This is a genomic window from Streptomyces sp. NPDC007971 (assembly GCF_042958635.1).
GTDB lineage: Bacteria > Actinomycetota > Actinomycetes > Streptomycetales > Streptomycetaceae > Streptomyces.
The window spans coordinates 478,438-534,432 of the sequence record NZ_JBIBJK010000001.1 but is presented as its reverse complement, the minus strand read 5'-3'; the positions used below and the strand labels follow the sequence as shown (position 1 = coordinate 534,432).

Annotated in this window: 53 protein-coding genes (2 of these 53 cut by a window edge); 19 read left to right on the top strand and 34 right to left on the bottom strand. The window is 71.3% G+C overall.

Annotated elements, in window-relative coordinates; genetic code table 11:
• Positions 1-1,495, bottom strand: partial view of a UvrD-helicase domain-containing protein gene (locus tag ACFZCP_RS02405; protein ID WP_391423313.1) — the 5' end (the start) only. The gene continues 2,228 nt to the left of window position 1, outside the view; only the first 1,495 of its 3,723 coding nucleotides appear in the window; it begins with the start codon at positions 1,493-1,495; its stop codon lies off the left edge, out of view.
• A gap of 266 nt (positions 1,496-1,761) precedes the next feature.
• Complete coding sequence (locus ACFZCP_RS02400; RefSeq protein WP_362701015.1) at positions 1,762-2,148, bottom strand: MGMT family protein; 387 nt, start codon at positions 2,146-2,148, stop codon at positions 1,762-1,764.
• A gap of 185 nt (positions 2,149-2,333) precedes the next feature.
• Here ACFZCP_RS02400 and ACFZCP_RS02395 point away from each other — a divergent pair, with 185 nt between their 5' ends.
• The 3 genes from ACFZCP_RS02395 (at position 2,334) to ACFZCP_RS02385 (ending at position 8,590) form a co-directional block, all read left to right on the top strand.
• Positions 2,334-5,264, top strand: coding sequence for a lysylphosphatidylglycerol synthase domain-containing protein (locus tag ACFZCP_RS02395; RefSeq protein ID WP_391423311.1), 2,931 nt, complete (start codon positions 2,334-2,336; stop codon positions 5,262-5,264).
• A gap of 85 nt (positions 5,265-5,349) precedes the next feature.
• Complete coding sequence (locus ACFZCP_RS02390) at positions 5,350-6,897, top strand: alpha/beta fold hydrolase (RefSeq protein ID WP_391423309.1); 1,548 nt, start codon at positions 5,350-5,352, stop codon at positions 6,895-6,897.
• Positions 6,898-7,030: 133 nt separating this feature from the next.
• Positions 7,031-8,590, top strand: a complete 1,560-nt coding sequence (locus ACFZCP_RS02385) for an alpha/beta fold hydrolase (RefSeq protein WP_391423307.1) — start codon at positions 7,031-7,033, stop codon at positions 8,588-8,590.
• Between the two features lie 133 nt (positions 8,591-8,723).
• Here ACFZCP_RS02385 and ACFZCP_RS02380 read toward each other — a convergent pair whose 3' ends face one another.
• Genes ACFZCP_RS02380 through ACFZCP_RS02370 form a run of 3 tightly spaced genes read right to left on the bottom strand, consistent with a single transcriptional unit; the run spans position 8,724 to position 10,749 of the window.
• On the bottom strand, positions 8,724-9,971 hold the full coding sequence (locus tag ACFZCP_RS02380; RefSeq protein ID WP_391423305.1) for a tyrosine-type recombinase/integrase: 1,248 nt from the start codon (positions 9,969-9,971) through the stop codon (positions 8,724-8,726).
• Positions 9,971-10,168 (bottom strand): helix-turn-helix domain-containing protein, encoded by a 198-nt coding sequence (locus tag ACFZCP_RS02375; protein ID WP_391423303.1) that lies wholly within the window; start codon positions 10,166-10,168, stop codon positions 9,971-9,973. The genes ACFZCP_RS02380 and ACFZCP_RS02375 overlap by 1 nt, the downstream gene beginning before the upstream one ends.
• Positions 10,169-10,170: 2 nt before the next feature.
• The gene (locus ACFZCP_RS02370) at positions 10,171-10,749 is read right to left on the bottom strand and encodes a replication initiator (protein ID WP_391423698.1); all 579 of its coding nucleotides are present in this window, start codon (positions 10,747-10,749) and stop codon (positions 10,171-10,173) included.
• On the opposite strand from ACFZCP_RS02370, the gene ACFZCP_RS02365 reads away from it, so the two are divergent.
• Positions 10,663-11,280: a UTRA domain-containing protein gene (locus ACFZCP_RS02365; RefSeq protein WP_391423696.1), complete on the top strand. Its 618-nt coding sequence runs from the start codon at positions 10,663-10,665 to the stop codon at positions 11,278-11,280. The genes ACFZCP_RS02370 and ACFZCP_RS02365 overlap by 87 nt on opposite strands.
• Complete coding sequence (locus ACFZCP_RS02360) at positions 11,277-11,960, top strand: ElyC/SanA/YdcF family protein (protein ID WP_391423301.1); 684 nt, start codon at positions 11,277-11,279, stop codon at positions 11,958-11,960. The genes ACFZCP_RS02365 and ACFZCP_RS02360 overlap by 4 nt, the downstream gene beginning before the upstream one ends.
• Here the strand turns inward: ACFZCP_RS02360 and ACFZCP_RS02355 are convergent.
• From ACFZCP_RS02355 to ACFZCP_RS02285, 15 genes are all read right to left on the bottom strand, one after another.
• Positions 11,933-12,847 carry an NERD domain-containing protein gene (locus tag ACFZCP_RS02355; protein WP_391423300.1) on the bottom strand — a complete coding sequence of 305 codons (915 nt, stop codon included), beginning with the start codon at positions 12,845-12,847 and terminating at the stop codon, positions 11,933-11,935. The genes ACFZCP_RS02360 and ACFZCP_RS02355 overlap by 28 nt on opposite strands.
• Positions 12,848-13,517: 670 nt before the next feature.
• Entirely contained in the window at positions 13,518-13,694 is a 177-nt protein-coding gene (locus ACFZCP_RS02350; RefSeq protein ID WP_168508452.1) for a hypothetical protein, read from the bottom strand.
• A gap of 211 nt (positions 13,695-13,905) precedes the next feature.
• Complete coding sequence (locus tag ACFZCP_RS02345; protein ID WP_391423297.1) at positions 13,906-14,148, bottom strand: hypothetical protein; 243 nt, start codon at positions 14,146-14,148, stop codon at positions 13,906-13,908.
• 388 nt (positions 14,149-14,536) lie between these two features.
• On the bottom strand, positions 14,537-15,715 hold the full coding sequence (gene moeZ, locus ACFZCP_RS02340; RefSeq protein ID WP_362701027.1) for an adenylyltransferase/sulfurtransferase MoeZ: 1,179 nt from the start codon (positions 15,713-15,715) through the stop codon (positions 14,537-14,539).
• A 63-nt stretch (positions 15,716-15,778) separates the two neighbouring features.
• Positions 15,779-16,528 (bottom strand): spherulation-specific family 4 protein, encoded by a 750-nt coding sequence (locus tag ACFZCP_RS02335; protein WP_391423296.1) that lies wholly within the window; start codon positions 16,526-16,528, stop codon positions 15,779-15,781.
• On the bottom strand, positions 16,516-17,475 hold the full coding sequence (locus ACFZCP_RS02330) for an NAD-dependent epimerase/dehydratase (RefSeq protein ID WP_362701031.1): 960 nt from the start codon (positions 17,473-17,475) through the stop codon (positions 16,516-16,518). Before ACFZCP_RS02330 ends, ACFZCP_RS02335 begins: the two co-directional genes overlap by 13 nt.
• 198 nt (positions 17,476-17,673) lie before the next feature.
• Positions 17,674-18,966, bottom strand: a complete 1,293-nt coding sequence (locus tag ACFZCP_RS02325; protein ID WP_391423294.1) for a hypothetical protein — start codon at positions 18,964-18,966, stop codon at positions 17,674-17,676.
• Positions 18,967-19,103: 137 nt separating this feature from the next.
• Positions 19,104-20,825: a DUF3492 domain-containing protein gene (locus ACFZCP_RS02320; protein ID WP_391423293.1), complete on the bottom strand. Its 1,722-nt coding sequence runs from the start codon at positions 20,823-20,825 to the stop codon at positions 19,104-19,106.
• 203 nt (positions 20,826-21,028) lie between these two features.
• Positions 21,029-22,795 (bottom strand): dipeptide ABC transporter ATP-binding protein, encoded by a 1,767-nt coding sequence (locus ACFZCP_RS02315; RefSeq protein WP_391423291.1) that lies wholly within the window; start codon positions 22,793-22,795, stop codon positions 21,029-21,031.
• A complete protein-coding gene (locus tag ACFZCP_RS02310; protein ID WP_391423289.1) occupies positions 22,792-23,790 on the bottom strand; it encodes an ABC transporter permease subunit in 999 nt (332 codons plus the stop codon). Before ACFZCP_RS02310 ends, ACFZCP_RS02315 begins: the two co-directional genes overlap by 4 nt.
• Complete coding sequence (locus ACFZCP_RS02305; protein WP_391423287.1) at positions 23,787-24,839, bottom strand: ABC transporter permease subunit; 1,053 nt, start codon at positions 24,837-24,839, stop codon at positions 23,787-23,789. Before ACFZCP_RS02305 ends, ACFZCP_RS02310 begins: the two co-directional genes overlap by 4 nt.
• Before the next feature lie 4 nt (positions 24,840-24,843).
• Positions 24,844-26,562: an ABC transporter substrate-binding protein gene (locus ACFZCP_RS02300; RefSeq protein WP_391423285.1), complete on the bottom strand. Its 1,719-nt coding sequence runs from the start codon at positions 26,560-26,562 to the stop codon at positions 24,844-24,846.
• A gap of 183 nt (positions 26,563-26,745) precedes the next feature.
• Positions 26,746-26,841 carry an Ms4533A family Cys-rich leader peptide gene (locus ACFZCP_RS02295; RefSeq protein ID WP_391423283.1) on the bottom strand — a complete coding sequence of 32 codons (96 nt, stop codon included), beginning with the start codon at positions 26,839-26,841 and terminating at the stop codon, positions 26,746-26,748.
• 56 nt (positions 26,842-26,897) lie between these two features.
• Positions 26,898-28,460 (bottom strand): DUF3152 domain-containing protein, encoded by a 1,563-nt coding sequence (locus ACFZCP_RS02290; RefSeq protein WP_391423282.1) that lies wholly within the window; start codon positions 28,458-28,460, stop codon positions 26,898-26,900.
• Positions 28,461-28,468: 8 nt separating this feature from the next.
• The gene (locus ACFZCP_RS02285) at positions 28,469-29,530 is read right to left on the bottom strand and encodes an alpha/beta fold hydrolase (RefSeq protein ID WP_391423281.1); all 1,062 of its coding nucleotides are present in this window, start codon (positions 29,528-29,530) and stop codon (positions 28,469-28,471) included.
• A 359-nt stretch (positions 29,531-29,889) separates the two neighbouring features.
• On the opposite strand from ACFZCP_RS02285, the gene ACFZCP_RS02280 reads away from it, so the two are divergent.
• From ACFZCP_RS02280 to ACFZCP_RS02265, 4 genes are all read left to right on the top strand, one after another.
• Complete coding sequence (locus ACFZCP_RS02280) at positions 29,890-30,114, top strand: hypothetical protein (protein ID WP_391423280.1); 225 nt, start codon at positions 29,890-29,892, stop codon at positions 30,112-30,114.
• Positions 30,115-30,303: 189 nt separating this feature from the next.
• Entirely contained in the window at positions 30,304-30,945 is a 642-nt protein-coding gene (locus ACFZCP_RS02275) for a TetR/AcrR family transcriptional regulator (protein ID WP_362701057.1), read from the top strand.
• A gap of 134 nt (positions 30,946-31,079) precedes the next feature.
• Positions 31,080-31,307 (top strand): DUF3107 domain-containing protein, encoded by a 228-nt coding sequence (locus ACFZCP_RS02270; protein ID WP_362701060.1) that lies wholly within the window; start codon positions 31,080-31,082, stop codon positions 31,305-31,307.
• Between the two features lie 171 nt (positions 31,308-31,478).
• A complete protein-coding gene (locus ACFZCP_RS02265) occupies positions 31,479-31,748 on the top strand; it encodes a hypothetical protein (protein ID WP_391423277.1) in 270 nt (89 codons plus the stop codon).
• A 171-nt stretch (positions 31,749-31,919) separates the two neighbouring features.
• Here the strand turns inward: ACFZCP_RS02265 and ACFZCP_RS02260 are convergent, their stop codons facing one another.
• On the bottom strand, positions 31,920-32,666 hold the full coding sequence (locus ACFZCP_RS02260; RefSeq protein ID WP_391423275.1) for a ferritin-like fold-containing protein: 747 nt from the start codon (positions 32,664-32,666) through the stop codon (positions 31,920-31,922).
• Positions 32,667-33,168: 502 nt separating this feature from the next.
• Here ACFZCP_RS02260 and ACFZCP_RS02255 point away from each other — a divergent pair.
• Positions 33,169-35,826: a DEAD/DEAH box helicase gene (locus tag ACFZCP_RS02255; RefSeq protein WP_391423695.1), complete on the top strand. Its 2,658-nt coding sequence runs from the start codon at positions 33,169-33,171 to the stop codon at positions 35,824-35,826.
• A 137-nt stretch (positions 35,827-35,963) separates the two neighbouring features.
• Positions 35,964-36,875 carry an alpha/beta fold hydrolase gene (locus ACFZCP_RS02250; protein WP_391423273.1) on the top strand — a complete coding sequence of 304 codons (912 nt, stop codon included), beginning with the start codon at positions 35,964-35,966 and terminating at the stop codon, positions 36,873-36,875.
• Here ACFZCP_RS02250 and ACFZCP_RS02245 read toward each other — a convergent pair.
• Positions 36,872-37,768, bottom strand: a complete 897-nt coding sequence (locus ACFZCP_RS02245; protein WP_391423271.1) for an NYN domain-containing protein — start codon at positions 37,766-37,768, stop codon at positions 36,872-36,874. The genes ACFZCP_RS02250 and ACFZCP_RS02245 overlap by 4 nt on opposite strands.
• A gap of 204 nt (positions 37,769-37,972) precedes the next feature.
• Here ACFZCP_RS02245 and ACFZCP_RS02240 point away from each other — a divergent pair, with 204 nt between their 5' ends.
• Positions 37,973-38,128, top strand: coding sequence for a hypothetical protein (locus tag ACFZCP_RS02240; RefSeq protein ID WP_362687852.1), 156 nt, complete (start codon positions 37,973-37,975; stop codon positions 38,126-38,128).
• 44 nt (positions 38,129-38,172) lie between these two features.
• Here the strand turns inward: ACFZCP_RS02240 and ACFZCP_RS02235 are convergent, their stop codons facing one another.
• From ACFZCP_RS02235 to ACFZCP_RS02220, 4 genes are all read right to left on the bottom strand, one after another.
• Positions 38,173-38,778, bottom strand: coding sequence for a MarC family protein (locus ACFZCP_RS02235; protein ID WP_362687855.1), 606 nt, complete (start codon positions 38,776-38,778; stop codon positions 38,173-38,175).
• A gap of 72 nt (positions 38,779-38,850) precedes the next feature.
• Positions 38,851-39,708: a PHP domain-containing protein gene (locus ACFZCP_RS02230; RefSeq protein ID WP_391423269.1), complete on the bottom strand. Its 858-nt coding sequence runs from the start codon at positions 39,706-39,708 to the stop codon at positions 38,851-38,853.
• 232 nt (positions 39,709-39,940) lie between these two features.
• Positions 39,941-40,582, bottom strand: a complete 642-nt coding sequence (locus ACFZCP_RS02225) for a DUF6758 family protein (RefSeq protein ID WP_362687861.1) — start codon at positions 40,580-40,582, stop codon at positions 39,941-39,943.
• Positions 40,583-41,050: 468 nt separating this feature from the next.
• Positions 41,051-41,635, bottom strand: a complete 585-nt coding sequence (locus tag ACFZCP_RS02220; protein WP_391423267.1) for a suppressor of fused domain protein — start codon at positions 41,633-41,635, stop codon at positions 41,051-41,053.
• A 460-nt stretch (positions 41,636-42,095) separates the two neighbouring features.
• On the opposite strand from ACFZCP_RS02220, the gene ACFZCP_RS02215 reads away from it, so the two are divergent.
• Together ACFZCP_RS02215 and ACFZCP_RS02210 are read left to right on the top strand one after the other, a co-directional pair.
• On the top strand, positions 42,096-43,220 hold the full coding sequence (locus ACFZCP_RS02215; protein WP_362687867.1) for a magnesium and cobalt transport protein CorA: 1,125 nt from the start codon (positions 42,096-42,098) through the stop codon (positions 43,218-43,220).
• A 23-nt stretch (positions 43,221-43,243) separates the two neighbouring features.
• Entirely contained in the window at positions 43,244-43,771 is a 528-nt protein-coding gene (locus ACFZCP_RS02210; protein WP_391423265.1) for a hypothetical protein, read from the top strand.
• A 324-nt stretch (positions 43,772-44,095) separates the two neighbouring features.
• Here the strand turns inward: ACFZCP_RS02210 and ACFZCP_RS02205 are convergent, their stop codons facing one another.
• The gene (locus ACFZCP_RS02205) at positions 44,096-44,836 is read right to left on the bottom strand and encodes a hypothetical protein (protein WP_391423263.1); all 741 of its coding nucleotides are present in this window, start codon (positions 44,834-44,836) and stop codon (positions 44,096-44,098) included.
• A gap of 211 nt (positions 44,837-45,047) precedes the next feature.
• On the opposite strand from ACFZCP_RS02205, the gene ACFZCP_RS02200 reads away from it, so the two are divergent.
• The 3 genes from ACFZCP_RS02200 to ACFZCP_RS02190 are packed head-to-tail and all read left to right on the top strand — an operon-like array spanning position 45,048 to position 48,121.
• The gene (locus ACFZCP_RS02200) at positions 45,048-46,352 is read left to right on the top strand and encodes a magnesium transporter MgtE N-terminal domain-containing protein (protein WP_391423261.1); all 1,305 of its coding nucleotides are present in this window, start codon (positions 45,048-45,050) and stop codon (positions 46,350-46,352) included.
• Positions 46,342-46,944: a DUF1003 domain-containing protein gene (locus ACFZCP_RS02195; protein ID WP_391423260.1), complete on the top strand. Its 603-nt coding sequence runs from the start codon at positions 46,342-46,344 to the stop codon at positions 46,942-46,944. The genes ACFZCP_RS02200 and ACFZCP_RS02195 overlap by 11 nt, the downstream gene beginning before the upstream one ends.
• Before the next feature lie 43 nt (positions 46,945-46,987).
• Positions 46,988-48,121 carry a P-loop NTPase gene (locus ACFZCP_RS02190; RefSeq protein WP_391423258.1) on the top strand — a complete coding sequence of 378 codons (1,134 nt, stop codon included), beginning with the start codon at positions 46,988-46,990 and terminating at the stop codon, positions 48,119-48,121.
• 219 nt (positions 48,122-48,340) lie between these two features.
• On the opposite strand, the gene ACFZCP_RS02185 is transcribed toward ACFZCP_RS02190, so the two are convergent.
• From ACFZCP_RS02185 to sigE, 6 genes are all read right to left on the bottom strand, one after another.
• A complete protein-coding gene (locus ACFZCP_RS02185) occupies positions 48,341-48,625 on the bottom strand; it encodes a hypothetical protein (protein ID WP_391423256.1) in 285 nt (94 codons plus the stop codon).
• A 216-nt stretch (positions 48,626-48,841) separates the two neighbouring features.
• Complete coding sequence (locus tag ACFZCP_RS02180) at positions 48,842-49,513, bottom strand: hypothetical protein (protein ID WP_391423254.1); 672 nt, start codon at positions 49,511-49,513, stop codon at positions 48,842-48,844.
• Between the two features lie 224 nt (positions 49,514-49,737).
• A complete protein-coding gene (locus tag ACFZCP_RS02175; protein ID WP_362687898.1) occupies positions 49,738-50,190 on the bottom strand; it encodes a sec-independent translocase in 453 nt (150 codons plus the stop codon).
• Between the two features lie 86 nt (positions 50,191-50,276).
• Entirely contained in the window at positions 50,277-52,331 is a 2,055-nt protein-coding gene (locus ACFZCP_RS02170; RefSeq protein ID WP_391423252.1) for a trypsin-like peptidase domain-containing protein, read from the bottom strand.
• Positions 52,332-52,465: 134 nt separating this feature from the next.
• Positions 52,466-53,479 carry a zf-HC2 domain-containing protein gene (locus ACFZCP_RS02165; RefSeq protein WP_391423250.1) on the bottom strand — a complete coding sequence of 338 codons (1,014 nt, stop codon included), beginning with the start codon at positions 53,477-53,479 and terminating at the stop codon, positions 52,466-52,468.
• The gene (gene sigE / locus ACFZCP_RS02160; protein ID WP_391423694.1) at positions 53,476-54,186 is read right to left on the bottom strand and encodes an RNA polymerase sigma factor SigE; all 711 of its coding nucleotides are present in this window, start codon (positions 54,184-54,186) and stop codon (positions 53,476-53,478) included. Before sigE ends, ACFZCP_RS02165 begins: the two co-directional genes overlap by 4 nt.
• A gap of 236 nt (positions 54,187-54,422) precedes the next feature.
• Here sigE and ACFZCP_RS02155 point away from each other — a divergent pair, with 236 nt between their 5' ends.
• Positions 54,423-55,121: a class I SAM-dependent methyltransferase gene (locus ACFZCP_RS02155; RefSeq protein WP_391423692.1), complete on the top strand. Its 699-nt coding sequence runs from the start codon at positions 54,423-54,425 to the stop codon at positions 55,119-55,121.
• Between the two features lie 156 nt (positions 55,122-55,277).
• Here the strand turns inward: ACFZCP_RS02155 and ACFZCP_RS02150 are convergent, their stop codons facing one another.
• On the bottom strand, positions 55,278-55,445 hold the full coding sequence (locus ACFZCP_RS02150; protein WP_003985072.1) for a DUF3117 domain-containing protein: 168 nt from the start codon (positions 55,443-55,445) through the stop codon (positions 55,278-55,280).
• 381 nt (positions 55,446-55,826) lie between these two features.
• Here ACFZCP_RS02150 and ACFZCP_RS02145 point away from each other — a divergent pair, with 381 nt between their 5' ends.
• Positions 55,827-55,995, top strand: the start of a protein-coding gene (locus ACFZCP_RS02145) for an enoyl-CoA hydratase-related protein (RefSeq protein WP_391423249.1). 635 nt of this gene lie beyond the right edge of the window; only the first 169 of its 804 coding nucleotides appear in the window; the start codon lies at positions 55,827-55,829; the stop codon falls past the right edge of the window.

The following is a 55,995-nucleotide window of genomic DNA, read 5'->3' as shown; positions in this document are numbered from 1 at the left end:
GACCCTCCCCCTCGCCGGACGCCTCCGCGAGGGGACGCCGGGTGGTGGCCTCCGCCGTGGCCACGGCTTTGAGGGCTGTCAGCAGGGGCGCCACCGCAGGCTCGTGGCGCAGGGGCAGGTCGTCGCCGTCGATGTCCAGCGGGACACCGGCCGTGGTGAGGGCGCGGCGCAGCGTCGGAATGGTCCGGGAGCCGGCCCGCACCAGAACCGCCATGTCGTTCCAGGGGACGCCGTCCTCCAGGTGCGCGCGGCGCAGGATGTCGGCGATGTTGTCCACTTCCGTGCCGGGCGTGGGGTACGTGTAGACCTCGACGCGGCCGCCGTCACGCACGGCGGCCGGTTCACGGTGGGCGCGGACTTTCTCGGCGGGCAGCCGGGGCAGCGGCATGCGCTGGGTGATCAGGCGGGTGGCGGCCAGCAGGGCGGAGCCGGAGCGTCGGGAGGTGCGCAGCACCTCGACCGGGGCCGGGCGGCCGTCCGGGCGCGGGAAGGCCGCGGGAAAATCCAGGATGCCGTTCACGTCGGCGCCGCGGAAGGTGTAGATCGACTGGTCGGGATCGCCGAAGGCGACCAGGGTGCGGCCTGTCCCTCGCCCGGACCCACCCTTGTGCACAGACCCTGCGGGCTGCACCCCTCGGTTGCCGGCCAGGGCGTCCAGGAGCCGTACCTGGGCGGGGTCGGTGTCCTGGTACTCGTCAACGTACACGGCGTCGTACCGGGCGGCGAGGCGGGCGGCGGTCTCGGGGCGGCGGGCGAGCAGCACCGCGCGGTGGACCAGTTCCGCGTAGTCGAGGACGCCCTGCAGGTCGAGCACGTCGAGGTACTCGGCGAGGAAGGCGGCCGCGGCCCGCCAGTCGGGGCGGCCGATGCGACGGGCGAAGGCGTCCAGAGCACCCGGTGACAGGCCCAGCTCGCGGCTGCGGGCGAGGACGGCACGCACCTCGTCGGCGAAGCCGCGCGTGGTCAGGCAGGCGCGCAGCTCGTCGGGCCAGCGCACGTGGCCGAGGCCGAGCCGCTCCAGCTCGGGCTGCCCGGCGAGCAGCTCGCGGACGGCGACGTCCTGCTCGGGTCCGGACAGCAGGCGCAGCGGTTCGGCGAACGGGCCGCTGTCCTGGTGGGCCCGGACCAGCGCGTAGCAGTACGAGTGGAAGGTGGTGGCCCGGGGGGCGCGGGCCGCGCCGATGCGCAGGGCCATCCGGTCGCGCAGGTCGACGGCGGCCTTGCGGCTGAAGGTCAGCACCAGGATGCGTCCGGGGTCGGTGCCGCGCGCGATGCGTGCCGCCACCGACTCCACCAGCGTGGTGGTCTTGCCGGTGCCGGGACCCGCGAGGACGAGCAGCGGTCCGGTCCGGTGATCAACCACGGCGCGCTGCGTGGCGTCAAGACGAGGGGGATCAACGTCGGCCGGCGGGGTACGGACCAGTCGGTAAGCGCCACCGTTCCCCTGCCGCACCGGGGGGTGCGGCAGGCGCCTGATGGAGGAAGAGGAGCTCACGTGGTTCGCCGGTCCTGGTGGTCGTGCTGATGGGCAGGCGGTCACGCGTGCGAGGCGGTGGCCGCGGGGTGAGGGGGACACGTGCAGCCGACGCTACGCCGCCGCACCGGGCGGAAGCAGGGCTTCCGATTCTTCCCTCACGGCTCTCGCGGCCCTCGCGCCACGCGCGTCCCTCACCTCACGAACGTACGTCATGCCACGGACGTCCCCGGTGTCCCTCGTACGGGCCACAGGTTCACCTCGGGGGCATCCGATGGCGGAAGCTGTCAGGTGTGACCCTCCGCGCCCGCTCCGCCGTCCCAGCGAGCCCGCCGCATGTCGAGTCGCGGCAGATGGCCCTCGGTGCTTCTGCCCGCCTCCTTCAGCGGTGTGCCCTCCGCGCGGTAGTGGCCGAGCGCGCGCAGTTCGTGGCCGGGCAGCAGCACTCCGTCGGAGCGCACCACGCGCCACCAGGGGACCGCGCCTCCGTAGAGAGACATCACCCGGCCGACCTGGCGCGGGCCTCCCTCCTCGAGCCACTCGGCGACATCGCCGTACGTCATGACCCGCCCGGGCGGAATCCGCTCGGCGACCTCCAGGACCCGCTCGGCGTATTCCGGCAACGCGTCCGGGTACCCCTCGCGGGTGTCCTCGGCAGGGCTCTGCTCGCTCATTCGCCCCATCCTGCCGCACCCCGCCGACAACGGGCACAGCCGTCACAAGGCGGGCCTCTCGCCCTCGGGAGGCACTTCGGGCAGACTGTCCGCCCGCGCATCCGCACCCTGATGGCCGCGTGTGGCGGCGGGGCATGCCACCATCGTGCGGGCGGTGACTGGTGATACGAGATCAAGAAGAGACCATGAAGGAGCAGGGCGTGCACCCCGAAGGCGCGGAGGGCACCCCTGGCGCGTCCTCGCGTCCCGGCACCGCTCGCACAGGCCGGAGCAGTACCGGTGCAGCGGGCAAGGACGACCGCGTGCAGCGGCCCTCCCCGCACGCGCGTGAGGACGAGGCCGGGCCGGTCGAGCCGCACGCGCGCGAGGACAAGGCCGAGGCAGTCGACCCGCACGCGCGCGAGGACAAGGCCGAGGCAGTCGAACGGCACGCGCGCGAGGACGAGGCCGAGCCGGCCGAGAAGGCGCACCTCCCCGAGAACGCATCTGCCGGCCCGGGGCCGGGCGCCGGCGACCACGGTCTGCGTCCCGACGAGGTCGAGGGCGACGAACCGCTGCTCCCCGCGCGCGTACACCGTCCCTCCGACCTCATGCGGCTTCTGGTGGGCGTGCTCGCCATCGTCGTGCTGCTCGCCATCGCCGCGTTCGCGCACGGCACCACCTCGGGCCTCGAACAGGACATCAACAAGGGCACCGGCCAAGCCCCCGACCTGCTCATCAAGATCGCTGGACTCGCCTCCAGCATCGCGATCCTGCTGGTGCCGGTCGCCTTCGCGATCGAACGTCTGATCAAGCGGGACGGGCTGCGGATCGCCGACGGCGTCCTCGCGGCCGTCCTCGCACACGGAGTGACCCTCGCCACCGACCTGTGGGTCGCACAGGCTGCGCCGGGCTCCATCCAGGAAGCCCTCACCCAGCCCTCACCGGGGGACATCCACGCCCTGACCGACCCGGTGCACGGCTACCTGGCGCCCGTCATCGCCTATATGACGGCCGTCGGCATGTCGCGCAGACCCCGCTGGCGCGCGGTGCTGTGGATCGTGCTGCTGCTCGACGCGTTCTCGATGCTGGTCACCGGCTACACGACGCCGTTCTCGATCATCCTGACCGTGCTGATCGGCTGGACCATCGCCTACGGCACGCTGTACGCGGTCGGCTCGCCCAACGTCCGCCCCACCGGGCAGACCCTGATGGCGGGCCTCAGGCACGTCGGATTCCACCCCGTCGGCGCGGCCCGCGAGGAGGCCGTGGAGAGCGAGAACGGCGACCGCGGACGGCGCTATTTCGTCACCCTGGAGGACGGCCCACCCCTGGACGTCACGGTCGTCGACCGGGAACAGCAGGCCCAGGGCTTCTTCTACCGCGCCTGGCGCAACCTGACCCTGCGCGGCTTCGCCACCCGCTCCAGCCTGCAGTCGCTGCGCCAGGCGCTGGAGCAGGAGGCGCTGCTCGCGTACGCGGCGATCGCGGCGGGCGCCAACGCGCCCAAGCTGATCGCCACCTCGGAACTCGGACCGGACGCGGTCATGCTCGTCTACGAGCACACCGGCGGGCGCACGCTGGACTCGCTGGCCGACGAGGAGATCACCGACGAGCTGCTGCGCAACGCCTGGCACCAGGTGCAGGCGCTGCAGTCCCGGCGCATCGCGCACCGCAGACTGGCGGGTGACGCGATTCTGGTGGATCGTTCCGGCAGGGTGATCCTCACCGAGCTGCGCGGCGGTGAGATCGCGGCCGGCGATCTGCTGCTGCGCATGGACGTGGCTCAGCTGGTCACCACGCTCGGCCTGCGTGTGGGCGCCGAGCGGGCGGTGGCATCGGCGGTCGGCGTGCTCGGTCCGGACGCGGTCGCCGACTGCCTGCCGATGCTGCAGCCCATCGCGCTGACGCGCTCCACGCGCGCGACGCTGCGCAAGCTGGCCAGGGAACGGGCCCAGCGGGAACGCGAGGCGGTGCTGGAAGCGTCCCGGCAGGCCAAGCAGGCCCGTCTGGAGGAGGCTCCCGAGACGACCCGGCCCACCCTCGAAAAGCCCGGCAAGAAGACGGTCCGTGCCGAGCAGCGCGCGGAGAGGCGGGCCATCGACGAAGCCCTCGAAGAGGCACGCGAAGAGGACCTGCTCACACAGATCCGGCACCAGGTGCTGCGGATCAGGCCCCAGGCGCCCGTGGAGCCCGCCCGCCTGGAACGGGTACGCCCGCGCACGCTGATCAGCTTCATCGCCGGTGCGATCGGCGCGTACTACCTGCTGACACAGCTGACGCACATCCAGTTCGGCACGCTCTTCTCGCAGGCCCAGTGGGGCTGGGTGATCGCCGCCGTGCTCTTCTCCGCGCTCAGCTACGTGGCCGCGGCGATGGCCCTGCTGGGCTTCGTGCCCGAGCGGGTGCCGTTCCCGAGGACCGTGGGGGCGCAGGTCGCCGGGTCCTTCGTGAAGATCGTGGCACCGGCGGCCGTGGGCGGTGTCGCCCTGAACACGCGCTTCCTGCAGCGCCAGGGCGTACGCCCGGGGCTCGCGGTCGCAAGTGTCGGCGCGTCGCAGCTGTTCGGGCTCGGCTGCCACATCCTGATGCTGCTGTCCTTCGGCTACCTGACCGGAACCGAGAAGACGCCGTCGCTGTCGCCGTCCCGGACGGTCATCGCGGGCCTGCTGACCGTGGCGGTCCTGGTGCTCGTGGTGACCTCGGTGCCCTTCCTGCGGAAATTCGTCGTCACGCGCGTGAGGTCGCTGTTCGCCGGCGTCGTACCGCGCATGCTCGACGTGCTGCAGCGGCCGCAGAAGCTGGTCACCGGCATCGGCGGCATGCTCCTGCTGACCTTCTGCTTCGTCATGTGCCTGGATGCGTCGATCCGCGCATTCGGTGACAGCACGAACTCGATCAGCATCGCCAGCGTCGCCGTCGTCTTCCTCGCGGGCAACGCGCTCGGCTCCGCGGCGCCCACCCCGGGCGGTGTGGGCGCGGTGGAGGCGAGCCTCACGCTCGGGCTGATCGCCTTCGGCCTGCCCAAGGAGGTCGCCGCCCCGGCCGTCCTGCTGTTCCGACTGCTGACCCTGTGGCTGCCGGTGCTGCCGGGCTGGCTCGCCTTCAACCAGCTCACCCGCAAGGGTGCCCTGTAGGGAGGCCTGAGCAGGGGCGCACGGGGACGTACCTCCAACGGACCGTGGGCGCGCGCGCCGGACTGCGCGCCCTCACGATGGATGCATGGCAAACCCCACCCCGCCGCGTGCCACCGCCCTGACCACCGGCGTCGTGCTGCTGGCCGCTGTGCTGGCCGGGTGCAGTCACGCCGCCAAGGGGGACGGGGACCTCAGGGCACAGAAGCTGGACTGGAAGGACTGCCCGGCGGCGTCCCAGGCGCAGGGAGGCGGCGGCTCCCCCTCCCCGCTGCCGAACGGCGCCAAGTGGCAGTGCGCCACCATGAAAGCTCCCCTGGACTGGAGCAGGCCCAACGGCGAGACCATCGGGATCGCCCTGATCCGCGCCAAGGCCAGCGGGCCCGCCGACCAGCGGATCGGCTCGCTCGTGTTCAACTTCGGCGGCCCCGGCGGCAGCGGTGTCACCACCCTGCCCGCGTTCGGCGACGACTACGCCGCCCTGAACACCCGCTACGACCTGGTCAGCTTCGACCCACGCGGAGTCGGCCGCAGCAAACCGGTGGAGTGCGAGAGCGACGCCCAGCTCGACGAGTACTTCCAGCAGGACGCGACACCCGACGACAGTGCCGAGCGCACCCAGTTGGTCGATCGCACCAAGCAGTTCAACGACGCCTGCGAGAAGAACTCCAGGACGATCCTGCCGCATGTGCGTACCACCGACGCGGCCCGCGACATGGATCTGATGCGCCAGGTCCTCGGCGACGACAAGCTGCACTACTTCGGCATCTCCTACGGCACCGAACTCGGCGGCGTCTACGCCCATCTGTTCCCCAAGCACGTCGGGCGCGCGGTCTTCGACGCGGTGGTCGACCCCACGCAGAACTCGGAACAGAGCGCACTCGGGCAGGCCAGGGGCTTCCAGCTCGCGCTCGACAACTTCGCCGAGGACTGCACGTCGAAGACGACCGACTGCCCGATCGGCGACACCGCGCAGGACGTCAAGGACCGCATCGCCAAACTGCTGAAGGACCTGGAGAAGAAGCCGATCCCCGGCATCCTGCCGCGCGAGCTGACCCAGACCGCGGCGACCAACGGCATCGCGCAGGCCCTGTACTCCAAGGACTTCTGGGAGTTCCTCACCGAGGGGCTCCAGCAGGCGTACGAGGGCGACGGCAGGGTCCTCATGCTGCTGTCCGACTCGATGAACGGCCGCAGCGAGAACGGCGAGTACAGCAACACCACCGCGGCGAACACCGCCATCAACTGCTCCGACGACAAACCGCGTTACAGCGCCGACTACATCCAGCAGAAGCTGCCCGAGTTCCGTGCCGCCTCGCCGCTGTTCGGGGACTACCTGGCCTGGGGCATGGTCGGCTGCACCGACTGGGCCGTGCCGGGCGCCGCCGACCATCCCGACGTCAGCGCACCGGGATCGGCGCCGATCCTCGTCGTCGGCAACACCGGTGACCCGGCCACCCCGTACGAGGGTGCGAAGAAGATGGTGGACGCCCTCGGCAAGGGCGTCGCCGTCGAGCTGACGTACCGCGGCCAGGGACACGGGGCGTACGACAGCAAGAACAAGTGCGTGCAGGGCGCGGTGAACGGCTACCTGCTGGACGGGAAGGTGCCGAAGGCCGGCACCGTCTGCACCTGACACAGCCGAGCACTCCAGTAAGTCCGCAGGTCAGACGGTTATCCACAGGCCGCCGCAGGCCGGGGCGGCTCCGCCTACCATGGCCTGAACGCTCGCCGCGGCACAGCGCGGAGGGCCTGCGAGGGGGGTGCGCATGTCGCGTTTTCTGCGGTGGACGGCCGCCGCGGCCGCAGTGCTGCTGGTGGCCGGATGCAGCGGTGGGGCATCGGGCGGGGGCCACGACGAGGGCAAGCGGGGCGGCTCGGCCACGGGCACGGGCCGGACTCCCGCGGCTCAGGCACCGTCCGCCACGGACCTGCCCGCCACGCTCACAGGGCAGCAACTCGACTGGCGCCGCTGCAAGTCCACCGGCGACTCCGCCGCTCCCGGCGACGACTGGCGCTGCGCCACGCTCACCGTGCCGCTCGACTGGTCGAAGCCGAGTGGTACGACGATCCGTCTCGCCCTCATCCGCGCACGGGCGACCGGAAGCCACCGGCTCGGCTCGCTGCTCTTCAACTTCGGCGGTCCCGGCGGCTCGGGCATGTCGATGATGCCCTACTACGCAGCCACCGCCTCCACACTGCGCGAGCACTACGACCTGGTGAGCTGGGACCCGCGCGGAGTCGCCGGCAGCGAGGGCGTCCGCTGCCGCAGCGACCGGGACATCGAAGCGGCGGAAGCGGTCGACACCACCCCGGACACCCCGGCCGAGGAGAAGGCCTATCTGCAGGACGCCGCCGACTTCGGCAAGGGCTGCCGAAAGGCGGCCGGCGCACTGCTGGCCCATGTGTCGACGACCGACACCGCGCGCGACATGGACCTGATGCGCCAGGTCCTCGGCGACCGCACGATGCACTACTTCGGCATCTCCTACGGCACCGAACTGGGCGGGGTGTACGCCCACTTGTTCCCGAAGCGGGTCGGCCGGCTGATCCTCGACGCGGTGGTCGACCCGAGCGGGGACACGGTGGGCCAGTCCGAGAACCAGGCCCGCGGCTTCCAGCGCGCCCTGGACGACTATCTGAAGTCCACCGGCCAGACCCCTGAGCAGGGCTCACAAAAGATCGTGAACCTGCTCCGGCGGATCGACGCGAAGCCGCTGCCCACGTCGTCCGGCCGCACAGTGACCCAGACGCTCGCGATCACGGGAATCGTCCTGCCGCTGTACAGCAAGGCCGGCTGGCCGCGACTGACCAGTGCGCTCAAGTCGGCGGAGAGCGGCGACGGTTCGCAGCTGCTGGCACTCGCGGACGACTACGACGAGCGCGACGGCTCGGGGCACTACGGCACGACGAGCCACTCCCAACGGATCATATCGTGCCTGGACGACAGGCAGCGGCCCACGCTCGCCCAGGCGAAGAGGCTGCTGCCCGAGTTCGAGCGGATCTCGCCGGTGTTCGGCGCCTTCATGGGCTGGGACACGGCCGGGTGGTGCCACGACTGGCCGGTGCCGGGCCAGTTCGACACCCCCGAGGTCAGCGCAGCGGGCGCGGCACCGATCCTGCTGGTCGGCAACACCGGGGACCCGGCCACCCCGTACGAGGGCGCCCGCAGGATGGCCGACGAGCTGGGCAAGGGCGTCGGAGTCGAACTCACCTGGAAGGGCGAGGGACATGGCGCGTACGGCAACGGCAGCGACTGCGTCGACTCGGCGGTGAACGCCTACCTGATCGACGGGACGGTCCCGAAGGACGGCACGGTCTGCTCATGAGGACGGCGGAGGCCCCGGGCACTCACGGTGCCCGGAGCCCCCGCCGCACGGACCGGGAAGTCTGCTCGACTCGCGCGCCGAGCCCTCGGTCAGTAGACCGGCAAGTGCGGGCGCATAGGCGCTGACCTGCGACTTAGCTTCTCTCTACCTCCTCATGGGCCGTCGTGGGGCCGTCATCGGTGTCCGAGCCGTCGCCGAAGGCCCGGTTCACCGCCTCACGCGTCCGCTTCTCGCTACTCGGCATGAGGTGCGTGTACGTGCGGAGGGTGAAGCCGGGATCGTGGTGCCCCAAGTACTCAGACAGAGCCTTGACGCTCTCCCCCGCGTCCAGCAGGACGGACGCGTAGAAGTGCCTCAGCGCGTGCATCCCGTTCTCCCGACCGTGCGGTACTCCTGCCGCGTCCAAGGCGGGACGCCATTTCGTGCGGTTGAAGTCGTTGCGGTTCACCTCACTTCCCTTGTCACTGTGGAAGAACACGGACGCCGTGATGGGCGAGCCGTCGACCGTCCGCCACGGCAGCGTCACGGGAGCAGGCGGATGCCGGGTGATGTGCTCTTCAAGCGATCGAGCGACGCTGTCAGGCAGCGGGACCGTGCGTGTCTTGCCGCTCTTGGGCACTGCGAACACCGGGCGGTGGTGGATGAGCTTGACCTGGCGCACCACATGAACCACGCCCTCGATGAAGTCCACGTCTTCGACAGCCAGCCCGAACACCTCGCCCTGGCGCAGACCACGACCGCCGGCCACGTCGACCATGGCCCGGTACCGCTCCGGCAGTGCAAAGCGCACCGCGAGTACACGCTCACGGGGCCATGGGACGATGCGACGCGGATCCACCTTCGGGGCTCGGACCGAGGATGATCGGCACGGGTTGTGCGGAATGAGACGGTCATCAACGGCGGCCGTCAGCATGGTTCCGAGGTTCGCAAAGATGACCCGCTGATAGGCGGGCGCCACTCCCCCGTCCTGGAGAGCCCGCAGCCACTCACGGATGTGCGTCGGCCGGAGCGATCCCAGGGTGCGACTACCCAGGTGCGGCAGCACATGGAGCCGGATTCGCATTTCGGTACCGACGAAGGTCCCAGGGTCCATCGTGAGCGACGCCAACCACCGTTCGGCGTACTGCCGCAGCGTCAGACGACCGGCCCGGGGGTCGATGTACTGCCCGCGCGCCATGTCCGCCTCAACGTTGGTGAGCCACTGTTCGGCGAGGCGCTTCTGTCGGTCCGGGAAGCTCTTGGACTTCTCGGTACCGTCAGGCCCGACGTATCGCGCGCGATAGCGCATGCCCGTGCCGTACCGCTCGGTCTTGACCTTGACGGGCTTGCCGCCGGGACCGGTCTCAGTCCTGTACCAGCGATCTTGGATGTGCCCCGCCATCAGGCAGCCTCCCCGGTTCGGGAGTCCACCCAGGCCCGCACGTCGCTGGGGTCGAAGCGCAAGTGCCGGCCGACCCGGAATCCGCGGGGACCGGTGTGCTTCCGGCGCCACTGGTAAACCGTCTCCACGCTCGGAAGCTCGAACATCTCGACCAGGTCCTCAGGGGTCAGGAACCGGTTCGGCAGCTCTGAGGCCATGGTCAGCAGTCCCTTTCGTCGACGAGCTTGGCGGGTAGTTCCTCGCGGGCGATCTCGCGGTTGTGCTGGATGTCGCGGCGGATGTTGGCGGCGAGCCAGGATTCGCCGGGGGTGTGGCCGTGGCCGGCGTAGGCCCAGTGGGCGAGGGTCAGGGTGGTGGCCTCGGTCTCGTCGTCGGGGTCGGGCAGGCCGAGGGCGGCGCGTTGCTGGGCGGCGCGGTAGTCGGCGCGGACCTGGCGGAGGGCGCCGAGGGTGGTGGAGTAGCGGCGGGACTTGGTGGAGAAGTGGCCGCGGAAGCCGAGCATGTGTGCCCAGTCCCGGAGTTTGCGGTCGGGGTAGAGCGGGTGCAGGTCGAGGCAGGCTTCGATCAGCCGGCGCGGGTGGTCCGGGACACCAAGCAGCACGAGCGCTTCCTTGTTCCCGATGCGGCGATCTACGGTGCCGGTGGTCTCGGCGGCTTTGGTGGCGTACTTGGCGACGTAGGAGGCGACGGTCTGTTCGGTGATCTCCTCACCGTCGCCGAAGGCGCGGATCGGGCGGACGTCGAGCTGGGTGCCCCAGGTGAGGCTGCGGGGCGGGATGGGGACGAGGTGGCGTTCATCGCGGACCGAGTGGCCACCGGCCGGGCGTACCGCCGCAACGAGCAGACCCAGACAGTCAGTCGCGTTGAAGCACCCCCCGCGGTCGCAGCCGCACATGGGCTACCGGCGGGCGCCGAGGTCTATGCTCGCGCACGGCTGGTGAAGGAAGGCGAGCAGCCAACGCACACGCTGACCAGCTACTACCGGCCCGAGCACGTTGAAGGAACGCGTCTGGTCGACCCGACGCCGGGTCCGGCCGGTCGAGGCGGCGGATTTCGCGTGCTGTACGACGCGGGTTACGAGATCGATCACATGAAGGAAGAACTCTTTGCCCGTGCCCCCAGCCCGGACGAGGTGAAGCTCCTGCAACTGCCACCCGGTGAACCCGTCGTGGAGCTGCACCGGACGACCTACACGGCCGACGACACGGTGGTCGAGTTCGCCATCGGGGTACACGCGGCTTCACGCTTCGCGTGGGAGTACGACTTCAAGGTCCCCGACTCGGCGAAGGACAGGGAAGGTCAGCAGTGATCACGGCACAGGATTGGGCGGACACGCGGCGCCTGTGGGACTACCACCAGATGGGCCACGCGCCCCATCCGTGCTCGGTCGCCATCGGACTCGGCAGCCACGACCTGGGGGTGGCCGATGCTGCGGTCGACCTGTACAAGCGCGGCATGGCTCCACTGCTCGTGTTCACCGGAGCCACCAGCCCCACGACGCGGGAACGCATGCCCCGAGGTGAAGCCGTTCACTACCGAGAGCGGGCGTTTGAGCTTGGCGTCCCCAGCTCAGCCGTGCTCGTGGAGCCGCGTGCTCGGAACACGGGCGAGAACATCCGCTTCTCCCGAGAGGTGTTGGAAGAGGCCGGCGTCGACGTGTCCTCTGTCCTGCTGATCAGCAAGCCGTACGAGGAGAGGCGGGCTTACGCCACCGCACGCAAACTGTGGCCCGCAGTTGAGATCATCAGCGCTTCCAGCCCGATAACGCTGGACGAGTACGTCGACTCCATTGGTGACGCCCGTTTGGTGATCGACATGCTCGTGGGGGCGCTACAGCGACTGCTGATCTATCCGGAGCAGGGCTTCATGATCAGCCAGCAGGTACCGGACGATGTGATCGAGGCTTACGAACGGCTGTGCCGACAAGGCTTCACGAGTCGCCTTCTACTCGATGACCGAGGTCAGGCTTTGAGCCAGACGCGGCGGTGACGGGCCACGGCGTACACCCGTTCCACCTGTTCAGGAGTGAGCTTGCCAGCGAGAGGACCAAGTGCGGCCACCTCTCGCTCTTGGTAGATCCGTACGGTGAACTGCGTGGGGGCGCGGCGCAGGGACTCGACACCGACGAACACTAGAACCGGCTCCACAGCCACGGTGAAGTCGCAGTACCGCCCAAGCACCCCTCGTACGTAGTCGGCTTCCCCCTTGCTTGCAGCGGCATAGGGCTGTGGCTGCCCCCCATTGACTTTGGCCATGGTGTCGCCGACCCAGACTGAGGCGCCCTGATGAGTCTTGGTGTTGATGTTGAACACGCCTCCGGGGCCGATCAGTAAGTGATCGATGTCGCCGCCGTTGCTCTTCTCGATGCCGTGGAGGACCCGCCACCCGAGCGGGGATAGGCGTGCCAGCTCTCGACCGACCCGCCGCTCCCCCTCAAGCCCGGTGTACCAGCTGTCCCATTCCGAGGACTGCCGCAGAACCTTCGCCCGTAACCGTTGGACTGTGGATGGGCCCCGCTCAGCAATCATCCCGAGGAGGCTGGCGCCGGGGCGATTCCTTGCCAGGTCCTCACCTGGAGAGAGGGGCGGGAGGGAGGCCGGCCGTTCCACGCGGCGCCTCGGAGCAGAGTGGTTGGGTTGTCGAACGGGTGGTGCGGGGCGCGATACAGGGGCGCTGGAAGGTGGGGAACTGACCGTGATCCCGTCACCGAGGTGCCGCCGAAGCAGGGCCAACGCCTCATCCCGATACTTCTGCACCTTGATCGTCACGACCTTCGTCGCTCGGTCTGCCCACGCGACTGCCGTGCCATCCGGGAGATTGACGTAGAGCCGATCCTTGCCGTGCCGCTTCCACAGATTCACCGTGAGATCGCTCATCGGTCGCTCCCCCCAATGTGTGCCGTCCCCACACATATGCCAGCAGCCGACGGCTAGATCGACAAGACCGCATGGCCGGAGCGAGCTGTTACAGGTTTCTCTACCTCATCAAGCCCCGGCTGCGCTCCGCTCCGCCGGGCGCGCTTCCCGGCTCCGCTGCGGGCGCCGCTCCTGCCTCCGGCCCGCTCCGCCCGCGCTGCGCCGACGCGCGCCCACGTGTGGGTAGGGCCTATGGCCATGAGTCGATCACCGCATAGAGCGGCCCGCGGTCAAGGCGATGCCTCCGGCGGGGGATCGGCCGGCACCGGGATGGAGGGGGCGCCGCCGCCGACTGCGGGCCCGTAGGGGCGTGCGCGGGGAGCTCCCATCCCGTCCACCGCCGACCCAGGCAGAGCCGAGCAGACGCGGCCCATGGCGTCCAGGTCGTTCGTACAGTGGCGCGCTCCACCTGGACGCCATGGACCACGCCCGCTCCACGGTGTGTGGGTCGACGGCGGACGGGATGGGAGCTGGGGTGAGTGGTGGGCGGAGGAAGGGGTTCGGCTGCGTCCTGCGCACTAAAAAGCCTGATTAGGCGTGGCATCCTCGCCGGACCCGAGCCCGGGCAGTTCACCCAGCCCAGCCCATGACCCGGCAAGCGACGTAGCAGCGTCGTAGCCCCGCACCAGCCTCACGACCCAAAGACCACTTGGAGAACGACGCCGATGAGCCCCAGTCCGGGAAGCGCGGCGACTGCAAGGCAGAACCAGGAGGCCGCCTTCGCGAACCGCGTTCCGTGCTCCCGCAGGACCGCGAAAGCTATCAATGCGACGCCGACCACGACAGCGGAGTAGAAGAGCGCGGCCATGGCTCACCTCCCCAGTCCGCGAGACTCTACCCCGGCAATACCTGCGCGTCGGCACCCGCCGAACACCCGAGACAGCGTGCCCCTGGCGTACCCGTTCCAGAGGCAAGCCACGGGGAACGCCGGTCAGCGCTCATCGAACAAACAGGTCACCGTTATGCCAGCTCAAGCCGCACCCGCATACGCGATCTTCCAAACTGGCGCTTCAGTTCGCCTATTGGGGCATAGGTGGACGAGTCCTTCGGTAAGCGATGAACTCCACACCGAATCCGACAGCAGCGAGAGCGACACCCAGCCAGAAGAGCAGCGAGCTATGCCGTTCCACTCCGTCGAACAGCATCACATCCACGCCGAGGATGGGGAGAAAGATCCCTCCTGCGGTGTACCACTGTCCTTTGCGTGCCTTGTTGATCGCCGAAGCCGCACCGAGCAACAGGATCAAGGACATCAGCGCCATCCACACGGCGACACCCTCGCAGCGGATGATCTCCTTTGCAATAGGCCCAGTTCACACGGTCGCTCACTCGCGGGGGTGTGCCGTCTTCGTGTCCGTGCTCAGGACCGGCTGTACAGCAGCGAAGTACAGCAACCACCGCGCCCACGACTGACCGCCACCGGTCCAAGCGGTCCGGCTGACGTGCTCGACAGACCTCAACAACCGCCCTGCCCGTAGTTCGCATCGAGGGATTGCGCAGCGGCAAGTCAGCGGCCGGCGGTCACCCGTTGGGCCGCCCCTGGGCCGTCCGAGGTCAACCAACGCCGACCAACAACGACAGAAACCCACGGCATCTGAGCTGGTCAGAGCCGTGGGCTTCGTCAGGCTTGCCGGTGAGGCAGACCGGTGATCAGTAGACCGGCTTGTGCGGTTCGATCTGGTTGACCCAGCCGATCACGCCGCCGCCGACGTGCACGGCGTCCGAGAAGCCCGCGGACTTCAGCACGGCGAGGACTTCCGCACTGCGGACACCCGTCTTGCAGTGCAAGACGATCTTCTTGTCCTGCGGCAGGCCCTGCAGGGCGGTGCCCATGAGGAACTCGTTCTTCGGGATCAGCCTGGCGCCGGGGATGGAGACGATCTCGTACTCGTTCGGCTCGCGGACGTCGATGATCTCGATGTTCTCGCCGTCGTCGATCCACTCCTTGAGCTGCTTGGGAGTGATCGTCGAGCCGAGCGCCGCCTCCTGGGCCTCCTCGGAGACGACGCCGCAGAAGGCCTCGTAGTCGATGAGCTCGGTGACGGTGGGGTTCTCGCCGCACACCGCGCAGTCCGGGTCCTTGCGGACCTTGACCTGGCGGTACTGCATCTCCAGGGCGTCGTAGATCATCAGGCGGCCGACCAGGGGCTCGCCGGTGCCGGTGAGGACCTTGATCGCCTCGGTGACCTGGATGGAGCCGATGGACGCGCACAGCACACCCAGCACGCCGCCCTCGGCGCAGGAGGGGACCATGCCCGGCGGCGGGGGCTCCGGGTAGAGGCAGCGGTAGCAGGGGCCGTGCTCGGACCAGAAGACCGAGGCCTGGCCGTCGAAGCGGTAGATCGAGCCCCAGACGTAGGGCTTGTTCAGCAGCACGCACGCGTCGTTGACCAGGTAGCGGGTCGCGAAGTTGTCCGTGCCGTCGACGATCAGGTCGTACTGGCTGAAGATGTCCATCACGTTGTCGGCTTCCAGCCGCTCCTCGTGAAGGATCACGTTCACGTACGGGTTGATGCCCTTGACCGAGTCACGCGCGGACTCGGCCTTGGAGCGGCCGATGTCGGCCTGGCTGTGGATGATCTGGCGCTGCAGGTTCGACTCGTCGACCTCGTCGAACTCCACGATGCCGAGCGTGCCCACGCCCGCGGCCGCCAGGTACATCAGCGCCGGCGAGCCCAGGCCGCCGGCGCCCACACAGAGCACCTTGGCGTTCTTCAGCCGCTTCTGCCCGTCCATCCCGACGTCGGGGATGATCAGGTGGCGGGAGTACCGGCGGACCTCGTCTACGGTGAGCTCGGAAGCCGGCTCGACCAGGGGTGGCAGCGACACGGGGACTCCGTTGGTCGGTCAATCACTACAGTTGTTCTCCCCGTAACACTGCCACGGCCTTCTTCATTCCGAGACTCCCGTTCCGACACGCGAGACGACCTCGTCCCAGTAGCCGGGCATGGTCTCCCAGGGGTCGGCGCGACCGCCGCGATCGGTGTGGTCCGTGAAGTAGATCGTCGAGGCCCCCTGCCAGCGGGCGATGCGCAGCGCCTCCTCCAGGTGGCCCCGGGGCACGCCGTGCACGAAGTGGCAGAAGCGGTCGGGCGGATAGTCGGCGGTCCACTCGGCCACCTGGGACCAGCGGTAGTCCGACCAGGGTCCGGAGAAGGTCACCAGCTGATCGGCGTTCTCCGCGTACCCGGGGTGCGGGTGGCTGCCGTGGCCGAGGACGATGTGGGCGCTGTCACTGATCCCCCGCAGGGCGGTGACGGCACGGCGGACCTCGGGGAGCGCGGTGCGCTCGGTGGGGCAGCGGTCCAGCAGGAAGCCGTCGGCGCGGTACCAGTCGAGGTAGCGGTGGGCGTCGCCGAGCAGGTCGGCGAGGGGGCGGGCGCCGTGGATGAGGTCCAGATGGCCGAGGACTCGGACACCGGCGTCGCGCAGCCCGCCGGCCGCCCGCAGACAGTGCGGGTCGGGGCGGGTGCCGGGTCCGCCGGCGACGTTCAGCACGACCCAGTCGACAGGGGTGCCGGGGCGGGTGAGTCCGGCCCACTGGGCGGGGGCGACGAGCGGGTGGGCGTAGCCGGGGACGCCGAGGGCGGTCCGTACGCCGGTGCGTGGGGTTCCTGCTGTGGTGCTGGTCAGATGCGGCATGCCGCCTCCATCCAGATGTCGGCGAGGGATTCTTCGAGGTTGATCCGCGGCCGCCAGCCGAGCCGGTCGCGGGCGGTGCGTACATCGGCCTGCTGCCAGCTGCCGCAGCCGTCCGGGTACGGGTACGCGACCGGGGCCGTGTGCTCGGCGTCGGCGCGGGGGTGGCCCAGGGGGTTGCGCAGCGGCCCGGGAGGGGCGTCGAGTTCGTGGAGGGCACCGCCGTATCCGGCGACCCGGGCGAGGACGGCGGCGGCGTCGCGGAGGCGGACCGCGCGGCCGGAGCCGATGTTGATGACGCCCTGCGCGGCGGAGAGCGAGGCGGCGTGCACGGCGCGCGCGACATCGCGGACGTCGATGAAGTCGCGCTGGACACCGAGGCCGCCGAGCTTGAGTTCCCCGTCGCCGGACTGCATGGCGCGGCGCATGGCCTCGGCGAGCCGTCCCAGCGGGGAGCCGGCCGGGGTGCCGGGCCCGGCCGGCGAGAAGACGCGGAGCACGACGGCGTCGAGGCCGGAGCCGAGGACCAGTTCGGTGGCGGCGAGCTTGCTGACGCCGTACGGGCCGCCGGGGCGGGGCACCGCGTCCTCGGCCGTGGAGGAACCGGGCTGGCTGGGACCGTACTCGGAGCCGCAGCCGATCTGCACCAGGCGGGCGCCGCAGCCGCTGCGGCGCAGGGCCTCGCAGACGGTGGCGACGGCGACGGTGTTGTGCCGGGTGAGTTCGCGGGCGCCGCCGCGAGTGGTGCCGGCGCAGTTGACGACGACTCCGGGGTGGACCGCGTCCAGGAAGCGGGTGAGCGCTCCGGGGCTGCCGGTGGCGAGGTCGAAGCGGACGTCGGCGTCGTCGCCGCGGCCGAGCGCGGTGAGCTGGACGGCCGGGTCGGCGAGCAGGCGGTCGGCGACGAAGCGGCCGAGGTAACCGTTGGCTCCGAGCAGCAGGACCCTCATCGTGCGGCTCCCGGGGTGTGCGCTCCGGCTGCGCCCAAGGCTCCGGACGCTCCGGGCGCTCCGTGTCGGGAGGTGGTCATCTGGTCTTCTCCTTCAGCGGGGTGGTGCGGTTGCCTGCGACGGCAAGGGCGTGGTGCGGTTGCCTGCGGCGGCGGACCGGGCGCGTGCGGCCGCGGCCGGGGGCCGGGGGCGGAAGGTTCACTCGGGTGCTCCGGTGGGCGCGTGGGCCGAGGCCCGGGTGAGGGTGCGCAGGGCGTGGACCAGCAGGGTCAGGGCCGCGGTGCCACAGGCGAGTGCCGGGACCGAGGCCGTGCCCCAGGTGTCCACCAGGCTCTGGACGGGGCTCGCCAGGAATGCGCAGCCGGGCAGCCGGCCGGTCACGAGCAGGGCGGGGGCCGCCGCCTCGGTGGCCGCCGCCACGCCGAGGACGAGGACGGGGGCGTGCCGGTGGTGGTGCACGGTGAGGAGGCGGGCGAGCAGCAGCAGGGCACCGAGCGTGAGGGCCTGCGGGTAGTGCGCGCCCTCGTGCAGGGCGGCGCCGCACAGGGCGAGCAGGGTGGTGAGGGCAGCCAGGAACAGGGCGAACGTACCGAGCAGGAGCGGCCGGGTGGCGGCGGTGAAGTCCTCCAGGCCCCGGCTGCCGACGAGCCTGCGGCCGGCACCTGCGGCAAGGAGGTGCGCGCACCAGGCGGCCGGGGCGCAGGCCAGGGCGAGCGCAAGGGCGGGCGCGAAGGCCACGGTCCACGGGTCGTCCGGGGCGCCGGTGGGCAGGGCGTCGGGGCCGCCCGCCAGGATCGCCCGCAGGAGTCCGTCGCCCAGGAGGGCGTAGCCGAGCAGGCACAGGGTCCACGCGCGGGTGCCGGTCGCCGTGCGCCACGGGGTCGTGCCGGGACTGGCGGCGAGGGGGCCGCGGCGCAGGGCCGCGCGGACCGCGAGGCCGACGGCGAGGAGTCCGCCGAGGGCGAGTGGCAGGCGGCTCTGGCCGTGAGTGAGGCGCAGTCCGGTCAGGACGGCCGCGCCGAGCACCCCGGGCAGAAGGGTGAGCAGGATCCAGTCGGCGCCGAGGCGGGGTACGCGCACGGGCTCGGGGTGCGGGCGCGAGGCGCCGTCGCGGGGCACGCGCGCGTACAGCTCCTCGGCCAGCGAGAAGACGTCACGGTGGCGGAAGCGGGCGGCCGTCCGGTCGGTGATGCCGAGTGCTTCGAGTCCGGCGGCGATCTCCAGCGGGTCCACGGCTCCTTCGCACAGGTCCCGGTGACGGTGGAGCAGGGCCTTCACGGGATCGGCGGCACCGCGCCGGGGGGCGGCGCCGCGGCTCCGGTCGGACTCGGCGCCCGCTCCGCCCCACGCCGGGCCCGAGGACCCCGACAGCGGGCTTGAGGACACCGGCGACGCGCTTGAGGACACCGGTGACGGAGCCGGGGACACCGGTGACGGGTCAGAGGACACCGACGCCGAGCCCGACGGCAGCAACGGCGCGCCCGCCGACATCGCCGCCCACTCCTCGTCACGGGTGTTCTCCGCATCACGGGCATCATGACGAGCGCCGTCACGGGCATCATGACGGGCGCCGTCACGGGCATCATGACGGGCGCCGTCACGGGCGCTCCTCGCCGCGCCGGGGCCGTTCATCGCGCCCCCTCCGCCGAGGCCAGCCGGGTCGCACGGACCGGCGCGCCTGCGGCCCAGCCGGGAACGGCCCGGGCCGTTGCATGGGCCATGGGGCTGGGGCCGGTCCAGCGGCCGGGGACGTGGGCCTCGGGCGGGGTGGCGAACGGAAGGGGTTCGCCGGCGGCGTCGAGGACGACCCGGCGGACCGGGCAGTGCGAGACGATCTCCAGGTAAATGCCGTGAAATGCCGCGATGTTCTGCTCGACGGTGAACAGTTCGAGCGCACGGGCGCGGGCGGCGGCACCCAGGCGCTCACGGCGTTCGGGGTCGCGCAGCAGCGCCACGCACGCCTCGGCGAGCGCCCGCGGATTGCGCGGCGGGACGACGAGTCCCGTGCCGCCGATGACCTCGACCACCGCGCCGACGTCGGTGGACACGGTGGCGCGGCCGCAGAACATGGCCTCGGCCAGGGTGATCGGGAAGCCTTCGACGACGCTGGAGAGGACGACGACTGCGCCGGCGGCGTACGCGTCGGGCAGGGTCGGGGCCTCGGGGCCGCCGATCTCCTCGAAGGAGACCGGGTTGTCGCCCACCGCGTGCACGCCCTCCGCCTCGTCCGGGAAGAGCTGGGCGGCGAGCACCCTGCAGTGGCCCAGGTAGGCCTCGCCCTCGCGTCCGGCGGGGGCGCCCACGATCCGCAGGCGGGCCTTCGGTTCCTCCTTGCGCACCTCGGCGAAGGCGTGCAGCAGGGACACCAGGTCCTTGGCGGGTTCGACGCGCCCGACCCAGACGAGCGTGCCGGGGTCGGCGCGGTCCGGGGACTCGCCGACCTCCGCGAAGCGGGAGGCCTCCATGCCCGGGTGGACGGTGCGGATCCTGGCGCGGTCGGCGCCGCACCGTTCCTGCCAGCGCCGGGCATGGGCGTTGCCGGGCGTGAGGATCGCGGCGCGCCCGTAGACCTCGGCGGCCAGCCGGCCGTGGAAGGCGGCGAGCAGGGCGCGTACGGCGGGGGCGGCGGTGTCGGGGCCGAGGGCCAGGTAGTGCGAGCGCAACGGCACGCCGTACTCGGTGACCAGCAGGGGTACGTCGCCGAAGTGCCGGGCGAGCAGTCCGGGCAGGGCGGCCGGGCCACCCGCGGCGGCGTGGCAGAGGTCGGCCGCGCCGAGGCCGTCGTCGCCGTACCAGTCGAGGGAGAGGGGGCGCAGGGCGCGTTCGAGGTGCGCGGCGACGGTGAGCAGGTCGGGTACGCGCGCCTCGCGCGCCGTACGCAGCGCGCCGGCGGCGCGGCAGGCGCGCTCCAGGGTGCGTACGGCGGTGTCGGAGCGGAGCGCGCCGACCAACCCGCCCTCGTCGCGGGCGAGTTCGGCGAGAGCGTAGAGCGCGCTGCCGAAACGGTCCGCCAGATGGGAGGACCCGGTGGGGGACGCCGCATCGAACAGCGCGTCGGAACCCGCGCACACCACCGCGACCAGTTCCGCATAGCACTCGGTGAAGCGCCGGCGTGCGCGGCGGCCGTGGGCGACCCCGTCGTCCTCGGCCGTCCACAGCGGCGCCGTACGCACCCGGCCGACCTGCGGCGGGAGCGGGACCCGGCCCGCTTCCTCCTGCTCTCTGCTGCGGCTGAGCGCATAGAGGTCGAACTCGTGCTGTGCGAGCCCGCGCACGAGCCGGTCGCACCAGAGCCCGGCGTCACCGCTCACATGCGGATAGCCACCCTCCGTAAGCAGTCCGATGCGCACGTATGCACCCCCGATCTCCCGTGAGTGGGAGCCGTCCTGGTCCCGGCGGCTCACAGCGGAGAAGAACGTATGCGGACAAGGCGGTGGCGCGACGGACGGTTGTCCATCGCGCCACCAAAAGGGGTGAACGGTCGTAACTTTCGCGTGCAGACCGCGTTCTGTCGCGCTATGAGTTCACAGGGTGATTGCCCAGGTGCGAAACGTTACGTCACGGCCGGTTCCCGGCGTGCGGCCCGCCGCCGGGCCGCCAGCTCCGGGTCGAGCGCGGGCACGGCGGCGAGCAGCTGCCTGGTGTACGGCTCGCGCGGGGCTTCGTACACCTCGTCGACGGGGCCGCACTCCACGACCTGCCCGCGGCGCATCACCGCGACCCGGTCGCTGACCTGGCGGACGACGGCGAGGTCGTGCGCGATGAACACGAGCGCGAGGCCGAGTTCCCGCTGCAACTCACCGAGCAGGGCGACGACCTGGGCCTGGGTGGTGACGTCGAGCGCGGAGACGGGCTCGTCGCAGACGATGACGCGCGGATCGGCGGCGAGCGCCCGGGCGATACCCACGCGCTGGCGCTGTCCCCCGCTGAACTCGTGCGGGTAGCGGTCGTAGTGCGCCGCCTCCAGCCCCACGCGCTCCAGCAGTTCGATCACGCGCGCCCGGATGCGCGCCTCGTCCCTCCCCCGCTCCCGGCTTCCCAGGAACGGGGCGCCCCCCGTCCCGCGTGCGCGGAGCGGGTCGGCGACGGACTCGCCCACACTGCGGCGGGGGTTGAGGGAGGAGACGGGGTCCTGGAAGACCATCTGCACGGCCGGGTTCACGCCGGTGTGCGGGCGCCCGTCGTAGCGGATGTCCCCGGCGGTGGGCCGCAGCAGCCCGACCAGCATGCGGCCGAGGGTCGTCTTGCCGCTGCCGCTCTCCCCGACGATGCCCAGGGTCTCGCCCCTGCCCACGGTCAGCGAGATGCCGTCCACGGCCGTGAAAGCCCGCTTGCCGCGCCCGAACTCGCGCCGCAGCCCGGTCGCCTCCAGGACGGCCTCGCCGGGCGCCCTTGTCCCGGCCGCGGCCCCGGCGGCGCACGCCACGTCCCCGGGCCGGGCCGGGGCGGAGCGAGACGTGTCCACAAGCGGCACCCCGGCGACGCGCGCTGCGTCCCCGGAGGGGACCACCACCGCGGCCGAGGGGGCCACCACCGCGACGCGCGGTGCGTCGACGCGGGGTACGGCGCCGAGCAGTTCGCGGGTGTACGCCTGCACGGGCGCCCCCAGGACCGTACCGACCGGGCCGTGTTCGACGGCCCTGCCGTACCGCATGACCAGCACCTCGTCGGCGCTCTCGGCGGCGACACCCACGTCGTGGGTGACGAGGAGCAGGCCCATGCCGGTCTCCTCGCGCAGCGTGTGCAGCAGGTCGAGGATCTGGGCCTGGACGGTGACGTCGAGGGCCGTCGTGGGCTCGTCGGCGATCAGCAGGTCCGGTGCGCAGGCGAGGGCCATGGCGATGAGGGCGCGCTGGCGCATGCCGCCGCTGAACTCGTGCGGGCGGGAACGGGACCGGCGCCGTGCGTCCGGGATTCCCACCCGCTCCAGCACCTCGACGGCACGCGCGCGTGCGGCGCGGCGTGAGGCGCGTGTGTGCAGGCGGTACACCTCGGCGATCTGGTCGCCGATCGCGTAGTACGGGTCGAGCGAGGACAGCGGGTCCTGGAAGACCATGGCGGCCTTCGCACCGCGCAGACGCCGCAGTTCCTCGTCCGGCGCCTCCTGCACGTCGGTGCCGGCGACCCGGACGGAGCCGCCGACCCGCGCTCCGGTGCCCCGGTGCAGGCCCAGCAGGGCGCCGGCGACCGTGGACTTGCCGGAGCCGGACTCGCCGACCAGCGCGAGGGCGGCGCCCTCCTCCAGCCGGAAGGAGAGCCCGTCCACGGCCCGCAGCGGACCGAACTCGACCGTGAGGTCCGTGACGTCCACGAGGCTCATGCGAGTACCACCCGTCGGTCGGCCACCGCGTACAGGACGTCCGCGACGGCATTGGCGATGACCACGAAGAAGCCGACGACCAGGACCATGCCGACGACGACCGGCAGGTCGACGACCTTCACCGCGTGCACCAGCTCCTGGCCGATGCCGGGCAGGCCGAACAGGGTCTCGGTGAGGACGGCGCCGCCGACGGCCGAGCCGACGTTGTTGGCGTTCAGCGCGATGACGGGCGCCAGGGCGCCGCGCAGGGCGTGCCGGCCGACGATGGCGCCCTCGCCCACGCCGTAGGCGCGGAAGGTGCGGATGTGGTCCTCGGCGAGTGTCTCCAGCATCGCCGTCCGGGTGAGCCGGGCGAAGGCGGCCGCCTCGATCAGGGCGAGCGACAGCCAGGGCAGCAGCAGGTTCCACGCCCACTGCTCGGGGTCGTCGGCGAAGTCCACGTACTGCGGGAACGGCAGCAGCTGGAGTTCGCCGCAGACGACGATCATCAGGACGAGACCGAGGACGAAGACGGGGGTGGCCCAGCCGGCGAGCGTGAGAGCGGTCAGCACGCGCTCGGAGAGCCGGCCGCGCCGCCATGCGGACAGCACGCCGGTGCCGACTCCGACCACCAGCCACAGCACCATCGCGCCGAGGACGAGGGACAGGCTGACCGGCAGCTTGGTCAGGATGATGTCCGTCACCTGCCGGTCGCTCTGGTACGACAGCCCCAGGCAGGGTGCCGGGCAGTGCGCCACGGAGGTGCCCGTGGAGTAGTCCTGGCCGGCGAAGATGCCCTCCAGGAAGTGCCAGTAGCGCAGGTAGAGCGGGTCGCCGAGCTTCAGCTGCCGGGCGACCTGGTGCACCTGTTCCGGTGAGCAGCGCGGGCCGCAGGTGATCTGGGCGACGTTGCCGGGGGTGGCGTAGAAGACGACGTAGATGAGCACCGAGAGGGCGAGCAGGGTGATCACCGCGCCCACGGCCCGGCGCAGCAGGAATCCGCCGAAGCCGCTCATGAGGTCTCCTCCCCTGCGGCCCTGCCCCCGCTCCCGAGGCCGGTGCCGAGTCGCTTCGCGGCCCTGTTCTCGTTCCTGCGGCCGGTGCCGACACGCAGGCGGGAGGCCGCGCGCGGGTCGAGGGCGGTGCGCACGCCGTCGCCGAGGACGGTGAGGGCGAGGACGGTGGCGAACAGGGCGCCGGCCGGCAGCAGCAGGTACTGCGGGGCCGCCTGGTACCAGACGTCGGCGGCGGTGAGCATCTGTCCCCACGAGGGTGTCGGTGGCTTCACGCCGACACCGAGGAAGGACAGGGCCGCCTCGGCGGAGATGTTCGTGGGCACCAGCAGCGCGGCGTAGGTGATGACGGGCGCGGCGAGGCCGGGCAGCAGCTCGCGGCGGGCGATCTGCCAGCCGCGCCGGCCGCTCAGCCGGGCGGCGGAGACGTGGTCGAGCCCCTTGAGGGTGAGGGTCTGGGCACGCACGATCTTCGCGATGTTGCCCCACGCGATCAGGCCGATGACCAGGCTGACCAGGACGGGGCGCGGGAAGCTCGACGGCACGATCGCCAGCAGCGCCAACGACATGATCATCAGGGGCAGCGCCACGATGATGTCCGTGACGCGGCTCAGCAGCTGATCGACCCATCCGGTGCCGAGCGCGGAGGCCACGCCGACCCCGACCCCGACGACGACCTGCATCAGGGTGGCCGCGAGCGCGACGGCCAGGGAGACCCGGGCCCCGTACACCAGCCGTGCGAACAGGTCCCGCCCGGTCTGCGGTTCGACGCCCAGCCAGTGGTCGGCGCCGATGCCGCCGAACGGGCCGACGGGCACGCCCCCGCGTGCGGAGTCGATCAGGGAGGGGTGGTAGGTGGTCGGGTCCTGGCCCTCCAGGGCGGTGAGCAGCGGCGCGGCGAGCGCGACCAGGACGAGCAGCGCGACGACGGCCGCGGCGACCAGGGCGGCGCGCTGCGTCCGCAGCCGCCGCCAGAACTGACGGGCCCCCGAGACCCCCGGGACGGGTGTGTCCGTCCCGGGGGCGCGGGAGGCGACAAGTGCCTGGCTCACGGCTCTACTTCACCGCTGCCTGGGAGATGTCGAGGACGCCGGTCCAGTCGCTGATGACGATGTTCCTGACGTGCGAGCCGTACAGGCGCTTGTAGACCGGGTGGAACAGCGGCACGACGAGGGCCCGCTCGCCGATCTTCTTGTCCAGTGCGCCCCACCGCCGGGCGGCCGCGTCGAGGTCGGTCAGCTTGTTGATCGCGTCGATCTCGTCGTTGACCGACGTGTCGTCCAGCAGGCCCGTGTTGAAGTTCGCTCCGTCCTTGACGATCTGACGGCCGTCGAAGATCGGGGCGAGGAAGGGGCCGCCGGAGGGCCAGTCGGCACCCCAGTGGGCGAGGAAGAAGCCGGGCTCGGTCTTCACGCTGTGGATCTTGTCCCGGTAGTCGTTGTCCTCCAGGCCCTGGAGCCTGACCGTGATGCCGGCCTTCTTCAGGGCGTCCTGGACGGCGGTGGCGATCTCCGGGCTGGTCTCGAAGTTCTTGTCGTTGGAATGCGTGAGCGTGATGGTCAGCCCGCTCTTGTGGCCGGCCTGGGCGAGCAGCTCCCTGGCCTTGGCCGCGTTGCCCGTCCTCCCCGCCGGGAAGGGGTCGTACGGCGTGTGGCCGAAGGACTTCTGGTCGGGCAGGAAGGTGGTGGCGGGCTCGGCGAGCGCCGAACCGCCGGCCGCGTTGACCACGGAGGAGCGGTCGACGGCGTACGCGATGGCCTGCCGCACCCTGGGGTCGTCGAACGGCTTCACCTTCGGGTTGAAGGCCAGGTAGTTGGTGTAGCCGAAGTGGCCGGTGCCCACGCGCGCGGCCAGTTCGCCGTCGCCGGTCACCCTGGCGAGTTCGGCCGGACCGAGGTTGGTGTCCGTGGTGACCGCGGCCGCGTCCGCGCCCTGGGACGCGGAGAGCCGCTGGTTGATCACGGACGAGTCGAGGCCGGAGCGTACGTCGATGGTGTCCGGGTACGCCTTGCGCTCGGCGTCGACGGCCGTGGACCAGTGCGGATTGCGCTCCAGGACGAGGTGCTCGCCGTCGTTCTCGTTCTTGACGACCTTGTAGGGGCCGGACGAGACCGGGTGCTCCTCGTACCTGGTGCCCGTGTCCTTGCTCTTGGGGACCGGGGTGAACTGCGTCTGGGTGGCCAGGAACGGGAACTCGCCCTCGGGCTTGTTCAGGTGGAAGACGATGGTCCGCGCGTCGGGCGTGCCGATCGCCGACAGGCCCTTCTTGTCCTTGTAGGGACCCTGGTAGTCCGCCGCTCCGGCGAGCCAGTCGCGCAGGTAGGGGGCGCCGCCGGAGAGCTCGGGGGCGAAGGAGCGCTCGATGCCGTACTTGATGTCCGCCGAGGTGATCGGGGTGCCGTCCTCGTACGCGAGTCCCTTCTTCAGGGTGTACGTCCACACGGTCGCGTCCTTGTTGGGACGCCCGGTGTCGGTGGCCAGGTCCGGGACGACCTTGGCGCCGGCCGCGCCGTTCTCGCGGTTGCGCGTGGTGAGCGTACGGAACACGAGCGAGGGGACGTTGCCGCCGCCGGAGGTGTAGAGGCGGGCGGGGTCGAAGTCCTGCTGCGGCTCGGAGTTCAGGACCGTGAGCGTGCCGCCCTTGTGCGGCGCCAAGTCGCCACCGGAGCCCTTGGCATCGCTGTCCTTCGGGCCGCAGGCGGCGGCGCCCGCTGCCACGACCAGGGCAAGCGAAACGGTCGCCACGCGGGCGCTGTTCACGGACGGTTGACGCATCGGAATGACGACCTCTCGGGAACGGATCGAGAATCAGGAATCTCGAAGAGTGAGACATGTGGACGAGGAGTGAGACGGCTGCGGACAGACGTCGGCCCCGGCGTCGGGTCGTCGAAAAATCCGTGACACGGCCACGGAAGGAGAAAGAACAGAAGGTCGCGACGCGAACGCCAGGAGGCGGCGTCAGCGACAGTGGACGTCGGACACGCAGAGAGCGGTCACGCCGATCAGCGCCAGCTCTATGGCGGCGCTGCAGGAGACGGCATGACTAGACCACATGCGCAAGAATATGAACGATCCATCGACGCATGTCAATGTGGCCTCAGCGGCAGCTGTCAACTCCTGGGATAGGGCCAGGGGTTGGGCAGACAGTGGATTCCGTCGTGGTCGAGGAACTTGGTCTGCTGCTGCATGACCGGAGCCAGTTCGCCGTCCTTCTGGCACGACACATGGCCGTGGCCGAGCCGGTGGCCCACCTCGTGATTGATGAGCATCTGCCGGTACGCATACATTTTGTCGCCGTATGTCTTGCTGCCCTGCGCCCACCGGTAGGCATTGATCATCACGCGCTCGGTGGACGCGGAGTCGCAGGAGACGTTCTCCTCCGCGGTGTCCAGGTCGGACTTGGCGCACCACTTGGCGGTGGTACCGGGGCTGGCCAGCGTGATCACGAAGTCGGGCTTGCCGGAGGAGATCCGCTCGAAGGTACGGACGCCGCCGTGGGCCCAGCTGCGGTCGTCGTTGAGGGTCTTCTGCACGGCCTCGGCGAACAGCACACCGTCCAGGCCGAGCCCCTTTTCGACGTCCACACGGTAGGTGTACTTCTGCCCCTTGCCGGGTGCCTTGTCGAAGCCCGGGACGGTCTCGAACTTCCCCGGCCCCTGCAGCCTGGGGCCGAGCAGGTACTTCCGGTCCATCTTCTGCTCGTACGTCAGCGCCACCACGCTCGGCGCGGCCGAGGGCGTCGTCTGCCCGTGCCCACGGGCGTCGCGCGCCTGGTCGGTGGCGGACGGGGCCCGTGCACCCGTGCCGTCCCGGTCGTCGACGACCTGGCCTGCCACGACGACGGCGAGCACGGTGGTCACGGCGGCGGCCGCGATGCCCGTGAAGGCCCGTCCCTTGCCGCCCGTGCGTTGCGCGGGCACACCGGTGGGCGGCGCGCCGTCGCCGTCCCCCGAGCCCGTGCCGGCACCGCCGGCGGCCGTGTCCGCACCGGGGCTGCGCGACTCCTGCGTGTCGGCCGCCCCGCCGCCGGAACGGGGTTCGAAGACGTCGACGTCCTCGCCGAAGGCGTCGAGATACTCCTGCCGGGGTCCGCCGCCGGAGCCACTGCCCCGGCCCCGCCGACGCGCCTGCCCCTGTCCCTGCCGCGGAAGGGTGACACCGGGCCCGCCCGCACTCTGCCTCACCGCGGAAGCGGCTCCGGCTCCGCCGCCGGCCGGCCCCGCGAACTCGCCCCAGCCGCCCCCGCCTTCACGCTGCTCCGGGTGCCCGCCCCGGGCCGGCGGAGCACCACCGGGCGACCTCGGCACACCTCGCGCAGGCGTGCCGTCGGGAAGCCTCGGTACACCGTGCACCGGCATGCCATCGGGAAAGCGGGGCACGCCGTGCGCCGGCGTGCCGTCGGGAATACGGGGCACGCCATGGGCAGGGGTGCCCGGCGGAAACCCGGGCGCGCCCTGCGCGGTGCGCGGCGGCCCGTAGTCACGGGCACCGCTGCCCGGTGCCTGGCGCTGGCCCGGCAGGACGGGCCGCTGGGCCGTACCCGGCGCACCAGGGCCACCCGGAGCCCCCGGGGCACGGGGCGCATCGGCGGCGGAACCCCGTTCGTCTCGCTGTGCTGTTATGTCCGCGGGGCCGTTCTTGGAGTCCGGTCCGCGGCGGCTGTGGCGTCCCACCTGTGTCCTCAGCTCCCCACGCCCGTGGCGGCGACGCCGCCGCTCCCGGTGGATCCGGCACCCGGCGCCGCGACCGCACCACCACCCCCGGACCCGCCCACGCCCAGATCGCTCAACTCCCCTGCGTCCTCAAGGAGTTCCCGGAACGCCAGGGCGACCACCTCCGGGTACTCCATCATCGCCACGTGCCCCGCCTCCGGCAGGGACAGCAGCCGGGAGTCGCGGAAGGAACGGGCGGCCTTGCGGGCCATGCGGAAGCCGACCAGCTGGTCACGGCCGCCGTAGATCAGCAGGGTGGGCGCGAGCACGCGCTCGGCCTGGCGCCACAGCCCGTGCTGGCCGCCGAGGGTGTAGGCGTCGACGATCCCGCGCGCCGAGCGTGCCATCGCGTCCCAGAAATAAGGCAGTTGCAGCCGCCGTTCCAGTTCCTCCACGGCATGGCCGAAGGCCTCCGGCGAGACCCGCCCGGGATCGCCGTAGCACAGGGCCATCACTCCGCTCACCCGCTGCTCGGCCGTCCACTCCTTGGTGAGCCGGTTGAAGAGCGCGGCGATGCCGGGCACGCCCAGCAGCGCCGTCGGTACCGCGGTCCGCTGCACGCGCAGCTCCGGCAGGGCCGGCGAGACCAGCGTGAGCGTCCGGACGAGGTCGGGGCGTACGGCGGCGACACGCGTGGTGACCGCTCCGCCGAGGGAGTTGCCGAAGAGATGGACCGGACCGCGCTCGGAGGCGTCGAGGTAGCGGATGACCGCGCGCGCGTGTCCGGTGACGGAGTAGTCGCCGTCGTCCGGGGGCGGGGAGTCGCCGAAGCCGGGCAGATCGACGGCCTCGCCGTCGACGAGGCCGTCCAGTTCCGCCATCAGGGCCGACCAGTTCTGGGAGGAACCGCCGAGCCCGTGGATGTAGAGCGCGGGCGGCAGACCCTCGCGCGCGGGGGGCCGTGAGCGGATGGACAGGGTGACCCCCGGCAGCCTCACCGACCGCATCCGCTCGCCCTCGCCGACCCGGACGGGCGCCACCCGGGGAAGCACACTTGCGGCCGGCACGGACGGCGACTCGGTCGAAGACATGCGGCAATGTTACGAGACGATCACGCTGTGGTTCATGTGTTCGCGGTCACAAGAGGGACTCGCCGTGTCGGATACGCGCTGCGCCCCCGACCGAGATCGCACGGCCGGACCGCATGACAGGCCCGCACGACGGACCGCACGGCCGGACCGCACGCCCCCACCGGAACTTCTGGTCGCTGATCAGCGAGGGACGCACGGCGACGCGCACCAACCACGGGCCGGATCCACGGGCCCGGACCGCGCGGCGAACAGGCTTCCACGGCATGGCGTCCGGATCTGGTGTCTCCTAGGCTCGTACCGAGGGCACCCGTATGTGGCCCCTGCTGCTTCCAGGGACATTCGTAGGAAGGGAGCCCACCATGGCCTATGACCCAGTCGAGCCGGACGTGATCGAGGATCTGGCAGCCGACGACATCCCGGAGCTCGACGTCGAGGCCCCCGAGGGCGACACCGTCGAGCAGCATGCAGACATCGCGCCGGACCACGACGCCCCCCTGACGGGAGTGGATCCGGACCGCGGGAACGAGGCCGATCTCATCGAACAGGCACGCGTGGTCTCACTGGACGAGGACGACTATCGCTGACCCCCGCAGGACCGCGCGGGACCGCACGGACCCCCGCGGGCCACTGCTCCGGACGCGCAAGGTGGGCTTCGCGGCTTTCGTCGCCGTCCGGTACGTGAAATTCTGCGCTCGCACCGCGCACACCACGGTTACCGAAAAGTACGATGGCCGCGCGGCCAACACCGCATGTGGACGACTTTGGGAGGCGGCGTGACAGCCATCGAGCAAACTGAGGCAGCACGCCCGCGTGGCACCCGTCTGCCACGCCGCGCCCGACGGAACCAGTTGCTGGGCGCTGCCCAGGAGGTCTTCGTCGCACAGGGCTATCACGCGGCGGCGATGGACGACATCGCCGAGCGGGCCGGCGTCAGCAAGCCGGTGCTCTACCAGCACTTCCCCGGCAAGCTCGACCTCTACCTCGCTCTGCTGGACCAGCACTGCGAGTCGCTGATCCAGGCCGTGCGCAGCGCGCTCGCCTCGACGACCGACAACAAGCAGCGCGTACGGGCGACCATGGACGCCTATTTCGCGTACGTCGAGGACGACGGCGGCGCCTTCCGTCTGGTCTTCGAGTCGGACCTGACGAACGAGCCCGCGGTGCGCGAGCGCGTCGACAAGGTCACCAACGACTGCGCCGAGGCGATCTGCGAGGTCATCGCGGAGGACACGGGTCTGTCGCGCGCCGAGTCGATGCTGCTCGCCTCCGGCCTCGGCGGTCTGGCCCAGGTGGTCGCACGGTCCTGGCTGCACAGTGACCGCAGCGTGCCGCGCGACCAGGCGGTGCAGCTGCTGACCTCGCTGGCGTGGCGGGGCATCGCCGGTTTCCCGCTGCACGGCAACGAACACCACTGACGGTCGTTTGTTCCCACGGTGTGTTCGCTGTTGGCGTTCCGGCCCGCAGCGTGCACGTCCCCTCTCCGGGCTAATGTGTGCTGCGTACGGCGCGGAAGATCGCGCACATCACTGACCGTCGGAGGGACATAGCCGTGGAGGTCAAGATCGGCGTGCAGTACGCGCCCCGCGAGATCGTTCTGGAGAGCGGTCAGAGCGTCGAAGAGGTGGAGCGCCTGGTGTCGGACGCGTTGGCCGGCAAGACCCAGCTGCTGAGCCTCCAGGACGAGAAGGGCCGCAAGGTGCTGGTCCCGACGGACCGCCTGGCGTACGTGGAGATCGGGGAGCCGACCATCCGCAAGGTGGGCTTCGGCACGCTGTAGGTCCGAGTCACGGAGGGGCCCGGCGGCACTGTGCCGCCGGGCCCCTCCGTGTGTGGAACGTGCGCACAGATGGAGCACAAGTCGTCCACAGGCGATGATTGGATTCCGCAGGTCACGGGTATGACCGGCTACGACCGTGAAGCGCGGGCCGGCCGTGGGAGGGACCCCGTCATGATCCTGGAAGCAATCGGATCCGCCTTGCTCGGCCTGGTCCTTGCCTGGGCGGCGACACACCGGTTCGCGCACCGGCTGCCCTCCCGCCCCCTCGTCTTCTCGACCGGCGTCGCCGGAGCCCTCTTCGGCGACTTCGTCACCCACAGCGCCCTGGGCCCCGACAGCTTCCTGCTGAGCCTCCTGGGCGCCGCGATCGTCTCGGCCGCCTCCCTCTCGCTCCTCCTGCGCCCGGCAGGCCGCCTGCGCCGACGATCAGCCACGGCGTAGCAGAAAAGGAGCGCGGGGAACTACGCCAGGGCGGCACCGCAGCCAAGGAGCGTGAGGAACTACGCAAGGGCGGGACCGCCCCCGAGGGGCGCGGGGAACTGCGCGACCGGCCACGGAGAACCCGCAGCCGCGTCGACGGCCGGAAGCCACCCCCGGGCGGCGCAACGGCTCTCAGGCCGCAAGGCCCAGCGCAGCCATCCGCTTGGTGTGCGCCTCGGTGATCCGCGAGAACATCCGGCCGACCTCGGCGAGATCGAACCCGTCGGCCACCCCGCCCACGAGCATGGTCGACAGCGCGTCCCTGTCGGCGACGACCCGCTGCGACTGCGACAGCGCCTCCCCCATCAGACGCCGCGCCCACAGCGCGAGCCGCCCGCCGACGCGCGGGTCGGCGTCGATGGCCGCACGCACCTTCTCCACCGCGAAACCGGCGTGCCCGGTGTCGTCGAGGACGGCGAGGACCAGCTCGCGCGTGTCGGAGTCCAGCCGGGCCGCGACCTCCCGGTAGAAGTCACTGGCGATCGAGTCGCCGACGTACGCCTTGACCAGGCCCTCCAGCCAGTCCGACGGCGCCGTCTGCCGGTGGAAGCCGTCCAGGGCCGCGACGAACGGCTCCATCGCCTCGGTCGGCTCCTCGCCGATCTCGGTCAGCCGGTCCCGCAGCCTCTCGAAGTGGTGGAACTCGGCCGAAGCCATCTTCGCCAGCTCCGCCTTGTCCGCGAGGGTGGGCGCCAGCTTGGCGTCCTCCGCGAGCCGCTCGAACGCCGCCAGCTCTCCGTACGCGAGCGCGCCGAGCAGATCCACGACCGCGGGACGGTACTGCGGGTCCGCGGAGGCCTGCGCCCAGTCCTGGGCGGCGACACCGGTGGGTGCGGCGGAGGCGGCGGACGCGTTCTCAGGCTTGTCAGAGCTAGTCATGAGGCGCACAATAGCCCGCTTGCCGTACCTCGGAAGCCCCTGGTCAACCACTGTGACCACGACTACGTGACCAAATCGGCCATCGCATGTGCGCGATTCCGGGGTATGGTGGTAATGCGCCTGCTGAGTGCGTCGTGGCTAAACGACGTACTCCGAACAGGGCGCACGCATGAGGATGCCCGGTCGGTGGCCCGATCGGCTCCGACCCGACAGCCCTCCCTGGCCGTACTTCAGTACGTACGACGACCGGAGGGACACCCTCAGCGGTTCGAGCGCTAGAGCGTCGGCAGAGGTCCCGTGTCTTACGGCTTGCCCGAGTGGTTCGCCCGTACGGCAGCCGACGTCCCCGGCACGGTCAGTCATGACCCCCGCGCTCGCCTCGCGCCGCGCACACAGAAGAGGCATGACCCTGACTACGACGTTTCGAGAACTCGGAATCCTCCCCGAGACCGCTGAGGCCCTGGACGCCGTCGGCATCACCACTCCCTTCCCCATCCAGGAGATGACCCTTCCCGTCGCCCTTTCCGGCACGGACGTCATCGGCCAGGCCAAGACCGGCACCGGCAAGACGCTGGGCTTCGGCCTCCCGCTCCTGGAGCGCGTGACCGTCCCCGCCGACGTCGAGGCGGGCCGCGCGCGGCCCGAGGCCCTCACCGAGGCCCCGCAGGCGCTCGTCGTCGTCCCCACGCGCGAGCTGTGCACGCAGGTGACCAACGATCTGCTGACGGCCGGCAAGGTCCGTAACGTGCGCGTCATGGCGATCTACGGCGGCCGGGCCTACGAGCCCCAGGTCGAGGCCCTGAAGAAGGGCGTCGACGTGGTCGTCGGCACCCCGGGCCGTCTGCTCGACCTCGCGGGCCAGAAGAAGCTGAACCTCAAGCACGTCAAGTGCCTGGTCCTCGACGAGGCCGACGAGATGCTCGACCTGGGCTTCCTGCCCGACGTCGAGAAGATCATCAACATGCTTCCGGCCAAGCGTCAGACCATGCTGTTCTCGGCGACCATGCCGGGCGCGGTCATCGGCCTCGCGCGCCGCTACATGTCCCAGCCCACCCACATCCGCGCCACCGCGCCGGACGACCAGGGCGCGACGGTCGCGAACATCAAGCAGTTCATCTACCGCGCGCACTCCCTGGACAAGCCGGAGATGGTGGCCCGCATCCTGCAGGCCGAGGGCCGCGGGCTCGCGATGATCTTCTGCCGTACGAAGCGGACGGCCGCCGACATCGCCGAGCAGCTGCAGCGCCGCGGCTTCGCCTCCGGCGCCGTCCACGGCGACCTCGGCCAGGGCGCACGCGAGCAGGCGCTGCGCGCCTTCCGCAACGGCAAGGTCGACGTCCTCGTCTGCACCGACGTCGCCGCGCGCGGCATCGACGTCGAGGGCGTGACCCACGTCATCAACTACCAGTCCCCCGAGGACGAGAAGACGTATCTGCACCGGGTCGGCCGTACCGGCCGCGCTGGTGCCAAGGGCACGGCGATCACGTTCGTCGACTGGGACGACATCCCGCGCTGGCAGCTGATCAACAAGGCGCTGGAGCTGGACTTCAACGACCCGGTGGAGACGTACTCCAGCTCCCCGCACCTGTTCTCGGACCTCTCCATCCCCGAGGGCACCAAGGGCACCCTGCCGCGTTCGGAGCGCACCCGCGCCGGACTCGACGCGGAGGAGCTGGAGGACCTGGGCGAGACCGGCGGCCGCGGTGCGCGCGGTCGCGGTGGCCGGGGCGGCCGCGACGGCCGTGCCGAGTCCGCCGGCAGCCCGCCGGCCGAGCGGGAGCGTTCGGAGCGCACGCCGCGCCGTCGCCGCCGCACGCGCAGCGGTGCAGTCCTGGACGCCTCCCCCGCCACGACCGCCGGGGCACCGGCCGCCGAGACCGGCGCCGAGGAGCAGACGGCGACCCGCACCCCGCGCCGCCGTCGCCGTACGCGTGCCGGAGCCCCCTCCCAGGCGGCCACGGCCGCTGCCACGACCGTGGTCACCGAGGCTGCCGAAGCCGCCGTGGACACGGCCGAGGGCACCGGAGCCGCGCCGGAGACCCCGGAGCAGCCGCGCCGCCGTCGCACGCGCAGGTCGGCGCAGACGTCCGAGGCGCCTGTGACGCAGACCAGCACGCCGGTGGCTCCGGCCGAGGCGGCTGCGGTGGTCGAGCCCGCGCCCGCGCCGGTGGCCGCCGAGGCCGAGGTCGCCACGGAGGCGTCCGAGCCGAAGCCGCGTCGCCGCACCCGCAAGACGGCCGAACCGGCCGCCGAAGCAGCGGTCGCGACGGCCGAGGGCACGGACGAAGCCGCCCCGGCCAAGCCGCGCCGCACGCGGAAGACCGCCGCTGCCGCCGCGGACGCCGTCGAGGCTGCCGAGGCCACGGCGGAAGCTGCCGAGGCCAAGCCGCGCCGCCGCACCCGCAAGACGGCCGAACCGGCCGCCGAAGCGGCGGTCGACGCGGCGGAGGCCGTGGAGGCCAAGCCGCGGCGCACCCGCAAGGCCGCCGCTGCCGCACCGGAGACGGTGGAGGCAGAGGCTGAGGCGACGCCGCGCCGCCGCACCCGCAAGACGGCCGAGCCGGCCGCCGAAGCAGCGGTCGCGACGGCCGAGGGCACGGATGAAGCCGCCCCGGCCAAGCCGCGCCGGACGCGGAAGACCGCCGCCGCCGCACCCGAGGCGACGGAGGCCGAGGCCAAGCCGCGCCGCACCCGCAAGACCGCGGCCGCCGCCGAGGCCACCGCGGACACCGCCGAAGGCACGGAAGCCAAGCCGCGCCGGACGCGGAAGACCGCCGCTGCCGCACCCGAGGCGACGGAGGCCGAGGCCAAGCCGCGCCGGACCCGCAAGACCGCGGCCGCCGCCGAGGCCACCGCGGACACCGCCGAAGGCACGGAAGCCAAGCCGCGCCGGACGCGGAAGGCCGCCGCTGCCGCACCCGAGGCGACGGAGGCCGAGGCCAAGCCGCGCCGCACCCGCAAGACCGCCGCGGCTGCCGCTGCCGACAGCGCGGTGGACGGGAGCGAGGCGGTCGCGCCCAAGGCACGGCGGACCCGTAAGGCCGTTGCCGAGACGGCCGCCGCGGAGATTCCGGCGCAGGCCACCGAGGAGCCGGAGGTCAAGCCGCGCCGTCGTACCCGCAAGGCCACGGCGGCGGTTGCGGAGACCGCCGAAGCCTGATCGGCGCACCGGTTCGACGACCGGACAGCGCAACGCGTCACCCCGACGGGCCGGCCCACTTCTGTGGGCCGGCCCGTCGGCGTCCTTGCCTCGCCCCCGCGCTCTGCCCGTCGCGGCGTGCCCGATAGCCTCTCCCCATGAGCAGGCCTGCCACCTTCGTCCCGCCCCCCGGCGCCCGTGCGTACTCCCTGCGGACGGCGCGCGGTGAGTTCGCCGTCGTCGACGCGCCCGCGGCGGACGGGGTCGAGCCCAGGGGAGTCGCCCTGCTGCTGCCGGGGTTCACCGGGAGCAAGGAGGACTTCAACCCGCTGCATGTGCCGCTGGCCGAGCGCGGGTACCGGACCGTCGCCGTGGACGGGCGCGGACAGTACGAGACCGACGGCCCCGAGCGGGACGAATCCGCCTATGCGCAGCAGGAGTTGGCGCAGGACGTGCTGGCTCAGGCGGAGGCGGTCGGGACGCCCGTGCATCTGCTGGGGCACTCGCTGGGCGGGCAGATCTCGCGCGCGGCCGTGCTCATCGACCACTCCCCCTTTCTGTCGCTGACCCTGATGGCCTCGGGGCCGGCGCAGATCTCGGTCTCCCAGCAGCAGCGTGTGAAGCTGCTGCGGGACGCGCTCGGCGTGATGACGATGGCCGAGGTGTGGGACGCGATGCAGGCGATGGAGGCGATGGAGGCTCCCGAGGAGACCGCCACCGGGGGGCTCGACGGCGGTCTGGACGACCGCGAGGATCTGCGGCGCCGCTGGCTGGGCAACAAGCCGGCCCAACTCCTGGCCACCGGGCGCCAGTTGTGTTCCGAGCCGGATCGCGTCGCCGAACTGGCCGCCGTACCACTGCCGTTCCACGTCCTGTCGGGCGCTCTGGACGACACCTGGCCGCTGGCGCTGCTCGACGGCATGGCCGAGCGGCTGGCGGCGCGGCGGACGGTCGTCGAGGGTGCCGAGCACTCGCCCAACACCGATCAGCCGCTCGCCACGGCCGCCGCGATCGCCGCCTTCTGGGACGAGCACCCGGACGGGGCGCGCCCGGCGGGGCCGGCGGACTAGTACTGCGTCTGCAGGTGCTCCCAGAAGCCTTCCCGCAGGGCGTGCCGCAGGTCTCCCTGGCCGCGTAGCGAGTACTGGAGCACGCGCTCCGCCTCGACCAACAGGTCCTGGTCGACGGAGCCGGGCAGGCGGGGGTGGCCGGGCAGCAGCTCGGCCAGGGACTCGCGGCCCCGTGCGGCCAGCCACTTCGCCGCGATCTGGGCGCCGACGAAACGGACGTCCTCGCGGGTGGGCCGGGGCCCGGCGGCGCTCTCGTAGGCGGCGGCCGTGCGGCGGGCGACGTAGGGCTTGAAGAACTCCAGGTCGAGGGTGCGCTGGCTGTCGACCTCCCAGAGCAGCGGTTCGGCCTGGTTGCGGCCCTCGGGCGCCTCGATGCCCCACAGGTGGACGCGTGCGCCGTAGCCCTGGGCCGCCTCCACCGCCGACACCAGGTCCTCGTCGCCGCCGAGGAGGGCCGCGTCGCTGATCGCGCGGTGGCGGGCCAGGGACTCCAGGTCGGAGCGGATGAGGGAGTCGACGCCCTTCTGCTGGTTGTTGGCGTTCAGGTTGCCGAGGCGGACCTTGACGTCCGGCAGTTCGGCGATGGACTGCTGCTCGGCGGTGTGGATGCGGCGCCGGGCACCGTCGTACCAGTAGACGCGCAGCAGGCGGCTGTCCGCGAAGATCGTGCGTGCCTTGTCGATGAGCGCGTCGATCAGGCCCTCGGCGTCGAGGTCGAAGGCGCGGCGGTCCTCGGTGCCGGCGACCAGCCGGCCCGCCGCCGCATACAGATAGCCCGCGTCGACGAAGATCGCGTGGGTCGAGGGCGTCTTCGCCACCTCGGCGAGCATGCGTTGCAGCAGCTCGTTGGTGCGGTCGATGCGGCCGGTGAGGGCCGCCAGGTCGTCGTTCATCGCCTCCATTGTCCCGGCGGTCACGCTGCGAACACAACTGGTCCCGGGCGGTCCACCGCGCCCTGCTTACCAGTCAGTAATTAGACGTTCGAAAAATTTCTTTAGCGTAGGGAATGTTTGTAACATGCAGCGCGTTGACTAGAGCGACAGTACGTCACACCCAGTAGTTCTCCGCAGGAGGATGACCAGACGAAGGGAGAAGCCATGCGCTTCGAAATCATGCGACTCGACGAGGTCAACGGCACCACCGTGGACAGCACCGTCGTGGACGCCGCCTCCGTCAACCGGATCGTTCAGCAGGCCGCCGCCATCGGACAGCGCCTGTGGATCCGCCCGGCCGAGACCACCCCGGCCTCGTAACGGGCAACGACACTCAAGCTTTCCGGGGGAGCCGAGACGACGTCTCAGCTCCCCCGGATCACCTGAGTGACACCGTTGATGATCTGCTGCACGGCGATCGCGGAGAGCATCATGCCCGCGAGACGCGTCACCAGGACGACGCCGCCGTCCTTGATGACCCGGATGATCAGCAGCGAGTACCGCATCACCAGCCACAGCACGACATGGATCGCGAGGATCGCGCACCACACCGAGACCTGCGTGGCCACACTGTCGGCCCGCTGCACGGCCAGGATCACGGACACGATGGCGCCGGGCCCCGCCAGCAGCGGCATGCCCAGCGGCACGAGGGCGACGTTCACGTCCTTGGTCTGCTTGGGCTCGTCGGTCTTGCCGGTGAGCAGGTCGAGCGCGATCAGCAGGAGCAGCAGACCGCCCGCGATCATCAGCGCGGGCACGGAGACGTGCAGGTAGTTCAGGATCTGATGGCCCAGGAGGCCGAAGGTGGCGATCACACCGCCCGCCACGCAGACGGCCTGGAAGGCCATCCGCCTCTGCACCTTGGCGGGGCGCCCCGCGGTGAGCGCGAGGAAGATCGGGGTGATCCCGGGGGGATCCATGATCACGAAAAGGGTCAGGAACAGGGAGCCGAAGACAGCGACGTCGAACATGGGGGAAGCACAGGCCTTGCAGGAAAAGGAAAAGTGGGCGTGAGGTGGCGCGGAGTCGACCCCTGGGGGGTCTCAGGCTCCGCCGGTCCCCGGGACGGGAAAGGCGCCGGTGGCCCGCCGGATGATCTCCCCGTACACCTCGGGGTCCGTCGTGCACTCGCCGAGCGACACGCTCTTGCGGCTGCCGTGGTAGTCCGAGGACCCGGTGACCAGCAGCCCCAGCTCCTTCGCGAGGCCGCGCAGACGGGTCCGGGAGTCGGCGTCGTGGTCCATGTGGTCGACCTCGATGCCGTCCAGACCGGCCGCGGCCATCTCGGCGATCGTGGACTCCGGCACCGTACGGCCGCGCTTGGTGGCGGCCGGGTGCGCGAAGACACTCACGCCGCCCGCGGCCTTGACCAGCCGGATCGCCTCGAAGGGGTCGGTCTCGTGCTTCTTCACGAAGGCGCGGCCGCCGTCGGCGAGCCACTCCTCGGTGAACGCGTCGCTCACCGTGGGCACCACGCCCAGCTCGACGAGCGCGGTGGCGACGTGCGGACGTCCCACGGAACCACCGGCGGCGATCCGCTCGACCTGCTCCCAGGTCACCGGCACGCCGAGCTCGTTCAGCTTGGCGACCATGCCCCGGGCCCGCGGCACCCGGTCGTCCCGGACCAGCTCGCGCTCGGCGAGCAGGGCGGGCTCCTCCGGGTCGAAGAGGTAGGCCAGCATGTGCATCGAGATGCCGTCGACGCGGCACGACAGCTCGGCACCGGTGACCAGGGTGAGCCCCTCGGGCAGCGCGGCGGTCGCCTCGGCGTGTCCGCGGGTGGTGTCGTGGTCGGTCAGCGCGACGACGTCCAGACCGGCCGCGGCGGCATGCCGCACCAGCTCGGCCGGGGTGTCCGTACCGTCGGACGCCGTGGAGTGACAGTGCAGGTCGATGCGCACGACGTGTACTCCAGGCGGTGACGGGTGAAGGGGGACACCTAAGGATAGCGGCAGGAAACCCATGCCCTGTCACACCCGAACCCGACCAGCACCCCCTACACCACGCCACCCGCGGGGAACTTCTCAGCCCGGCACAGCCGCAAAAGGGGCGCGGGGAACTGCGCGACCAGCCACGACGAGCCCGCACCCGGAGGCGGCCCGCACCACCCCCGGACCCCGCGGCCCCACACCCCTAGGGCTTGAGCAGCCGCGGCGACAGCGCCCCACAGGGCACCAGATCCAACTCCGCCCCCGCATCCCGCAGATCGGTCAGCACCAGCTCGTCGTACATGAGCAGACCGGCCTGCTCGGGCCACATCACCGCCCACAGCCACATCCCGAGCGCCTCGCCGGCGAAGACCGCACGGTCGTCAGGGGTGCGGTAGACGTGCCAGAGCGGCGTCGGACGGCCGCCGGCCAGGACCTTGGCCTGGGGCGGCTTCTCGACGTTCATGTACGCCCCCGGATCCGGGCCGTCGATGCCCGCGTACCACGCACCGAGGCCGACGCCGAGTTCCTCGGCGACAAGAATCAGCTCGCCCATGCCACCGAGCGGGCCCGGGCCGGAACAGGCCACGGCGGTGGCGCGGCCGCCACTGCGGTCGTCGCCCGCATAGGTCACACCCGTGAACAGCCAGCCGACCGGCAACGGCCACGGCATCCACACCGGGACCTGCGTGCGGTGCACCACCACGTTGAGTGCCTCGACGCTCGGCGGGATCACGGGCTGCAGCGGATACACCGTCCCGTGCACGTCGCACTGCCAGGAATCGGCGAAGAGTCCGGGAGCCCTGACCCGGCCACCACACTTCGGGCAACTGGGTTCGCCCCTCATAGGGCTCCACGGTCCTACCCCTGCTCGCCCACGTCAAGGACGATCACCCGACCGGCGCACGCGTCCGGCGAAGGACACGCATCCGCGCGTGACCTTTCGCTCCGGCGGGCGTCACGCATGACCGGCAGGCGCACAAGTTCGTCTGCCGAAACATCGTCGTTCGCACGCGGGGGAGGGCAGGACGAGGACCGAAAGTCCCGGCACACGGTGATGAAGCAGGAGCCCACCCGAAGCCGCACACCCCTCGGGCTCGGCAGGCGGCAGTCACCGGCGCATGGCGCGGGACGGGGATGACCGAACTGCACCTTCCTCACCCGCGAAGCCCAGCTCACCGACGTCAGCGCGGAGGAGCACCCTCGCCCGCATGGCCGGACAGCCGGAGACGGCGCACGCCACCGGGGACGGCGTCACCGTCTTCGCCAACTGACTGATTCCAGCCTTGTGTTGGTGAGATCGGTCACGCCCGGATCAGTCGAGCGGGACGGACCTGCGGACGGGATCCCTCAGGTCCGTCCCGTTCGTGAGCCAGCGTTCCTGGAGGGCCCCCGCGCCGTGCACCCGTTTCCATGCGGCCTCGTTCGGGGTCATCGGCAGCAGCGGCAGGAACCGTACGGGATCCATCGGCTCGTCCAGCTCCAGGTCCTCGACGAGGCCGCCGCCCTCGCCCACCAGGACCGTGGTGAAGGGGGCCCCGGGCCATAGCGGCCCGCCCACGTCCAGCGAGGCGCCGGAAGCCACGACGACGCCTTCCACCTGCGGGGATGCGGCGAGTACGGCCAGCGCACGCAACACCTTGTCGGTCTCCGCGACGCCCGCACGGACGGACAGCACCAGTTCGGCGCGGGGGCCCTTGACGGGGTCGGCGAGCATGGCCGTGGGGTCCGTCATGGGGTGCGCGGACATGCCCAGCGTGGCGTAGCGGACCACGTCCCCCTCCTGGAAACGGAGCACCTCGATGCGGTCCGTACCGAGGAAGGTGACCGCTGCGCGTGCGTCCGGCCGGCCCAGCGCGGTGCTCAACCGTGCCTCGACCAAAGGAAGAACATCAACCATGCGGTGAGCATAGATCTCGTCAGTAGCGGGCAAAGGCGCGCCTTGACACTTCGGGTGACTGCTACGCTGAGCCGGTGGTTCGGGGCAGCACGCAGAAGCGTCGCTGATCAAGCCCCGACGCCGATGAGACTCCCTTACGAGGGACCGGCCGGAGGAGGTGGGGCTGTCATGGATCGAAGTCGACCGTGCAGTACCACTCGCTCTTCCGGCCGTTGATGTAATTCCCGGCTGCCTGCCACCTTCCCGTTCGTGCCGTCGTTCGGAAGAGCGCTTCGTCTCGCTTTGCCCTGATCTGTCTGACCTGAATCAGCCCTGCATCAGCAGCGAAGTCGCCACCGCAACGGTGCGGTGCTCCCCGCTTTGTGGACGTGCCAAACATCTGGAGTCAGGACGTCCCCATTCCGGGTAGTTCCACCCGTCGCCGCGCGCCGTCGCTGCCCGCCCGCGAAGGAGCCTGCCCATGTCGATGATCCGCGACCTGCGCGCCGCAGTCCGCCCGTCGTCCCGCCCCTCGCTCCGCAAGGAGACGAGCACGTCGTACGACACCACGCGCGACCCCGCGACGCCCTCGGCCGTAGTCGACTGCGCCGTCTACCGTGACGGTTCCCGCGTGCCGAGCAGCCGACCGCTGACCCCGCAGGAGGCGATGCGGCAGGTGCGCCGTGACGGCGGGTTCGTGTGGATCGGCCTGCACGAGCCGACCGAGGCGGAATTCGCGGGCATCGCCACCGAGTTCGGGCTGCACCCGCTGGCCGTCGAGGACGCGGTCCAGGCCCACCAGCGGCCCAAGCTGGAGCGGTACGACGACTCGCTGTTCACCGTCTTCAAGACCATCCACTACGTCGAGCACGACGAACTGACCGCCAACAGCGAGGTGGTCGAGACCGGCGAGGTCATGTGCTTCACCGGCCGGGACTTCTTCATCACCGTCCGGCACGGCGGCCAGGGCTCCCTGCGTGCGCTGCGGCACCGGCTGCAGGACGACCCCGAGCTGCTCTCCAAGGGCCCCTCCGCGGTGCTGCACGCCATCGCCGACCACGTCGTGGACGGCTACATCGCGGTGGCCGACGCCGTGCAGGACGACATCGACGAGGTGGAGACCGAGGTCTTCTCCCCCGGCCGCAGGGGCGGAGTCTCGCGCGGTGTGGACTCGGCCCGGATCTACCAGCTCAAGCGCGAGGTGCTGGAGTTCAAGCGGGCGGTGGCTCCCCTGCTGCGGCCGATGCAGCTGCTGAGCGAGCGGCCGATGCGGCTCGTCGACCCGGACATCCAGAAGTACTTCCGGGACGTCGCCGACCACCTCGCCCGGGTCCAGGAGCAGGTCATGGGCTTCGACGAGCTGCTCAACTCCATCCTCCAGGCCAACCTGGCGCAGGCGTCCGTCGCGCAGAACGAGGACATGCGGAAGATCACCGCCTGGGCCGCGATCATCGCCGTACCGACGATGGTCTGCGGGGTGTACGGCATGAACTTCAAGTACATGCCCGAGCTGCACTGGAAGTACGGCTACCCGGTGATCATGGGCATCACGGCCGTCCTGTGTCTGGGCATCCACCGCACGCTCAAGCGCAACGGCTGGCTGTGAGCAGGGCTGGATAGGCTGGGCGCATGACAAGCGAGCTGCTCGGCCAGGCCCTTCTCGACCAGGCCCTCATCGAGGAGGCCACGAAGAAGTCCGGCCTCATCTGGGTCAGGGGTGCCGGGGCCCCGGCGGCGCGCGCGCTGTGGCATGTGTGGCACGAGGGTGCGGTGTGCCTGGTCGGCGACGGGCCCGGGGAGCAGCCGCTGCCCGCTCTGGCCGACGGCGGCTCCGCCGAGGTGACCGTGCGCAGCAAGGACAAGGGAGGCCGGCTGGTGAGCTGGTCGGCGACCGTGTCCGAGCTGGCGCCGGGCTCGCCCGAGTGGGAGGCGGCGGTCGGCGAACTGAAGGGGAAGCGCCTGAACGCTCCCGACGGCGAGCGGATGCCGGACCGGTGGGCCCGCGAGTGCAGGGTGCTCCGCCTGGTGCCGACGGGAGCCTGTGCACCGCTGCCCTCCGACAGCCTGGCCGAACGCCCGCTCCCGACTCCGGCGACGACCCGCCAACCCGTCCCGGCGGGCCTGCCGAAGCTGCTGGCGAAGCGCCGGAAGAAGTAGGGAAGACAGAACCGGTGACGCGCGAGCGGTGCTCGGCACAGCCGGGGACGAGCGTCGTGGCCGATCGCCGTTGCGGCGCATCCGAGTGACCGACGGATCCGAATGACCGACGGATCCGAGTGACCGGCTGGTCGCTTCCGGGCTACCTGAGTTCGACTCGGCGGATCGCATCCGGACTGGCTGAGTTCGATTCGGCGGGTCGCATCCGGGTCACCTGTGGAGCGGAGCCGGTCGATCGGGTCCGGCCGATCGGATCCCGCCGGTCGGATCCGGGTGGGCGGCGGTCGTGGACGGTCGTGGGTGGGATCGGCGGGTCTGGGTGAGCTACGACGTCGGGAGTTGCTTGCCGTAGTCCACCGTGTCCGACGCGGCGGGCTGCGTGACGGTGAAGTCCTTGCCCCATTCCGAGAAGCTGAGGGTGCCCGCACTGCCGCCCCGCACCAGACGGAGCGGATACGGCTTGCCCTCCAGGGAGACGTCGAGGGTGCCGCCGGAGCCGGTGTCGCCCGTGATGCGGATGGTGCGGGTGCCGGACTCGTCGTGGTGGCCGTCCGCCGCCAGCTTGCCGTGCAGCGTCAGCAGTCCGTCGAGCAGGACGTCCTTGTCCGTGAAGCCGCTGAACTTCTTGTAGGCCGGATCCCCCTGCGGCACCTTCACGTACTTGCCGTCCAGCTTGCCGGCGGCACCGTCGCTGCCGTCCGCGTGGTTCCAGAAGCCCGCGTCGGCCTTCAGGTACAGCTGCCTGCCGATCCGCAGCAGCCGGAACGTCGCCCCGTCGGAGGTGACCGAGCCGGTGCCGCCCTCGGCCTTCAGCTGCATGTCCAGCGTGTAGGTGCGGCCGCTGGTGACCACGGTGCCCGACAGGTGCACCGCCGGTGCCGTCCGCGCCGCGTCCCGGGTCTTCGCCTGGATCTGGTCGGCGGGCAGCTTGCCGACCCCGTTGGTCCCCGCGTCCGGGTCCTCGCTGCTGCACCCCGTCAGCGCCATCGCTCCCGTCACGGCCAGCACGCAGGTCGCGGCCGCCCATGCGGCCCGGCGGGTACGGCTCCGGGGAATCGCAGTCACAGGTGGTGCTGCCTTTCTGACGGTTCCTGAGCGGCGTACGGCAGCGTACCCGGGCCTCGGCCGCCCGGCGGAGCCAGTCCGTCCGGACCGCCCACCAGGGCGTATCCGATCAGGACGGGCTAGCCTGAAGCGCATCTGAGCGGTCAAATCCGAGCAATCCACATCATTCCCTTGCCAAGCGCAACGATCCCCACGCAAAGGAAGCAGAGTCATGGCAGCCGGCGCCCCCCGGATCTTCGTCTCGCACATGGCCGGGGTCCCCGTCTTCGATCCGAGCGGCGACCAGGTGGGCCGCCTCCGCGATCTGGTCGTCATGCTGCGGGTCGGACGGCGACCCCCGCGCGTCCTCGGGCTGGTCGTCGAGCTGGCCAACCGGCGCCGCATCTTCCTGCCCATGACCCGGGTGACGGGCATCGAGTCCGGCCAGGTCATCACCACGGGCGTGCTCAACGTCCGCCGCTTCGAGCAGCGGCCCACCGAGCGGATGGTCTTCGGGGAGTTGCTGGACCGCAGGGTGAAGCTCGTGGAGACCGGCGAGGAGGTCACCGTCCTCGACCTGGCCGTGCAGCAGCTGCCCGCGCGCCGGGACTGGGAGGTCGACCGCGCCTTCGTCCGCAAGGGCAAGAAGGGCGGCGCCTTCCGGCGGGCCAAGGGAGAGACGCTGACCGTGGAGTGGTCGGCCGTCACCGGGTTCTCGCTGGAGGAGCACGGGCAGGGCGCCGAGAGCCTGCTCGCCACCTTCGAGCAGCTGCGCCCCGCCGACCTCGCCAACGTCCTGCACCACCTCTCCGCCAAGCGGCGTGCCGAGGTGGCCGCCGCCCTCGACGACGACCGGCTTGCGGACGTCCTGGAGGAACTGCCGGAGGACGACCAGATCGAGATCCTCGGCAAGCTGAAGGAGGAGCGCGCGGCCGACGTCCTGGAGGCCATGGACCCCGACGACGCGGCCGACCTGCTCGCCGAACTTCCGGAGGAGGACAAGGAGCGGCTGCTGAGCCTGATGGAGCCCGACGACGCGGCCGAGATGCGGCGCCTGATGTCGTACGAGGAGCACACCGCGGGCGGTCTGATGACCACCGAACCGATCGTGCTGCGCCCGGACGCCACCGTCGCCGACGCGCTCGCCCGGGTCCGCAACCCGGACCTCTCCCCCGCCCTCGCCGCCCAGGTCTACGTCTGCCGCCCGCCCGACGAGACCCCGACCGGCAAGTACCTGGGCACGGTCCACTTCCAGCGGCTGCTGCGGGACCCCCCGTACACCCTGGTCAGCTCGCTCCTCGACGACGATCTGCAGGCCCTGGACCCCGACGCCGCGCTGCCGGTCGTGGCCGGGTTCTTCGCCACGTACGACATGGTCGCCGCTCCCGTCGTCGACGAGTCCGGGTCGCTGCTCGGCGCGGTCACCGTGGACGACGTCCTCGACCACATGCTGCCCGAGGACTGGCGGGAGACGGAGTTCCATCTGGACGACGAGAACGGGGCGGCCGACGAGGGGGCGAATGCCCATGGCTCCTGACCGCGAGAGCACCCGGGAACGCACCCCGACGGGCGCCACCGCCGCCACCCGGCACCGGACACCCCGTCTGGACCAACCGCGGCCGCCCCGGCGCCGGATCCTGCCCGAGTGGGACCCGGAGGCCTTCGGCCGGCTGTCGGAGAAGATCGCCCGCTTCCTGGGCACGGGACGCTTCATCGTCTGGATGACGGTCGTCATCATCCTGTGGGTGGTCTGGAACATCGCCGCGCCGGCGAACCTGCGCTTCGACACCTACCCCTTCATCTTCCTGACCCTGATGCTGTCCCTGCAGGCCTCCTACGCCGCCCCGCTGATCCTGCTCGCCCAGAACAGACAGGACGACCGCGACCGGGTCAACCTGGAGCAGGACCGCAAGCAGAACGAGCGGTCGATCGCCGACACCGAGTACCTGACCCGGGAGATCGCCGCGCTGCGCATGGGCCTGGGCGAGGTGGCGACCCGCGACTGGATCCGCTCCGAGCTGCAGGACGTGGTCAAGGAGGCGGATGAGCGGCGCCGCCACGACGGCCATGTCGTATTCCCGGCGGAACGGTCGGAACGGTCGCCCGGACGTGACGCAGACGACCGCTGAAGTGCTACCCGGAGGCCCCTCGGCGCGCCGTACCATCGTCCTTATGGCTACGGAAGACGCGGTGCGCGAGGCACTGGCGACGGTGAACGACCCCGAGATCAACCGACCCATCACCGAACTCGGGATGGTCAAATCGGTGGAGATCGGCACGGACGGAGCGGTCGCGGTGACCGTGTACCTGACCGTCTCCGGCTGTCCCATGCGCGACACCATCACCCAGCGGGTGACCGAGGCGGTCTCCCGCGTCGAGGGCGTCACCCGCGTCGACGTCACGCTGGACGTGATGAGCGACGAGCAGCGCAAGGAGCTGGCGACGGCCCTGCGCGGCGGACAGACCGAGCGCGAGGTCCCCTTCGCCAAGCCGGGCAGCCTCACCCGGGTCTACGCGGTCGCCTCCGGCAAGGGCGGCGTCGGCAAGTCCTCGGTGACGGTGAACCTGGCGGCGGCGATGGCCGCCGACGGCCTGAAGGTCGGCGTCGTCGACGCCGACATCTACGGCCACTCGGTGCCGCGCATGCTCGGCGCGGACGGCCGTCCGACCCAGGTCGAGAACATGATCATGCCGCCGTCCGCGAACGGCGTGAAGGTCATCTCCATCGGCATGTTCACCCCGGGCAACGCCCCGGTCGTCTGGCGCGGCCCGATGCTGCACCGCGCCCTGCAGCAGTTCCTCGCGGACGTGTACTGGGGCGACCTGGACGTCCTGCTCCTGGACCTGCCGCCGGGCACCGGCGACATCGCCATCTCGGTCGCCCAGCTGGTCCCGAACGCCGAGATCCTGGTCGTCACCACGCCGCAGCAGGCGGCGGCCGAGGTCGCCGAGCGGGCCGGCTCCATCGCCGTCCAGACCCACCAGAAGATCGTCGGTGTCGTCGAGAACATGTCCGGCCTGCCCTGCCCGCACTGCGGCGAGATGGTCGACGTCTTCGGCACGGGCGGCGGCCAGACGGTCGCCGACGGCCTGACCCGCACCACGGGTACGACGGTCCCGGTCCTCGGCAGCATCCCCATCGACGTCCGCCTCCGCGAGGGCGGCGACGAGGGCAAGCCCGTGGTCCTGACCGATCCGGACTCCCCCGCGGGCTCGGCCCTGCGCGCGATCGCGGGCAAGCTCGGAGGCCGCCAGCGTGGCCTGTCGGGCCTGTCCCTGGGGATCACTCCGAAGAACAAGTTCTGAAGTCACCCGCCTGCGATCTGCGGCTCCGCCACCGGTCAACGCCCTGACCGGCAGCGGAGCCGCCGACGTTTGCGGGCGTCGGTCGCCGTTGAGTGCCCTCCGACGGCCCGGAGACGGCCCAGGCCGGTCATGAGCCATGGTGCCTGGTGGCGAGGGAGGCGGAAGGGGATCGTCCGGACGTGCGCCTCCGGAGAGGAGCTCAGCCCGGCCCGCACGCCGCTACAGACCGCGTAGTGCCTCGTAGAGATCGTCGTAGGCCGACCAACAGTCGATGCTGCCGTCGTCGTACAGGCTGCCCATGTACCAGTCGTCGTCATGAACGGGCTTCACGAGGCACAAGCCGTGGAACCCGAGAACGAACTCTGGGTGCAGCACCTCGTGGGCTCCGGCGCCGGCTCCCCACTTCACCGCCCGGTTCGGATCCAGCGCGACGGCCTCTCGGTCCCCGGATACGTCACGGATCCGCTGGAGGGTCCACCCTGCGGGTAGCTGTGCGTCTGCCATCCACGGATGATGTCAGCCGCCAGGCGCGGACCACCGCTCCAGGAGCGAGGTGGGGCCATCACCCGCGTGACCAGCGGTCCCTACTTTGGAATTGCCGTGACGGACACTGGTTGACCCGGTCGTGTCCGGTATCGCTGATCTGCCGGTCGCCTACACGGCCCTACGACGAAGGGGCGCCGAGAATGCCGACGCCCCCCTTGTGCCAAGTCGTGACGGCTAGGCGTACGTGGTGATGTCCTTCACCACGGCGAACCCCAGCCCGTACGCGCTCATCCCCCGCCCGTAGGCCCCGACGTGGACCCCGGCCTCGGTGGAACCGGCCAGCACCCATCCGAACTCGGACTCCCGGTAGTGGAACGGCACGGGCACGCCGTCCACCGGGAGGGAGAGCGTGGACCACTCCTCCCCGTCGAGATCGTCGGCCAGAGCCCACGCGGTCTCCGTCTGCTGCTCCAGCCAGTCGTCCCGCAGGCCGTGGTCTATCTGCCCCGGCCAGGTGAACGACAGCAGCCCCACCCCTGCCAGCCACGCCGCCGAGGACACCGACGTCGCCTCCAGCAGCCCCGTACCGTCGGCGCTGCGCCGGGACGGGTTCGCGGCCACGGTGACCACGACCGCGAACTTCTCCCTGGGCTCGTCCGCGGAACCGGCGACGTACTCGTTGCGCACGGTGGGCTCGTCACCGTGCCCGATCGAACCGTGCTCGACGGCACCGTCAGCCGCCGTGCCGACCTGCATCAACCAGCGCGGCCCCGTGAACGCCTCGTCGAGGCCGTACCACGGGAAGGGCGCCTGCAGGTAGCCGCCGACCGTGCGCCGGCCGGCGGCGAACTGCTGTCCGCCCTCCGCATCCGACGCCTGCGCGCCCACCCGACTCGTCGTCTCCATCTGCCCGGACGCCTCCTCGCTCTCGTCGGACCGGGGCGGCCCGCCCCCCTTCGGGCGTACTCGTCCGGTCCGCACAACAACTCGGCAGCATATCCACACCGCTGAGAGCGGCAGGGAAAGCGCCCGGCGCGTGGGTCGCGTCCGGGGCCCGTTCGCGCCGTGTGCGGTGGGTGCGCGCTATGAAACGCGTCACGTACGCCGCCCGGTCCGCGTGTCGGGACCTGTCAGGTGGCGTCCGCGTCGAAGGGCGGACGGTCGTCCTTGCCGGGCTCCTCGGGCTTCTTGCTCATGTCGACGCGCCCACCCGACGAGGAGGACGAGGACGACGGGGAGGAGGGCGACGAGGTCTCGCCGTCGCGGCCGTGCACGGCGTCCGTGACCTCGGCCATCTCCTTCTTCAGGTCGAAGCCGTTGCGAATCTCCTTCAGCCCCAGTTCATCGTTGTCCAGCTGCTTGCGGATGAACGTCTTGGGGTTGAGGTCCTCGAAGTCGAAGTCCTTGAACTCGGGGCCCAGCTCGCTTCGGATGTCCTGCTTGGCGCTCTCCGAGAACTCACGGATCTTCCGAATCGTGCGTGTCACGTCCTGGATCATCTTCGGGAGCTTGTCCGGACCGAAGACGAGCACGGCGAGCACAATGATCGTCACCAGCTCGAGTGGTCCTATGTCATTGAACACCTGATGCTCCCATTGCGATGCTCTCGGTCGGTCAACGGTACCCGGCATAGCCGTCAGACCGGTACCGTCCCGAGGTGAGACTTCTGTCAGTTCTGCTCCGAAGCGCCCAGGACGAGTGAGACCTCCCGTTCGGCGCCGTGCTCGACGGTCAGGCGCAGCCGGTCGCCGGGCCGGTGGGCACGGATCTTGACCATCAGCTCCTCGGCCGAGTGGACACGCTGCCCGTCGACCTCCGTGATAACGTCACCCGCCCTCAGCCCGGCCCGTTCGCCCGCGCCGCCCTTGAGGACGGCGGGTCCGCCGTCGCCCGCCTTGGTGTCGATACGGGCGCCGTCGCCGGTGTACCCCATATCGAGCGTGACGCCGATCACAGGGTGTGTCGCACGACCCGTGTTGATCAGTTCCTCGGCGACCCGCCGGGCCTGGTTGATGGGGATCGCGAAGCCGAGGCCGATGGAGCCGGCCTGTCCGTCCTCGGAGTCGGACTCGGCGTCGGCCGAGCGGATGGCGGAGTTGATGCCGATGACCTGGGCCCGCGAGTCGAGGAGGGGACCGCCGGAGTTGCCCGGGTTGATGGGCGCGTCGGTCTGCAGGGCGTCGACGTACGACACGTCACTGCCGTCGCCCTTCTCGCCGCCGGCCGTGATGGGCCGCTCCTTGGCGCTGATGATGCCCGAGGTGACGGTGTTGGCCAGGTCGAAGGGGGCGCCGATGGCGACGACGGGGTCGCCGACCTGGACGTCGTCGGAGTTGCCGAGGGGCATGGGGGTGAGCCCGCGGACGCCGCTGACCTGGACGACGGCGAGGTCGTATCCGCTGTCGCGGCCGATGACCTTGGCCTTGGCGGTGTCGCCGCTGCTGAACGTCACGGATATCTCGCCGCCGGACGCGGCCGGCTGGACGACGTGGTTGTTGGTGAGGATGTGCCCGCGGGTGTCGAGGACGAAGCCGGTGCCGGTGCCCGCCTCGTCGGCGCCGCGCACGTGCAGCGTCACGACGCTGGGCAGCGCCCGGGCGGCTATCCCGGCCACGCTGTCCGGCGCGCGTCCGGCGGGCACCTTTCCGGCCTGCGGCAGACGGACGTCCCCCACGCCGTCGCGCTCGACGTAGGCGCCGACGAGCCCGCCGATGCCGCCGGAGACGACGGCGACCAGCAGGGTCCACACGAGGAGCATCCGCCTGCCCCGCTTGCGGCGCTGCTGCTCGGTGAGCACCGCGGCACCGGTCTGCTGCAGCGGTCCGGGCGCCAGGAGCTGCTGCTGCCCTGCGCCGGGCGCGGCCCAGGGGTCGTAGCGCTGCCAGGGATCACCGGCCGGCCCTGCCTGCGGAACGGAACCGGCATCGGCCGCGGGCACGGCCGTCCCGGGACCCGCGGGTGGCGGCACGGCCGAGGCCACCACGGGCGCGGATGCGGGGACCGGTACGGATCCGGGGACCGCTGCGGATCCGGGGGCTGGAGCAGGCAAGGGGGCGGATGTAGGCACGGGGGCCGGTGCGGACACGGGCGCCGGTGCAGGTGGCACGGGGGCCGGCGCGGGCACGGAGGCCTGTGCAGGTGGCACGGAGGCCTGTGCAGGCACGGGGGCTGATGCAGGTGCGGAGGCCGGTGCGGCGTTCGTTGCGGGCGGAGGCGGGGCCGAGTACACCGGCGCGCACGGAGCCGTCTGCGCCGTTGTCTGCGCGGTCGCCGGGGCCGCCGCGGCCGTCTCCTGCACCGACGCCGCCGCGGGGTGCTGGACCGGCGGCGCGGGCGCCCAGGGGCCCGGCTCGCCGTAGGGCGGGGTGCCGTAGGGATCGGGGTCGTGCAGGGGCTTGGGCCGGTGGCCTGCCGATACGACGGGGGCACCCGCCTCGACCGGGTCCACCGCGGACCGGGCCGCCACCGCGTCGCCCTCGATGGGCTCAGCCACCGTCGCGTCCACCACGACCGGCTCAGCCACCACCGGTTCGGCCGACGTCGGCTCTGCCACCATCGGCTCGGCCATGGCCGGCTCGGCGGCGGCCGGTGCGGGCTTGGCCAGTTCGAAGTCGCCGTCGGCGAGGGGACCGATCGTGTCGGTGGGCCTCGGCTGGCCCTCCCCTGCCGACGTCCGGTCCTCGTGCTCCCCCGGCGGGACCTGCGTCGGGTTCCCCTCGTTCATGCTCTCCCCACGGCTGGCCGCGGCCGCGCGCGTCGGCGAGGGCCACGGAACGTCGAACTCCGTGCCCGGGTCACCGCCGCGGGCACGGTCTCACAGGATTCAACCAGGTTCCGGGGGCGGGGCGCAGTGGCCGGTCAGGGCGCCTGACGGGGGGAGGGAGGAGGGGAGACGGAGGGGGTGGAGGAAGCCGACGGAGCCGAGGCGGTGTCGGATGCGGGGACGGGGGCGGACAGCAGGCCGGGGCCGGACGGACGGGGGGTCGCGGCCAAGGAGGCCGGGGGGAACGGCGAGATCTGGCTCAGCGGACGTATCAGCGGCGAGACCGCGGCCGCACCGGCCATCACCGGCGTGGTCAGGTCGTGCACGGTGGCCAGGGCCTGTCCGGCGGCCGGGTCGGGCACGCCGGGCACCAGCGGTGCGGACATGGAGGTCGGCGCCGCCGCCGTCTGGCCGAGCAGGCCGCCGCCCTGGCCGAGCAGCGGTCCCACCGAGCGCCGGCGCTGGGTGTCGGAGGTCACCGCCCCCGCGCCGGTGCCCGTCGAACGCGCCGGGAGCACGTTGCCGGAGCCGGAGCCGGAGCGGGTGTCCGCGGACAGGTCGCCGGGGATGGCGGTGGTCACGCCGCCGAGAGCCAGGGCGGCCAGCGACACCGCTCCGGCCGCGGCGAACGCGAACCGCAGTCCGCGCGAGGCGGAGCGGTCGGCGTCGGGCCGGCCGACGGGATGGATCCGGAAGCCGCGTTCCCCGGGAGCGGGAGCGATGCCGGCGTGCGGTCCCACGGGGACATAGCCGAACTCGAAGCGCTCGCCACGGCGCGCTCCGAAGACACCGGCGTCCGGGCCCCGCCCGAAGATTCCTGCCCCGGTCGACGCGGTGCCGTCGCCGTCGGCGTCACCACCGGCGGGAAGGCCCTGGAGCCGGGCCAGGAAGCTCTCCGAGGGGGGCGGCGGGGCTGCCTCCGCGAACACGTTCTTCAGACGGCGCTGGGCGTCCGCCTCCGCCTTGCACCGGGCGCAGGTGGCCAGGTGGGCGAGGACGCGCTCACGCGACTCATGCCCGAGCTCCCCGTCCACGAGGGCGGAGAGCCGGTCTCCCAGGTGCTGTTCCGCGAGATGCGTCTGGGCAGCTTTCGGTCGTGATCCACTCACGCGGTCGCGCCCCCTCCCCCCAGAGCGGGGACGCGGGGCATGAAGGAGCGCCGCTCGGCCTTGCGCGCCTCGGGCGCGCGGTGGGCCAGGGCCTTGCGCAGCTGGGAGCGCCCGCGGTGGATGCGGGAGCGGACCGTGCCGAGCTTCACGCCGAGGGTCGCGGCGATCTCCTCGTACGACAGGCCTTCGATGTCGCACAGGACGACCGCGGCGCGGAACTCCGGCGCGAGGGTGTCCAGGGCCTGCTGGACGTCCGCGTCGAAGTGGGAGTCGTTGAAGACCTGCTGCGGGGTGGGCTCGCGGCTGGGCAGGCGCTCGGCCGCGTCCTCGCCGAGGGCGTCGAAGCGGATGCGCTGCTTGCGCCGGACCATGTCCAGGAAGAGGTTGGTGGTGATGCGGTGCAGCCAGCCCTCGAAGGTCCCCGGCGAGTACGTGGACAGCGAGCGGAAGACGCGGACGAAGACCTCCTGGGTCAGGTCCTCGGCATCGTGCTGGTTGCCCGTAAGGCGGTAGGCGAGGCGGTAGACCCGGCCGCTGTGCGTGCTGACGATCTCCTCCCACGTGGGCGGAGTCCATGCCTGCCCGTCCGCGTCGGTGGTGAAGGTCGCGGTCTGGGTGTCGCCGGCGGCGGAGCCGGCGGCGTGGCTGTCAGCGGTGTCGTTCACGGATTTCGGCTTCCCTGCCGATCCGAGGAAGCGCCGAAGCACTCCTCCGCGATCCACAGGCGCAGCCGCACCTCCCCTGTCGGCTCTGGTGGTGTCCAGTGGAGCCCCTACCATAGCCACCTCGCCCGTTAGCTCCGGATAAGCGGTTTTACGAGAATTTGATACGCGCTGATACAGCTCATACGGCTGCGTCAGCATGTGCTCGGCGTCCTGTTCCACTTCTTACCCCCCGTCGCGTCCCGGGCCACCGGCTCATCCCTTTAAACGCCCAGTCCCATCTGCGGGTTCCCGGCCCCAACGGATACAGTCACGCCCAGGCATCCAGTGGGGGACGGGAGAGGGTCATTACCGGCAACCGGCAGACGAGCTGGGCGTTCGCCGACGCCTTTGTCGCCGAGGACGAAGCGCTGCTCTGGGCCCGTGACCGGGCCCGGGAGGCAGGGCTGCGCTCGGTGTCGCCCAGCGCGGGTGCCGCGCTGCGGCTGCTCGCCGCCTCCGTGGACGCGAAGGCGGTCGCGGAGATCGGCACCGGCTGCGGAGTGTCCGGAATCCACTTGCTGCACGGCATGCGCCCGGACGGGGTGCTCACCACGGTCGATCCGGAGCCGGAGCACCAGCAGTTCGCCCGGCAGGCGTTCCGGGCCTGCGGCTTCGCCAGCAACCGGGCGCGGTTCATCCCCGGCCGGGCCCTGGACGTGCTGCCGCGCCTCGCGGACGCCGGCTACGACCTCGTCTTCTGCGACGGGGACCGGCAGGAGTACTCGGACTATCTCGCTGAATCGTTGCGTCTGCTGCGTCCGGGGGGCCTGGTGGTCTTCGAGGGAGTCTTCGCCAACGGCCGTACCGTCGACTCGGGGCCGCAGCCGACCGAGGTGCTGCGGCTGCGGGAGCTGCTGCGCACGGTGCGCGAGAGCCAGGAGCTGGTGACGTCGCTGCTGCCGGTGGGCGACGGGCTGCTGTGCGCCGTCAAGCGATGACGAGGTGACAGCGGCGTCGGCGTGACAGCGGCGTCGGCGGTGCCCACTGGTGCCGGTGCCGGCGGCGTCACCGCGTCCCGGGCATGCAGATGCCCCGGCACCGCACACGCCTGCGCGTACGACACCGGGGCAACCGCAAGGACCAGATCGTCAGCGTCAGACGGTGACCTTCTCAAGGGCCTCGCCGAGCGCCTTGGCCTCGTCGGGGGTCAGCTCGACGACGAGTCGACCGCCGCCTTCGAGCGGAACGCGCATGACGATGCCCCGCCCCTCCTTGGTCACCTCGAGCGGGCCATCGCCCGTCCGCGGCTTCATGGCCGCCATGCTCGTTCCCCTTCCTGAAACCAGCTCAAGCTCATCGTCTGCCGACGGCCCCCTGGCAGGGCACCCGCAATCCGAAACGGACGCGCGACACCGGCATCGAACACATTGCTTCCCAGCCATTATCCCGCATCCCAGGACCCGATGACCAACATCAGTCGGCATCGCTTGGGCAACGCGCGCGAGCAAAACCACTCAATTCGGCGATGTGACTGCGATACTGCTCCACCGCCCGGACGCCCCCTGGCCGACTCGGCTCCGTTTTTCTTTGACGCAGGTCACACGACCGGTCCGGTCCCCGGACCGCGATCTCCGCCATGCTGTCCTCAGACAGCGACGTACTGAGCGGTACGTCATCAGCCGTGACACCAGAGGGGATGCGCCATGGCCGACACCGTGCTCTACGAGGTGAGCGACGGGCTCGCGACGATCACGCTGAACCGCCCCGAGGCGATGAACGCGCTGAACATCGCGACCAAGGTCGCCCTCCGGGAGGCGGCCGAGTCCGCGGCCGGGGACACCGCCGTACGGGCGATCCTGCTGACCGCCGCGG

Coding starts and splice junctions, on each gene's coding strand:
- ACFZCP_RS02400 (WP_362701015.1), bottom strand. CDS start 2,148: ATGAGCGAGCAGAGCCCTGCCGAGGACACCCGCGAGGGGTACCCGGAC.
- ACFZCP_RS02395 (WP_391423311.1), top strand. CDS start 2,334: ATGAAGGAGCAGGGCGTGCACCCCGAAGGCGCGGAGGGCACCCCTGGC.
- ACFZCP_RS02390 (WP_391423309.1), top strand. CDS start 5,350: ATGGCAAACCCCACCCCGCCGCGTGCCACCGCCCTGACCACCGGCGTC.
- ACFZCP_RS02385 (WP_391423307.1), top strand. CDS start 7,031: ATGTCGCGTTTTCTGCGGTGGACGGCCGCCGCGGCCGCAGTGCTGCTG.
- ACFZCP_RS02380 (WP_391423305.1), bottom strand. CDS start 9,971: ATGGCGGGGCACATCCAAGATCGCTGGTACAGGACTGAGACCGGTCCC.
- ACFZCP_RS02375 (WP_391423303.1), bottom strand. CDS start 10,168: ATGGCCTCAGAGCTGCCGAACCGGTTCCTGACCCCTGAGGACCTGGTC.
- ACFZCP_RS02355 (WP_391423300.1), bottom strand. CDS start 12,847: ATGAGCGATCTCACGGTGAATCTGTGGAAGCGGCACGGCAAGGATCGG.
- ACFZCP_RS02350 (WP_168508452.1), bottom strand. CDS start 13,694: ATGGCCGCGCTCTTCTACTCCGCTGTCGTGGTCGGCGTCGCATTGATA.
- ACFZCP_RS02345 (WP_391423297.1), bottom strand. CDS start 14,148: ATGGCGCTGATGTCCTTGATCCTGTTGCTCGGTGCGGCTTCGGCGATC.
- ACFZCP_RS02335 (WP_391423296.1), bottom strand. CDS start 16,528: ATGCCGCATCTGACCAGCACCACAGCAGGAACCCCACGCACCGGCGTA.
- ACFZCP_RS02330 (WP_362701031.1), bottom strand. CDS start 17,475: ATGAGGGTCCTGCTGCTCGGAGCCAACGGTTACCTCGGCCGCTTCGTC.
- ACFZCP_RS02325 (WP_391423294.1), bottom strand. CDS start 18,966: ATGTCGGCGGGCGCGCCGTTGCTGCCGTCGGGCTCGGCGTCGGTGTCC.
- ACFZCP_RS02315 (WP_391423291.1), bottom strand. CDS start 22,795: ATGAGCCTCGTGGACGTCACGGACCTCACGGTCGAGTTCGGTCCGCTG.
- ACFZCP_RS02310 (WP_391423289.1), bottom strand. CDS start 23,790: ATGAGCGGCTTCGGCGGATTCCTGCTGCGCCGGGCCGTGGGCGCGGTG.
- ACFZCP_RS02300 (WP_391423285.1), bottom strand. CDS start 26,562: ATGCGTCAACCGTCCGTGAACAGCGCCCGCGTGGCGACCGTTTCGCTT.
- ACFZCP_RS02295 (WP_391423283.1), bottom strand. CDS start 26,841: ATGTGGTCTAGTCATGCCGTCTCCTGCAGCGCCGCCATAGAGCTGGCG.
- ACFZCP_RS02285 (WP_391423281.1), bottom strand. CDS start 29,530: ATGTCTTCGACCGAGTCGCCGTCCGTGCCGGCCGCAAGTGTGCTTCCC.
- ACFZCP_RS02280 (WP_391423280.1), top strand. CDS start 29,890: ATGGCCTATGACCCAGTCGAGCCGGACGTGATCGAGGATCTGGCAGCC.
- ACFZCP_RS02265 (WP_391423277.1), top strand. CDS start 31,479: ATGATCCTGGAAGCAATCGGATCCGCCTTGCTCGGCCTGGTCCTTGCC.
- ACFZCP_RS02260 (WP_391423275.1), bottom strand. CDS start 32,666: ATGACTAGCTCTGACAAGCCTGAGAACGCGTCCGCCGCCTCCGCCGCA.
- ACFZCP_RS02255 (WP_391423695.1), top strand. CDS start 33,169: ATGACCCTTCCCGTCGCCCTTTCCGGCACGGACGTCATCGGCCAGGCC.
- ACFZCP_RS02250 (WP_391423273.1), top strand. CDS start 35,964: ATGAGCAGGCCTGCCACCTTCGTCCCGCCCCCCGGCGCCCGTGCGTAC.
- ACFZCP_RS02245 (WP_391423271.1), bottom strand. CDS start 37,768: ATGAACGACGACCTGGCGGCCCTCACCGGCCGCATCGACCGCACCAAC.
- ACFZCP_RS02240 (WP_362687852.1), top strand. CDS start 37,973: ATGCGCTTCGAAATCATGCGACTCGACGAGGTCAACGGCACCACCGTG.
- ACFZCP_RS02235 (WP_362687855.1), bottom strand. CDS start 38,778: ATGTTCGACGTCGCTGTCTTCGGCTCCCTGTTCCTGACCCTTTTCGTG.
- ACFZCP_RS02225 (WP_362687861.1), bottom strand. CDS start 40,582: ATGAGGGGCGAACCCAGTTGCCCGAAGTGTGGTGGCCGGGTCAGGGCT.
- ACFZCP_RS02220 (WP_391423267.1), bottom strand. CDS start 41,635: ATGGTTGATGTTCTTCCTTTGGTCGAGGCACGGTTGAGCACCGCGCTG.
- ACFZCP_RS02215 (WP_362687867.1), top strand. CDS start 42,096: ATGTCGATGATCCGCGACCTGCGCGCCGCAGTCCGCCCGTCGTCCCGC.
- ACFZCP_RS02210 (WP_391423265.1), top strand. CDS start 43,244: ATGACAAGCGAGCTGCTCGGCCAGGCCCTTCTCGACCAGGCCCTCATC.
- ACFZCP_RS02200 (WP_391423261.1), top strand. CDS start 45,048: ATGGCAGCCGGCGCCCCCCGGATCTTCGTCTCGCACATGGCCGGGGTC.
- ACFZCP_RS02195 (WP_391423260.1), top strand. CDS start 46,342: ATGGCTCCTGACCGCGAGAGCACCCGGGAACGCACCCCGACGGGCGCC.
- ACFZCP_RS02190 (WP_391423258.1), top strand. CDS start 46,988: ATGGCTACGGAAGACGCGGTGCGCGAGGCACTGGCGACGGTGAACGAC.
- ACFZCP_RS02185 (WP_391423256.1), bottom strand. CDS start 48,625: ATGGCAGACGCACAGCTACCCGCAGGGTGGACCCTCCAGCGGATCCGT.
- ACFZCP_RS02180 (WP_391423254.1), bottom strand. CDS start 49,513: ATGGAGACGACGAGTCGGGTGGGCGCGCAGGCGTCGGATGCGGAGGGC.
- ACFZCP_RS02170 (WP_391423252.1), bottom strand. CDS start 52,331: ATGAACGAGGGGAACCCGACGCAGGTCCCGCCGGGGGAGCACGAGGAC.
- ACFZCP_RS02150 (WP_003985072.1), bottom strand. CDS start 55,445: ATGGCGGCCATGAAGCCGCGGACGGGCGATGGCCCGCTCGAGGTGACC.